The organism is Candidatus Dadabacteria bacterium, assembly GCA_026708565.1.
Taxonomy (GTDB): domain Bacteria; phylum Desulfobacterota_D; class UBA1144; order Nemesobacterales; family Mycalebacteriaceae; genus Mycalebacterium.
In genome coordinates, this window is sequence record JAPOUR010000032.1 from 1 (window position 1) to 57,671 (window position 57,671).

The window sequence follows — 57,671 nt, forward strand, 5'->3', positions numbered from 1 at the left end:
ATCGGGGCAATTGCCATAGGCCGAAACGCTATCGCAACCGGAACGGACGCAATAGCGATAGGGCGTAATGTCCGCGCCGACCACAATGCTACTAAAGGCGGACAAATCCGCATAGGGCATGAAGGTCAAACCGATGTAAGGATTGGCAACTACGACCTCAGTCGGTTTTTGATTGGAGACCCTTCGCCTCCCCGCCGTCCTGACGCTCCGCGTCCGCCTATTCAAAGCGGGATTTCTGACGCTTCTGTTAAGGGAGCGGAGGCAAAAGCGGACCCCGTTGATTTTGCCCCGGCTGGCATAAGGACACGTACAAGTAGTGGCTCAATTAACGGCGGTCACCTTTCCCACACATCGGGAACTGATGCTACGGCTCTCGGCTATAACGCACGGGTTCGCGCAAGTGGCGGAACGGCTATCGGCGCAAATGCAAGTTCATCTGGCGGAATTGCCATTGGCTCTGGTGTTGTTGGCGGCGCGGGCATTCACATCGGAAGGGAAACTAGTGTCAATGCCATAATCGGAAACTTCAACCTTAACGCAATGCGGACGGAAACCCGCGACAACACGCGGGAAATCGCCTCTTTGCGTTCCGACATCAGCAGTTTCAACACCGGCTTGAGAGAAGCAAACGAGAAATTCAACAAGGGTATTGCTATGGCAATGGCTCAAGAATTCATCAGTGTTGACAAAGAAAAACGGGCGCGTTTCGGTCTGACAAGTTCCGGCTATAGCGGCGAGTTCGGAATAGGGGCAAGTTTCGGTGTCCGTGTGAATGAGCAAATCCAAGTCCACTTTAGCGGAGCAGCCGATACCGGATTTGACGAAAAAGGTTTCAAAACAGGGATTGACTTCCAATTTTGAGTATCCGCCTTTGGCGGTGTTCTCCCAAAAAAGCGGCTCTTTCGGGGGCCGCTTTTTTATGCCCCGTCCCCTCGGCGTCCGGGGCGGATTTACAATCGGGTGGTGATTATCTTGATTGGTCGGGGCGACCGGATTTGAACCGATGACCACCGGTCCCCCAGACCGGTGCGCTACCAGGCTGCGCTACGCCCCGATTGTCTACGGGCGGGATTATATCACTTATCTCCAAGAAGAGCCCGGATTTCATCCAGTTCTTTGAGAATGAATGAAAAAACCTCCTCATCCTTCTTTCTGGCCGAAGAGGAGGGGAGACCCTCCTTCAACTTTTTCCGGGCTCCCGCAATCGTGTAGTTCTCTTTGTGGAGCATTCGCTTGATTCTGAGAAGCGTGAAAATGGTCTCCCTGTCATACAAACGCTGATTGCGCCTTCTGGTCGGCTTGATTTGCTCAAACTCCTTTTCCCAGTAGCGAACCGTGTGGGTCTTGAGCCCCGTGTATTCGCTAACCTCCCCGATCTTGAAATACAGTTTTTCGGGAAGTTTTTTCACTTCCTGTGGATCGCTCATCTCAAGGGATGATATATGAATTGCTGTTTATTTTCAAAGTGTTATGCGGTCAACCTGAAGCTTTTTCTATGCTCAGGGCACGGCCCGTATCTCTCAACCAGCCTCCTGTGTTCGGCGGTGGGATACCCTTTGTGCCTCCGGAAATTGTAGGACGGATAGCGGCGGTGGAGTTCCTCCATCATCCTGTCTCTTGTTACTTTGGCAACTACGGAGGCCACGGCGATTGACATACATTTGCCGTCCCCCCCGATGATGGCGCGTTGCGGAACGGAAAGAGTCGTTTCTTTGTCGCCGTCTATGAGAAGAAAACCGGGCGCGGTCTTCAAGCCGCGGGCGGCCCGCTCCATCGCCTTTATCGTTGCCCGCAGTATGTCGGTTTCATCTATTTCCCGCGCTTCGGACACACCAACCGCATATTCAACTCCGGCTGACTTGAGAACATTAAAGACCCTTTCCCTTGCGGCGGGAGACATCTTCTTGGAATCATTCACCCCGGCAAGGTCAAACCCTTCGGGCAAAATGGCGGCGGCGGCCACAACGGGGCCCGCTATCGGACCTCTGCCGGCCTCGTCAATGCCTGCGGGAACAAGACCCCGCGCAAAAAACTCGCGCTCATAGGAAAGGCCCAAAAGCGGCACGGTCACACCAGCCCGCTGCTCTTCAAAACGCGGGTAAGTTCCCTTTTGCCCGCTGCGGACATCCGGCAAAGCGGCGGCCTGAAAACGCCCGAATCCATCTTCATAAGAGAAAGCGCCGTTTTAACGGGAACGGGATTGGACTCTATAAAAAGCGCCTCATTCAAAGCGAGAAGGTCGTAATGAATATCCCTTGCCCGCCCGGCTTGCCCGTTCTCGTAGAGGTTGTGCATATCCGCCACCTTGCCCGGCGCAACATTTGCCGTAACACTGACGGAGCCCCGGCTTCCCAGAGCGAGAAGCGGAAAGTTTATCGCGTCATCTCCGGAGAAGAGAGAAAAATCCCCGCCGCACAGGTGCATAACCTTTGACGCCTGCTCAACGGAAGAGGCCTCTTTTATCCCCGCAATGTTTTTGTGTTTCTCGCAAAGGCGCGCAACCGTCTCCGGAAGGAGGTTTGCCGCCGACCGGCCGGGCACGTTGTAAAGTATTACGGGAATGCCCACACTTGAGGCGACCGCCCCGAAGTGGGCAAGCATGCCTTCCTGAGACGGCTTGTTGTAGTAGGGCACTACAACCAGAGCCGCGTCCGCTCCGGCTTTTTCGGCAAAGCGCGTCAGGTCAACCGCTTCCCGCGTGCTGTTGGAGCCGGTTCCGACGACCACCGGAATCCTGCCGGAACAAAAATCCACCGTCGCCCGCACAACCCTCTTGTGCTCATCGTGAGACAAGGTTGCGGACTCCCCCGTGGTTCCGCAGGACACAATCGCGTGAGTGCCGTTTTGTATCTGAAACTCAATCAGGCGCTCAAGCGCGGCTTCGTCAACGGAAAGGTCTTTTGCAAAAGGGGTGATGATGGCGACAAGTGAACCGTGAAGCATTGTAAATATGGCCTCCCTCAAGAGCGGGACTGACAAACCTACAGTGTATTTTCAGACGCGGCAAAATCAAGCGGCGCGCCGCACGCGGAACAAAAACGGGCGTCTTTCTCACCCGCTTTGCCGCACTTTGAACACACATTTCCGTCCGGGGCGGCGGGGGTGGCGAGGGCGTTTTTGAAAAGGTCTATTGCGGGGTCGCCGGACGAAAACACCAGACGGGCTTGCGAGCCGTCTGAAAAACTGACGGCCAGCGCCGGTTTTCCGCTGTCGGACAGGGCGGCGCAACCGGCAACATCCGCCAGAGCAAACCCCCCGACTTCCGCGCGGGAGGACTCCGTGAGAACAACCAGCCTCCGCTCCGTAACGACCGCAATGTTTTTGAAGAACGTTTCTCCTACAAGAGAGGAGGACTTTTTCAGAAACACTTTTTCCGCCCGCAAGCAGCAAATCGCGCGCCCGCCCGCCGCCGTCTCCGCAGCCTCCAGAGTTCCGGCGGAAATGTCCGACACGCCGCCCGCAGACAGCAACCCCCTTATCAGCCTTCCTATGGAAGCAAGCAAACTACCCATGCCGCCGGATTATCCACTCCGCCATCTGAACGGAATTGAGCGCGGCTCCCTTCCTTAACTGGTCTCCCACAACCCAGAAACAGATGCGGTTTTCACCCGTCAGGTCGCGCCGTATTCTTCCCACAAAACAGTCATCCCGCCCCGAACAGTCAATCGGCATCGGATACGGGTCATCCACAACCTGCACGCCGGGGAAAGCCCTTATAGCGTCCGCCGCCAGTTCGGGGGAGACCGGTTTTTCCGTCTCCACCGTGGCCGAAATTGAATGCGCCCTCATCACCGGCACACGCACGGCGGTTGCGCTCACGTTTATATCGGCGGCGAGAATTTTTCTCGCCTCATTGTGAATCTTCATCTCTTCCTTCGTGTAGTTGTTGTCAAGAAACACATCAATTTGGGGAATCACATTGAGCAGTATCTGCGCCGGAAAAACTTCGGGACGCGCGGGGGAGGGCCAGTCGCGCAACTGTTGCTCAAGTTCGGCCATCCCGCCCGCTCCGGCTCCCGATACCGACTGAAAACTGGTTGCCACAACATTCTTGACCACGCCCTCGTCATGGATGGGTTTGAGCGCCATGGCTATTATGGCCGTGGTGCAGTTGGGATTTGCAAATATGCGCCCCGGAGGAATTTCGTCCAGCAGGCCGCCGTTAATTTCCGGAATCACAAGGGGAACATCCCCGTCCATTCTGAAGGCGGAACTGTTGTCAATAACAACCGCTCCCTCCCGCGCCGCCTGCGGGGCGTATTCGCGGCTGCGCCCGGCGCCCGCGGAGAAAATTGCTATGTCAACGCCCTCAAAGCATCCGGGCGCGAGGGAAAGCACCGAGGCGCGCCCGCCCTCAAACTTTATCTCCGCTCCCGCAGAGCGCGGAGAGGCAAACAGTTTCAGGTTTGCCGCGGGAAAGCGCCGCTCGGAAAATATGCTCAGTATCTCGCGCCCCACCGCCCCGGTCGCGCCGACAACCGCCACGGTTAAATTGTCTTTGTTCATCTCTTCAAAAAATACTTCTCTTCCAGAAGCGACACCTTGTTTATATTTTCCCTCTCGCCGTCATCGGGGGAGGCGGAGAACCAGCCGTCCAATATCTCCGAGGCAACCTGAGTTGAGGTTGCCCTCAAACTTATCGCAAGGATGTTTGCGTCATTCCACTTCCTTGCGCCTTCGGCGGTTTTGGCGTCCGCGCACAGAGCGGCGCGGACTCCGGGAATCTTGTTTGCGGCTATTGAGACCCCGGTGCCCGTCCAGCAGAAAATTATCCCCTGGTCGCACTCCCCGCGCGACACCTCAAGGGCGACCGCTTCCGCCACGTCAGTCCACCCGGCCTTCTCTCCGGCAAGCGGGCCGAACAGCCGGACGCTCTCGCCGCGCCGCTCAAGATACCGCAACACAAAATCGGTAAGATGAGCGCTCTCGTCGCTTCCCACCGCTATGCTCAAGAGACTGTTCCCCCCGCCACCGCGCCATTGTCGGCGGGTTCTTGACAGTAAAAGGCCATTCTCTATAATAACCCCCGGCTCGTCCTTATCCAAGCCGTTTCCCGGCTTGGGAAACAAAGACCGCAAAGAGAGGAGACCAGAGAATGAAAATAGTGGCTTTTATAACACAGACGCAGGATACCGAGGCCAAGATCAAAGTCAGCGAATCGGGAGACTGCATAGATTCCGGGGGGATTAAATGGATAATGAACCCCTATGACGAGTTCGCGGTTGAGGAGGCCATACAGACGGCTGAAAAACTCGGCGGCGAAGTTGTCATCGTGTCTGCGGGGCCAGCCCGCGCCATTGACGCCATAAGGCAGGGGCTCGCAATGGGAGCCGCCTCCGCCGTCCACATAAAGGATGACGGATTTGCCGACACAGACCCCTACACCATAGCGAAGATAGTTGCGGGTGAAATCAAAAAGATCGCCGACTTTGACCTTATCTTCACCGGAATGAAGGTGATTGACGAGGAGTCCGCGCAAGTGGGCATACAGGTTGCCGAAGAGTTGGGAATTCCCCATGCGGCGCTTGTCAGCGAGGTTATGGAGATAAAACCCGATGAGAAAAAAATGGTTTGCCGCAAAGAGGTTGACGGCGGAAGCGCAATCGTTGAAGTTCCGCTTCCGGCGCTTGTAACATGCCCCGACGCCATGAACGAGCCGCGCTATGCGTCTCTGCCGGGAATAATGAAGGCAAAGAAAAAGCCGGTTCAGGAGGTTTCCCTTGACGAGGTGAATTTTGCCGAACTCGGCATAGCGCGTGAAAATGTGGGCAAGGGCGGCTCAAGGGTCAAAACCGTCAAAATTGAAGTTCCCGAAATAGAGAGGAAACTGAAGATCATCAAAGGGTCTGACGACACAACGGTCAAAAACGATGAGATAGCCGAATCCGCCCGGGAGATTGTCAAACTTCTGAGGGAAGAAGCGAAGGTTATCTGAATCATAAACAGAGGAGGAGTGAAAAAAGATGAGCAATGAAATATGGATTGTGGCGGACCAGAAACTGAACGGGTCCGTGCGAAAAGTAACTTTTGAGGCCCTTTCCCATGCGCGGCGCGCGCTTGTTCCGGGGCTTGAGGGAGCGACACTGTGCGGGGTGGTAATGGCGGATTCCATATCGTCCCGGCCCGAAGAGATGGGCAAGTTCGGGGCTCAGAAGGTTTACGCGGTTGAGAGCCCGCACCTGAAAGAGTTCAACCCGGACAGTTACACAAAAGCCCTTTCGGAATTGATTAAAAAGCATTCGCCCAAGATTGTGCTTGTCGGGCACAGTTCTTTTTCCGAAGACTACATACCGCGCGTTTCCGCCCGCACCGGGTCGGGGCTGGCGATGGAGGTGGTGGACATGGAGATTGCCGACGGCGGGCTTCAAATCCGCCGTTACTCTCACTCAAGCCGCGCGGTGTCAACGCAGCAGTTTCACGGAAGCGACACCGTAATAGCCACCGTTCGCCCGAACTCGTTCAAAGAGGAGGAGTCTCCCGCCGGGCCCGAAACCGTCCGCGAAACCGTGGACATATCGGAGGCTGATTTGAAGATCAAACTGGTTGAGATGAAGGCGAAAGCGTCCGACCGTCCCGAACTTACCGAAGCGGAGAGGGTGGTATCCGGGGGAAGGGGGCTTGGCAGTGAGGACAACTTCAAGCACATATACGACCTTGCGGACATGTTAGGGGCCGCCGTCGGGGCGACAAGGGCGGCGGTTGACGCCGGATACTGCCCTTATGACATGCAGGTCGGGCAGACGGGGAAAGCGGTTTCGCCCAATCTTTACATGGCAATCGCAATCTCCGGGTCGGTTCAGCATTTTTCGGGGATGGGTTCCTCAAAGGTAATAGTTTCAATTAACAAAGACCCTGAGGCCCCCATATTTGCCAAGTCCGACTACGGCATCTGCGGAGACCTGTTTGAGGTTTTGCCGCCGCTTTCCGAAGAGTTGAAAAAAGCGCTTGCCGAATGACTGTCAAATATCCACGACATCCACGGACGGCGGCTCTTTGCCGAGAAACCGTCCGGCGGTTTGCGTAAAACTTTCCGAGCCGTCCGTAAGGTAAAACTCCACAGACCCTTTGCCGTCATTTTTAAGAAGGTCGTTTTGCTTCAGAACCGCCATTGCCGCCCTTGCCGTCTCTTCGGCGGAATCAACAAGGGTTACTTTCTCGCCCATAACGGCTGAAACGGTATTTTTCAGAAGGGAGTAGTGAGTGCAGCCGAGAATAAGCGTGTCTATATCCTGTTTATATAGTGGTTCAAGGTAGTTACGCGCAATACTTATTGTAATTTCTCCTTCACACATTCCTTCTTCCACAAGCGGAACGAACAGCGGGCAGGGCAGGGAGACGACATCAAGGGAGGGGTTTTCCGACCGGATGGCGCGGAGGTATGTTTCGCTTCTGACGGTGGACGGGGTTGCTATCACGCCGATTCTGCCGTTTTTTGTTACCGAGGCCGCTTTTTTCGCGCCCGGTTCAATCACGCCGAGGGCGGGAACGGGCAGTTCATTGGACAGAGCCTCCATTGAATATGCGGAAGCGGTGTTGCATGCGGCGATTATGAATTTCACGTTTTTTGAAACAAGGAAACCGGCGTTTTTGCGCGAGTATTTGACGACTGTTTTGCGCGACTTTGTGCCGTAGGGGAGGCGGGCGGTGTCTCCGAGGTATGTGATATTTTCAAGGGGCAGAAGCCGCGCCACTTCGCGGACAACGGTAAGGCCGCCGACTCCCGAATCAAAAATTCCTATTGAGTGTGAGCGCGGCGCATTCATCTCCGCAAGTATCCCGCAAGGCGGCGGGTTTTCAAGCCTTCTCTTCTTGTTATTCCTTGCTTCCTCCCCTGCCATTCCTTGCTCCGACAAGGAATCCAGTCCTTCTCTCCGTCATTCCGTGCTCTGACACGGAATCCAGAGGGGGTTAAACAATTTTTGAGATGGACTCTTGACTTGGAGGCGGAAGTTGTTAACAATCCCCTTTAACACGGCTCGGTGCCGAGAGCGTCAAGCCGCAAAAGGAGAAATAAGACAATGAGAAAATCATTGACACAAACTTTTTTGACGGCGGTTTTTCTGGTTGTCGGGGCGGTATCGCAAGCGTGGACGTATGAAGCGGGGCCGGGGGCAATCGCGAGCGGGGTAAACTCTACCGCCGTTGGTGAAGGTGCGAGCGCAAGAGGTGATAACTCATCGGCTTTCGGTGATGGTGCAAATGCGGGAGGTGTTCCGTTTTTAGACCAAGGAAGGACTATTTATAGAAACAATTCTACGGCAATAGGTCAAGGCGCAAATGCGTTTGGGGGCAATTCAACGGCCGTCGGTCAGGGTGCAAAGGCAGGATATGGGGCAACGGCAATAGGTCGGGGGGCAAGTGCCAGAGCGAGGGCTATAGCAATCGGCAATAGTGTGTCCGCCGAAGTGGGCCAGATTCGTATAGGTGACTCGAGTATGTCCGATGTTTTAATCGGCAAATACGATTTGAGTGAGTTTCAAACTGTTAGTCAATCGTTGCCTTCCTATCAAGATGTGGCAAAGGGTTTGCTTGCTGTTGGGGAGAATGCGAGGGTAGGAATAGGTAACTCTACGGCTGTGGGACATGATTCGCGAGCATCCGGGCGGAATTCAACGGCTTTGGGACATGATTCGCAAGCATCCGGGCGGAATTCAACGGCTTTGGGGCGGGGTTCGCAAGCATCCGGTATCGACTCAACAGCTGTGGGACTTGGTTCGCGAGCATCCGGTGGCGCCTCAACAGCTGTGGGAGATGGGGCGAGGGCAACGAATATATTTTCAACATCTCTGGGATATTTTGCAAATGCACAAGGTAGAGGAGCAATTGCGGTTGGCAGAGGGGCGCAAGCCACCGACACGAATGCAATAGCAATCGGGCACGGTATAACCGCCAGAGAGGATCAAATCCAAATCGGTAGCGCCTCTTTTTCTGATGTCAGAATCGGGAAATATAATCTTGCCGATTTTTCAACTGCTTCAACCGGCGGTGATGGTTGTGAAGGCGCAATTGCAACGGGACTTCAATCAACCGCCTATTGCGAAAACGCCATTGCAACCGGAGACAATTCTGCCGCGTTTGGTTATGAAGCAAGCGCGAGCGGAGACAGTTCCATCTCTTTGGGTCATAGGGCAAAGGCAGGCGGGAATAGTTCCACTGCCTTGGGTCAGGCGGCTCAAGCGCTGGATGTAAACACAACCGTTGTGGGTCAAGGAGCAAAAGCGGACAAAGCAAACTCTACAGCAATCGGACAGGCAGCTTATGTGAAGGGGCCGGATTCCACCTCCCTCGGTTACTTGGCAAATGCAAGCGGAGAAAGTTCAACGGCGCTTGGAGCAATGGCGCAGGCAAAAGGGCTTTTTTCAATGGCGGCGGGAACGGAAACAAACGCCGCCGGTGATTCCTCAACCGCGCTTGGGCAGGAGGCTCTGGCATTGAGCGACTCATCATCGGCATTGGGGCAAGAGGCGCGCGCAAACGGGTATGCGTCAACCGCAATCGGACATAAGGCACAGGCGACCGGGAGCAATTCTGCGGCATTCGGACAGAGTGCGGCCGCCAGAGGTGTTAGCACAACCGCGCTGGGGCAGAGGGCATGGGCTGAGGGTGAAGAATCAACTGCGGTAGGTATGGATGCGCGGGCTATAGGTAATGAGTCAACTGCGATAGGTAAGGAAGCATGGGCGAACATGAAGGCGTCAACCGCGCTTGGAGCGTATGCAAACGCCGCCGGAAATTCTTCTACCGCGCTTGGGCAGGAGGCTCTGGCATTGAGCGACTCATCATCGGCATTGGGGCAAGAGGCGCGCGCAAACGGGTATGCGTCAACCGCAATCGGACATAAGGCACAGGCGACCGGGAGCAATTCTGCGGCATTCGGACAGAGTGCGGCCGCCAGAGGTGTTAGCACAACCGCGCTGGGGCAGATGGCACGGGCTGAGGGTGAAGACTCAACTGCGGTAGGTAAGGAAGCATGGGCGCATAAGAAGGCGTCAACGGCTCTTGGAGCGTATGCAAACGCCTCCAAAGATTCTTCAACCGCATTGGGACAGGGGGCGGAGGCGTTTGGCGTATCGTCATCGGCATTGGGGCATGCGGCGCGGGCGACCGGAGGCAATTCTGCGGCGGTTGGACAGGGGGCAAATGCGAGCGGGCATAACGCAACTGCATTGGGGCAAAAGGCATGGGCGGCGGGTGAATCCTCAACGGCGGTGGGACAGACAACTTGGGCGCATATGAAAGCGTCAACCGCGCTTGGAGCGCATGCGAATGCCGCAGGTGATTCTTCAACCGCGCTTGGGCAGGGGGCGTATGCAAAAGGCGATTCTTCGTCAGCATTGGGGCATCTGGCAAATGCCACCGGACTTGCGTCAACCGCAATCGGGCAGGATACACGGGCGAGCGGGGGCAACTCATCGGCATTTGGACAGGGGGCAAATGCAAGCGGTCATAACGCAACCGCATTGGGGCAAAAGGCGTGGGCTGCGGGTGAATCCTCAACGGCAGTGGGACAGATAACTTGGGCGCATAAAAAAGCATCAACTGCGCTTGGAGCGCATGCGAACGCCGCAGGTGATTCTTCAACCGCGCTTGGGCAGGGGGCGTATGCAAAAGGCGATTCTTCGTCAGCATTGGGGCATCTGGCAAATGCCACCGGACTTGCGTCAACCGCAATCGGGCAGGATACACGGGCGAGCGGGGGCAACTCATCGGCATTTGGACAGGGGGCACAAGCAATGGGACTTTCCTCAACTGCGGTCGGAATGGGCGCTTGGGCGCACAAGAGATCATCAACCGCTCTCGGAACGGGAGCGAATGCCGCCGGTGATTCTTCAACTGCTCTTGGAGCCAAAGCAGTTGCCAGTAAAGCAGGCACGGTTGCGGTTGGTTTTGAGGCAACGGCAAGAGGGGAAAAGTCAACGGCGTTGGGGCAGTCAGCAACCGCAAGCGGGGGAAAGTCAACGGCGCTGGGACAGGCAGCAACGGCAAGCGGGCCACAGTCAACGGCGCTGGGACAGATAGCAACCGCAAGCGGAGAACAGTCAACAGCGTTGGGACAGATGTCAGCCGCAAGCGGAGAACAGTCAACAGCGTTGGGATGGATGGCTACGGGAAGTGCTCACATGGCAACGGCAATCGGAGCATGGTCGCGAGCGATTGAAAAGCACTCAACGGCTGTGGGTCAAGATTCAGTGGCATCCGGGCGGAATTCAACTGCTTTGGGACATGTGGCAAGGGCAAGCGGTCACAATTCCATTGCTTTGGGTCAGGGAGCACAAGCCACCGGCACGGATGCAATAGCAATCGGGCGCGGTATAACAGCCGGAGACGACCAGATACAAATCGGTGACGCCTCTTTTGCCGATGTCAGAATCGGGAAATACAACCTTGCCGATTTTGCAAGCGGTGGAGGGGGTTGTGGAAGCGCAATAGCAACCGGATTTCAATCGACTGCCTATTGTGAAAACGCCGTTGCGAGCGGAGACAATTCTGCGGCGTTTGGTTATGGAGCGACCGCAAACGCGCAGGGCGCAACGGCGCTGGGTCAGGCGGCGGTTGCCAACGGTGGGGCCTCAACGGCTTTGGGGCGGGGTTCGCGAGCGTCCGGTGAATCCTCAACAGCTGTGGGACATGGGGCGAGGGCAATGGATCAATTTTCAACATCTCTGGGATATCTTGCAAAGGCGCACGGTAGAAGGTCAACGGCTATTGGAACATGGGCGAGTGCGATCGGTATCAAAACAACATCTTTAGGGCACTTCGCACAGGCAAGCGGAGCCAATTCAACATCTTTGGGGCAAGAAGCCCTGGCAAGCGGTGTAGCAACAACAGCAGTGGGGCAATACGCGCGGGCAAGCAGAGACAGGTCAACATCTTTGGGGCAGAAGGCACAGGCAAACAGAGTGCGCTCCACCGCGATAGGACAGGTGGCTCAAGCGTTGGGCAGAGACTCAACCGCCGTAGGACAGGGGGCGGAAGCAACCCGCAACTCTACAACAGCAGTGGGGCAATACGCACGGGCAACCGGAGCCAATTCAACATCTTTGGGACGGGACGGACTGGCAAGCGGTGAAGACTCCACCGCGATAGGACAGGCGGCTCAAGCAACCGTAACAGCAACAGGAGCAATTGCGGTTGGCAAGGGGGCGCAAGCCACCGACACGGACGCAGTAGCAATCGGGCGCGGTATAACAGCCGGAGAGGACCAGATACAAATCGGTAACGCCTCTTTTGCCGATGTCAGAATCGGGAGATACAACCTTGCTGAGTTTTTAACCGATGGTAGCAGTTGTGAAAATGCAATTGCAACCGGATTTCAATCAACTGCTTGCGGAAGAGCCTTTGCAACCGGAGACAATTCTGCGGCGTTTGGTTATGAAGCAAACGCAAGCGGAGACAGTTCCACCGCTTTGGGGCATGGAGCAAGGGCAAGCGGGCAATACTCAACGGCGCTGGGACAGACAGCAAGGGCAAGCGGAGAACAGTCAACAGCACTGGGATGGATGGCTATGGGAAATGCTCACAAAGCAACGGCAATCGGAGCATGGTCGCGAGCGACCAATAGGCACTCAACGGCTGTGGGTCAAGATTCATTTGCATCCGGGCGGAATTCAACATCTTTGGGACATGGGGCAAGGGCAAGCGGTCACAATTCCATCGTTTTAGGTCAGAGAGCGCAAGCCACGGCAACGGGAGCCATTGCGGTCGGCGTGGGTTCGCAAGCCACCGACACGGATGCAATAGCAATTGGGCGCGGTATAACAGCCGGAGATGACCAGATACAAATCGGTGACGCCTCTTTTGCCGATGTCAGAATCGGGAAATACAACCTTGCCGATTTTGCAAGCGGTGGAGGGGGTTGTGGAAGCGCAATAGCAACCGGATTTCAATCGACTGCCTATTGTGAAAACGCCGTTGCGAGCGGAGACAATTCTGCGGCGTTTGGTTATGGAGCGACCGCAAACGCGCAGGGCGCAACGGCGCTGGGTCAGGCGGCGGTTGCCAACGGTGGGGCCTCAACGGCTTTGGGGCGGGGTTCGCGAGCGTCCGGTGAATCCTCAACAGCTGTGGGACATGGGGCGAGGGCAATGGATCAATTTTCAACATCTCTGGGATATCTTGCAAAGGCGCACGGTAGAAGGTCAACGGCTATTGGAACATGGGCGAGTGCGATCGGTATCAAAACAACATCTTTAGGGCACTTCGCACAGGCAAGCGGAGCCAATTCAACATCTTTGGGGCAAGAAGCCCTGGCAAGCGGTGTAGCAACAACAGCAGTGGGGCAATACGCGCGGGCAAGCAGAGACAGGTCAACATCTTTGGGGCAGAAGGCACAGGCAAACAGAGTGCGCTCCACCGCGATAGGACAGGTGGCTCAAGCGTTGGGCAGAGACTCAACCGCCGTAGGACAGGGGGCGGAAGCAACCCGCAACTCTACAACAGCAGTGGGGCAATACGCACGGGCAACCGGAGCCAATTCAACATCTTTGGGACGGGACGGACTGGCAAGCGGTGAAGACTCCACCGCGATAGGACAGGCGGCTCAAGCAACCGGTAGCGCCTCAACAGCAGTAGGGCAATACGCACAGGCAACCGGTGAGGACTCCACCGCGACAGGACAGGCGGCTCAAGCGTTGGGCATATACTCAACCGCCTTAGGGCAGGGGGCGAAAGCAACCAAGAATAACACAACGGCGGTGGGTCAGGGAGCCACGGCGACCGGGCTCAGGGCAACGGCGTTTGGACAGTCTGCCAATGCAAGCAGGGATGATACAACGGCAATCGGGCGGATTGCAACGGCGCTGGGGGTCAGTTCAACGGCGGTGGGTCACAACACACGGGCAAGTGGAGACGGCGCAACGGCGGTAGGTCAGTTTGCGTATGCGACTGCCAACGGCGCAACGGCGGTGGGACAGGGGACGAATGCCATAGGTGTAAGGTCAACCGTTGTCGGTCAGAGCGCGAAATCAACTCTTGGTAATGCAGTTGCCATCGGGCACGGAGCGCAAACGCTTGGTGCAAACTCATCGGTGGTAGGCAAGGGGGCTTCTGCGTCTGAGCGTGACAGCGTTGCCATTGGTCACTTGGCTCGTGTAACCGCACTTGACGCCGTTGCAATTGGAGCGGACGCAATAGTGAACAAAGATGGCGGTATCGCCATAGGGCGACATGCGTTTGCCGGTTCTTTAACCGTGTATCCTGCTACCGGCGCAATCGCCATAGGACGGAGCGCGCGAGCAACATACAACGATGCAATAGCCATAGGTCGTGATGTAACCGCCGGTGAGAGCAGATACTCTCATGGGCAAATCCGCATTGGCAATGTAAATCAGTCCGATGTGCGGATTGGGGCTTATAACCTTTTTAACTTGTTGGGAGACCAGTTACCACAAGAGTCGCCTCCCCGTATCCCCGAACCGCCGCGCCCCCCGATTCAAAGCGAGGTTGATGGTGCTTCCGCTGGTGTCAGAGGAGCGGAGGCAAAGGCGAAAAGTCCGATTGCTCAGGCTGGCGGTATAGAAGTAGATCATTCCCGCCGCTCCACAAATTCCGAGGGGACTATACAAGTGGGCGTAAACGGGTCGGCTTACGGCTACGGCGCAACAGCGGCAACTAACTCAGTGGCTATAGGAGCGGATGCATCGGCAGAAGGAGAAGGCGGAATTGCCATCGGGCACGGTGTTGTTGTAGGCGGAGAGAACATTGCAATAGGCAGAAACCATGTGCAGGGGGTGCGTATCGGCGCATACGACATCGCCGCACTAAACGCCGCAATCGGCACCTACACCGACACCGCAAGCCACAGCGAAACCGCAAGCGCCCATGCGCGTATCAATAAAAACCGCTACGACATCGGTAAATCACGGGAGGAATACCGCAAGGGTATCGCCATGGCAATGGCTCAACAATTTCTGCCCGTTGAGAAAGACTCACGGGCAAGGTTCGGCATGACAAGTTCCGGCTACCGGGGCGAATTCGGCATCGGAGTAAGCGCGGGTGTCCGCCTGACCGACCGGATACAATTCCATCTGAGCGGGGCGGCCGATACGGGGTTTGATGAGAAGGCGTTCAAAACGGGGTTTGACATCCAGTTCAAGTAATGGCGTTGCTCAACGGTTCATAAAAAAGGCGGCTCTTTCGGGAGCCGCCTTTTTATACCCCGCCCCTACGGCTTACTCGGAATGACAGGCAGGGGGGAGTTTTGTTTGCGGACAAATCCGTTATTATTCAATCCGTCAAAACGGGGTGTAGCTCAGATTGGTAGAGCGTTGCGTTCGGGACGCAGAGGTCGCTGGTTCAAGTCCAGTCACCCCGAAAAAGACGGAACATTGCCGGAAATGGAATTTTTGAAAACAAAAAGCCGCGTTGTTGTCGCCATGAGCGGAGGGGTGGACTCATCCACAGTCGCCGCCATGCTCAAAGATAAAGGGCACGAGGTCATCGGAATAACCATGCAACTGTGGGACTACGGAGAGTCCTCCGGCGGCTGTTGCTCGGCGGACGAAGTGAGAGACGCAAGAAATGTTGCGCGGCAGATCGGCATACCGCACTATGTCGCCAACTATATGGAGCCGTTTAAAAAAACGGTGGTCTCCGATTTTATTGACAACTACAAGTCCGGGCAAACCCCCGTTCCGTGCACCCTTTGCAACCAGTTTATGAAGTTTGACCTGCTGCTCCGGCGAGCAAGAGAACTCGGCGCGGACGCGCTTGCCACCGGACACTACGCGCAAGTGAAAAATGAAAGCGGGGGCAGGGCGCTTTTTAAGGGCGTTGATGACGGAAAAGACCAGACATACTTTCTCTGGACGCTCAAGCAGCGGGAACTCAAGCGGCTTGTGTTCCCGCTCGGAGAGAGCACAAAAACCGAAGTCAGAGAAAAAGCGCGCGCCTTCGGGCTTGATGTGGCGGAAAAACCGGAAAGCATGGGAGTGTGCTTTCTGACCGGAGGGGACTACAGAAACTTTCTCCGCATGAAAACCGGCGGAAACCTCGCGCCGGAGGGCGACATGGTTGACACCGGCGGCAATAAAATAGGCGGCCACAAGGGCGTCCATTCATACACGGTCGGGCAGAGAAAGGGCCTCGGAATACCGACAACGGACAGCGAAAGCAACCCCAAATATGTGGTGGAAATAAATGCGGAAAAAAACAGGGTCGTGGTCGGAAGCGAGCGGGACCTCTACAGCGGAGGGCTTGTGGCGGAAGGGCTGTCATGGGTGAAAAGCGCTCCGCCCGGAAAAAGCCGCGTCCGCGCGAAAATAAGGCACAGGCACAGGGAGGAGGACGCGGTCATTGAAATAAACGGCGATGCGGCGGCGGTAACATTCGCAGACCCCCAGAGGGCGGTAACTCCGGGGCAGGCCGTTGTGTTTTATGACAAGGGCGAAGTGCTTGGCGGCGGCTGGATAAAAAAGGCGCTGCCCGTTTGAAAATTTTTCGTATGGAACAGTTGCGAAAAAAAACCGTCTCGGTGGTTACCCTCGGATGCAAGGCAAACCAGTATGACACCGCCGCCATGCTGTCACGGCTACCGGGGAGCGGATATGAAATTAACAAACGGTTTTCGGACAGGGCGGACGTTTATATTATTGACACCTGCACCGTAACCGGCAAGGCGGACTCGGAGGCGAGAAACTACGCGCGCCGCGCAAAAAAATCCAACCCCTCCGGTGTGGTGGTGATGACCGGCTGCTACGCCCAGGTGTCGCCCGAAGAAATCTCCTCCCTGAAATGCGTTGACTATGTGGTGGGAAACTCCCACAAGTTTCCCGCTCTGGCGGAGATTGTGAGGAAGGGAAACCCGCAGACCGCGGCGCGGATTTTTGTGTCCGACCTGTTTGCCGACAAAAAAAGAAAGTTTGAATCGCCGGGCATAAGCGCCTTTCCGGAGCGGACGCGGGCTTTTCTGAAAATTCAGGACGGATGCAACTACGCATGCTCATTTTGCATAATCCCGCGCGCGCGGGGAAGGTCAAGAAGTCTGCCGCCCGACGAGGTGGTCAGGCGGCTTGAGGTTCTTTACCAAAACGGATACCGGGAGGCCGTGCTGACGGGAATACACCTTGCCGGTTACGGGACGGACATCGGCAGTTCTCTTGTGTCCGTCCTCGCTCAAATTGAAGATTCACCCCGGCCCGCGCCAAAAATTCGCCTCAGCTCCCTTGACCCGGCGGACACCGGCGAGGAATTGATAAAGTTTTGCGGCGCGGCGGAATCAGTATGCGAGAGTTTTCACATATCACTCCAAAGCGGAGACGCCGGCATACTGAAAAAGATGAGACGCCGTTACGGGCCGGGAGAGTTTGCGGACTGCGTGAACTCAATCAGGCAAACCATGCCGGACGCCTCCATAGGAACGGACATAATGGTCGGATTTCCCGGAGAAACCGATGACCGCTTCCGCAACACCGTGAAAATCGCCCGCGACTCTGCGCTGACCTATTTTCATGTTTTTCCGTATTCACCGAGAAAATACACATCGGCAAGCATTATGAAAGACCCCGTGCCTGATGAAGTGAAAAAGGCGAGAAGCCTTGAAATGCGCGAACTGGGGGCGAAGAAAAAACACGAATTCTACAGGAGTTTCATAGGCAGAACCCTTCCGGCAATATCTGAAACCCGGTCAATCTGCATGACGGACAACTACATACCGGTCGCGGTTTCAGACCCGAACCTGAAGCCGGGCGTCAATCTGAAAGTGCGGATAAACTCGGTTTCCGGAGAAAAAGCCAAAGGATGCGTCTGCTCTTCCCGCTGATACTTCTCGCCCCGCTTGTGTTTTCGTCATGCGCGGGCAAACCGTTTCCCACCGGCATATTTGACAGGGAGGATGTCTTCAAGGTGTGGGCGCTTGCCGACACCCAGCCCATACACCTCTCGCACAGGAGGGTTTTTGAAAACGCCGTTGACGACATGAACCGGAACACGAGGAATGTTCACATGGCCCTTGTCGCCGGAGACATTGCAGACCGCCCAAGCGAAGAGGTTTTTGACTGGTATCTCGCGGCGCGGTCAAAATCGTATATTAAATCGTGGAACGAGATCGCGGGCAATCATGACAACAAACCGGACGGCGGCGCGCTCTTCAGGAAAAAGATCGGCAAATTTCACAGGGCCGTCCTGCGCGGAAACATTCTTTTCATCCTCATATCGGACGAGAAAGAAACCAAATCAACCTTCATAAGCGACAAAACTTTTGAGTGGTGGAGGGAAACCGTTGAAAACAACCGGGACAAAATAATAGTCACCGTAACCCACGCGCCGCTTGAGGGAAGCTCAATAGCCCTTTCCGGGATGGAAGCCCGCCGGATAGAGCGCTCGGAACGTTTCACCGAAACGCTTAAAAAAGAAAAAGTTGCCCTCTGGCTTTCGGGTCATCTTCACATCCCGCATTTTTTCCCGCGCACGGTTACGAAAAAAGAAAACCTGAACGGGACGGTTTTTGTTCACATATCCTCCATACGCCCCGAACTGAAAGGTTTTAAGCAGCCGGAATCCCGCTTTCTCGCATTTTACTGCGGAACAAAAAAAGCGTCCGTATTTTCAAGAAACCATCAAAAAAGAAAATGGCAAAACAGGCACGCCAAACATTTGACCCTTTCAAAAACCGTTGAATGCCCGTAGCGCGGGCGAACGTTACTTTCCGCCCGAAACGCGCTCCAGAACAACATCCACAATTTTTTCGTGTATGCCGAGCGGGTCGGTAACGGTGTGCCTGAGGCCGGGGAATTTCCGCGCCGCCGCCCGCGCCATTGAGGGAATGTCAAAGCCCGAATGTTTTCCGGGAACGAGAAAGTAGGGGTGAACCACCACCTCTTCCGCCCCCATTTCCGCGCATTTTGCAAACGCATCCTCCATTGTCGGGGGGGCTAACTCCATATGGCAGTGCTCAACCATGTCAAAGTCCGTATTTCTCGCCTCTATCCTTTGCGCGACAAGGGCGAGCAGCCGGTTTGCCTCATCAACCGTGCTGCCGTGGTCAACAAGTATCAGGGCTTTTCTAATTTGCCTGTTTTGCCCCGACATTTTCCAGAACTGTTCCTAAAACTATGTCCGCGCACCTGTTGAATTCCTCAATAACAAGATGCTCATTAACCGTGTGGAGTTCATACATGCCCGTTCCGAGATTGACGCACTCTATGCCCTTGCGGTTGAAGAAATTGGCGTCGCACCCGCCGCCGCTTGTGTGAAAAACCACCGGAAAACCCGTTTCGCGCGCGACACTCTCCACCATTTTTGCAATACGGGAGGATTCGGACACATCCATCAGCGGATAAATGGGCTCGCGCGTTATCTTCACATCCGGTTTGCCCCCGCGCGCCTTTGCCGATGCGGCGATAAAGCGCTCCTCCATGTGGTCCATCTGCTTTGCGAGTTTTTCCTCATTGTGGCTTCTTGCCTCGCACAAAAGGGACACGGAACCCGGAATTATGTTGATTGCCGTTCCGCCCGATATCTTCCCCACATTGGCGGTGGTCTCAAAGTCTATCCTTCCCAGTTTCATCCCTGATATGGCGTCCGCCGCAATTTCTATGGCGCTTACGCCGTCCTCCGGGCACAGGCCGGCGTGCGCCTCAACGCCCTTTATTTCCACATTCATCATGTCGGAGGCGGGGCATTTGACAACAAGCCGCTCCGGTGTGCTGCTGTCAAGAACTATTCCCTCGGCGGACTCAAACAGCGAAGGGTCAATATGCTTTGCCCCCAGTAGGCCGACCTCTTCGCATATTGTGAACGCTATCTCAATGTCGCCGTGGGGAAGGGCGTTCTCTTTGAGGGAGCGCGCGACCTCAACAATCACCGAGACGCCGCTTTTGTCATCGCTGCCCAAAATGGTGTCGCCGCCGCTTCTGAGAAAGCCGTCTTCCACGCGCGGGTTTATGCCCCTGCCCGGCGCGACCGTGTCCATGTGGGCGGAAAGAAGAAGGGGAGGGGCGCTTGTGTTGCCCCTTATCTTCACAATCAGGTTTCCGGTGTCGCCGCCGACTTTTTCTCCGCAGTCATCGTAAGAGCAGTCCGCGCCGAGTTCCCGCATCTGCTTTTCCAGAACCAGCGCGACATCCCTCTCACAACGTGACTCGCTGTCTATCCGGATGATATCCGTCAGGTGCTCCAGCATTCTCGTGTATGAAATCATGTTCAATCCTCCCCGAATCGCGCCGGGAAGTATGCTGTCCGCCAAGCATAAAATCAACACGGCCTGTGAGCGCCTCAAGGTTGTCGCGCATTTTTGCGGACACAAAAACCGCGCCGCGGTATATCAAAGAAAGGTCTTTTATTCTGCCGGGCGGGGCCGTGTCGGTCTTGTTGAAAGCAAGCAGCCGGGGAATGTCGCCAAACCCCATAAGGCCGATAACATTTTCAACCGCCGTTATTTTGTCTTCCACAACCGGGTCGCCCGCGTCCGCCACATGAACAAGCAGGCCCGCGCCGCCAATCTCCTCAAGGGTCGCCCTGAAAGCCATTCTCAGGTCGTCCGGCAGGTCTTTGATAAAACCCACCGTGTCTGTGAGGAGAACAGGGGAGCGCGCCGGGCGGTAAAGGCGGCGGGTCTTTGTGGCGAGGGTGGTGAACATTTTGTCCGCCGCATCGGCGGGGGCTTTGGTCAGGGCGGCAAACAGGGTGGATTTTCCCGCATTTGTATAGCCCACAAGGGAAACCGCCCGCGAGTTGCCGTCTTTTATGCGGCGGGTCTTTGTGCGCTCCCTTCTCGCCGATATGCCCTCCATTTGCCGCTCAAGGTCTTTTATCCGCTTCCGCAGGCCCCTTCTCTCTTTTTCCAAGCGTTTCTCTCCGGGGCCCCTTGTTCCTATACCGGCTCCGGGGTTTGACATCAGCGCCCCGCTTCCCGCAAGGCGGGGAAGGGCGTATTTCAATTCGGCGAGTTTGACCTGAAGCCTTCCCTCTTTTGAGGACGCCCGGGATGAGAAAATTTCAAGAATCAGTTGCGTCCTGTCAATAATTTTCATGTCAGTGCGGCTTTGTATCTCGGAAATTTCCGCCGGTTTCAATTCGGTGTCAAAAATTACCGCCCCCGCCCCCTCATGCCTTGCAAGCAGAAGAAGGTCGGAGAGGTTCGCCTCTCCCAAAACGGTGTTGCCCGTCCTTTTGGAGGGACGGAGCATATGGATGCGCCGCCCGGCAACCTGTTTTCCCGCAGACACCGCAAGCCGCTCAAGTTCCTCAAGCGAGGCCGCCGCCCCGGCCTGCGTCCCGCGCGAGGCTCCCGCAAGAAAAACACAATCCCGGCCTCGCGGGGCGGCGGGGCGCGCCGCCTCCGGAACGGCAAGGGCGGTCTGCGAATCAACCCTCACGGCTCTGTAATCCGGAAAGCGGACGGTTTCACATCTGTCCGGGCCGGGAGAGGGGCGGGCAAACTCAAAACCCGCATGGCCCCGGGGGCCGCCCGGCATTGTTATGACGCCCACCATTTCAAGCCGCTCGTTGATAAGGGTGAACCTGTCATTTTCCGTAAGCCCCCGCCCGTCGGCGCGGGCGCGGATGAGCCTGTAGTTCCTCACCGCCTTTGCCGTGTCGCGGCGTTTTTTGAAAAAGGCGGATATTTCCGCATCGCAACCGTCTCCGAGAAACACGGCGCAGACCCCGCCTTTCCCGTTGACAAGGGCGGAGACGGGCCTCTTTGCGGCGGAAACCGCCGAGCACAGGGACGCGCCGAACTCCGGCGTCATAACCCGCCCGGGATTCAGATTTTTATCATACAGTTTGAGAACCAGCCTGACTTCTCTGCTGGTAAGCCCGGACTTCCTTCCGTAAACGGAAACAGTCGCTATTGAACTTCTCCTATGATGTTCATCATGGGTTCAAAAAAACATGCGTAAGCGCGGCGATAAACAGTATTGAGCCGACCAGAACAAAAATGCCCGCTATGTAAATCTCTGCGCCCGTCCGGTTTTTCATACCGCTATTATAATGCCGCGCGGGGAGTTGTCAAAAGCGGGGCTCGCCGTTAGACTGACTTTCAACAACGGGCGGCAAAGCCCGCATAAAGGAGAAGACAATGGCGCGTGTTGCAACTATTTCACCGGTGTGGGGATGCGGAGTTGAGGATTTGAGGGCTCTCGCCCGCGAGGCGGAGGGGGCGGGGTTTGAAGCGATTTTCTCGCCCGAAGTGCCGCCTTACAGCGCCATCTCAAACGCTCAGGTGTTTGCCGAAGCCACATCCTCAATCAAGGTCGGCACATGGATCACAAATATCTTTATGCGCAAGCCGGTTATTTGCGCCGCCGAGGCTCTGACCGTTCAGGAGGTTTCCGGCGGCAGGATGATATTGGGGCTGGGAGTGAGCCACAAGCCGGTCAACGACAAATTCGGCATAGACATGGGAAATCCAGTTGAGTCAATGGAGGACTACATAGCGCAGATAAGGCCCATACTTGACGGCTCCTCGGAACTGCTGACAATCAAGCGCGAACTGCCCCGCATTCCCGTCCACATAGCGGGGCTTACAAACTCTGCGGCGCAGTTGGCGGGAAGGGCGGCGGACGGGCTGATGCCCTACATGTCTCCGCCGGAATATGTCAGGCAATTGAAGGAGCGGGTTGCGGAGGGCGCAAAGGAGGCGGGGAGAGACCCGTCTGCGGTTGAAATTACAAACGGCATTCCGTCTTTCATTTCAGACAGTTTTGATGACGCCGTAAAGGCGGCGAAATTCGGGCTTTCCGGCTACGCGCGGTTTCCCTTTTATCAGCGTCTCATCACCAACATCGGCCACGGCGAAGTGGTTGAAAAAATCAAAGGGGGAGAAAAACCGCACGAGGCGTTTACCGATGAACTGATTGACGCGGTGGCGCTTGTGGGCTCCGCAGAGCGCTGCCGCGAGCGGCTTGAAGCCCACAGGGAGGCGGGCGTCAGCCTGCCCATCATAGTTCCCGGGGCGGTGGGCAAGCAGAGCAATGTGGAGGTGATGAAAGTTACCTGCGCGGCCTACGGTTAATCAGACCGCGCCGCCGTGCAACCCGCGCAGTTCGCCGCGTTTTTTCTTTCCGTTTTTCGTGCGCGGTATCGCGCCGGTGATGAAAACCTCTTTGGGAATCTTGTAATGCGCAAGGCGGGCGGAGAGGAAATCCAATATCTCTTTTTTCAGAGTTTCCCCGTCATGCCCGCCGGGGGAGGGAACGACAAACGCCGCCGCGATAACCTTTCCTTCGCCCGCCTCAATCCCCGCCGCCGCGCAGTCCGCCACTTTCGGGTGCTTTGACAGCGCGGCCTCAATTTCAAAGGGTGAAATCCTGTAACCGAAACTGTTTATCATGTCGTCTTTTCTGCCAAGCGGCCACAGGTAGCCCTCATCGTCCGCCGTAAAATAGTCGCCGCTAATAAAATCCCCCTTGCGCGAAAACATTTCGCGCGTCTCAGCGGGGCGGTTCCAGTAGCCGAGCATAATTCCGGGGTCGCCGGGCGATGAGCACAAAACCCCTTCCCCGCCGCCGCGAACCGGCTCTCCGCTTTCGGGGTCGACAAGAAAACATTTTCGCCCCGGCTGCGGCATTCCCGGAGAGCCGGGCCTGATACCCATCCCCTCCATGTTTGATATGTAATAACTGAACTCGCTCATCCCCAGCCCTTCGCGTATGTCAACGCCGAAATTATCTTTCCAGACTGAAAAAAGTTCGGGGGTCAGATGCTCGCCCGCGCTGAGGCAATGGGTCAGCCCCGAAACATCGGGAGGCGGGCCGCTTGCCGCGTCTCTCGCCATCTGCCGGAAAACCGTCGGCACGGCCATAAACACATCAACGCGGTGTTTTTTTATCAGGTCAAACATAATGCGCGGATTGTATGCCCCGCCGTAAAGCACCGATGAGCATCCGTGCCGCCATGCGTCAAGGCATCCGGCTCCGAGGGTGTATGTCCAGTTGAGTTTCCCCGCGTGAAAAACCCGTGGGCGGGAGCGCGCCCCAAGCCAGAACACCGCCGCCGGGTCGCGCCCTATGGCCGCCCTGTGCGCGTGTGCAACCCCCTTGGGCTCGCCGGTTGTTCCCGATGTGTAGCACAGATAAGCGATGTCTTCGGCGGAAGTGTTTGCGGGCGTGAGTTCGGCGGGGGCATTTTCCGTCAGATTGTCAATATCCGCGCAACCGGCGGGCGCTTTCCCGCCGGTCGTCCAAACCGCGCTCAAACCGGCCGCCGCCTCCCCGACCCGCCCGTAAATTTCCGGAGAGGTTACAAGCGCCTTCGCGCCGCTGTCCGCAAGTATGTGGGAAACCTCATGACGGGTAAGCATTGCGCTCGCCGGAATTGGAATCGCGCCGATTTTCATCGCCGCAAGAAATGAAAACGGAAATTCCGGAACGTTGTCCAACATAACCATCACCCTGTCGCCGCGTTTAACGCCGGAGGCGAGAAATATGTTTGCGATTTTATTTGTCTCCGTTTTCAGGTCTGAAAAACTGAACCGTTTCACCTCCCCGTCCCCGCCCTCCCATATAAGGGCGGTTCTGTTTGCAAGGTCGGGATTTGAGGCGTTCCTGTCCGCGCAGTCAACGCCCGCGTTAAACTTGCGGGGAATGTTCCACTTCCACGAGGCGCAGAGGGCTTTGTAGTCAAAAGGCATGGGTGTAATTATTATGAATTGGTCGGGAGTTTCAAAGGGAGGGGGGAACATGAAGGTTATTAAATGCCGCCGTTTTGAGTCCACCGCCGATGGCTACTGTTGATGAAGAAGCGTTAACAATCTTCTGCCTCCCCTTGACAACAGCAAAACTATCCCTTTAGACTTTTCGAAGTTGTCGCTTAATTAGCGGGCAACTTGGTCAGATGAATCCACTTTACACCAGCGTTAGGCGCGAGACGAAGAGAGCCCTGACCGTCCTTGGGGCGATTCTCTGTTTATTAATTCCGGCGGATTTTGCCAAAGCAGATTACAGCGGAAACGGGGCAGAAAACGGGGCAACCGACATGGGCGGAGGCCACCCTTCCACCCCCGGCCCGGACACTACTAATGCGGCGGTGTGGCTCAATTCATCCGCTTTCGGCGCGTTTGCACGCACGCAGGGACACGATTCAACTGCCATCGGCGCAAGCACAATTGTTACAGGAAATTCTTCAACAGCCATTGGTTTTTCGGCGGGGGCCAGAGGGAACAATGCAACGGCTGTCGGCGCGAGGGCTTTTGCGAAAGAAAATTCAACGGCTGTCGGCCAGTTTGCGAGGGCGGACGGACTAAATTCAACGGCTGTCGGTCATAGCGCGTGCGCGGTTGAATATAGCGCAACGGCCCTCGGACGCGACGCATTTGCAAGACAGGAAGCAACAGCTCTCGGCGCGTTTGCGAGGGCGGATGATTATTCAATAGCGTTAGGCGCAAGGGCTTTTGCAAACGGCAGGGGTGGCGCCGTTGCCATTGGGACGGGCTCAAACGCGACCGGCACGGACGCAATAGCAATCGGGCGCAATGTGCTCGCCACCGGCGGACAAATCCGCATCGGCAACTCCTCAGTAAGGAATGTGCGGATAGGCGCTTACGACTTGAGTGAACTTTCAGGCATTACCGGAGACGGCATAAGCGCCGATGCCGTTGGAGATATAATTACCAATGCGGCAACGGAAGGCGGAACGATTGACAGGGCAATTGACAGGGCGTTAAGAGTTGAAACCGAGTCCCGCGCCAATGCCGACAATGCTCTGCGCGCCGACCTCGGCACACAAACCGATATGCGCAATTCCAACGGTAGCGCACACGCGCGCATCAATTACATACAAGACGTAATCGGCTCGGCAAACAGCGCTGAACTTATGGCGTGGCGTGTGAATGAAGCCGTTTCAGCCGTGGATCCGGTTATGCCGGATGAAGAGGGGCAACTCAGTATAAAAATTAACGCTGAAACCGGTGAGATTATCTTGACGGGAGACAGCGTGCGCGCTCAGGTGGCATCGCTGGTGGCGGCTTTATCCCGCTCCAACAGTCCTCTGGTGGATGCCGAGGGCAATCCGGTCAACACCAGCTTGGGAGAGTTCAATGAACTGGACCCCGGCCAAGTGAGCGGCAACCAACGGCTGACATACCTGTTCCGGGCCTTATACGGCGACCCCTCGGTTGCCAGCCCCGGCGATAATGACATTGACTCCAACACCCCGCACGCCGACAGCATAGTAGGGCGCATACAACAGGGAGTGTTGCGTAGCGAGGCGGATGTTGCGGCTGACCGTGACACCAATGGCGGATTGGCGGGGAACGGCGGTTATCGTGCGGCGCCGACAATCGGCTCAGGCCGCATGGATGCGCCAAACACTGAGGCTGACCGCCAGTTAGTTGTGCAGGATACAAATGTTGACGGCACGGTGCGTCTGAGCACTTTGCCTTTCAGCACCCTGTCCGGCTTAGACCGGCGCGTGGAAGGGTTGGAAAAAGACCTTTCCGCCGGCATTGCCATGTCAATGGCAATGCAGTCGTCTCTCTTGCCGGGCGAGAGAATGAGCGTGTCTCTCGGTTCCGCAACCTATAATAAAGAATACGCTGCGGCTTTATCTTTAGGATTACGCATCAACAAGAGGTGGCGGTTCAATACCGGCGTGGGCTGGGGAAGTAGCGGAACCAAACTGGGCGGTCGCTTCGGCGCAACCTACGGATGGTGAAAACCAACCTCCTTTCTCCCGCTTGAGTTACCCCCCGCTTTCTGTAAACTCCCTTTTCAGTTTTGTCATACCTCGCAACCGCCACAGAGGGAAACCTTACCCTCATTACATTCCTGCCGCTTGCCGGTGTGTGCGCCCTCGCGCTCTTAGGACTGATATTCCGCCTGTCCGATGAAACATTCAAAAAAACCGCCTTCGGCTTGAGCGTGCTGGTTTTTCTTGCGTCAGTCCCGCTTTTCACCAACTTTGAACCGGGCGGCGGAATGCAGTTCACACAAAGCGCGGAATGGATGCCGGAGTTGGGGGTTGCCTACGGCCTCGGCGTGGACTGGCTCAGCTTAACGCTGGTTATGCTCACAACCTTCCTTACGCCTTTTGCGATCTTGAGTTCATGGAACATAGCGGAAAGAAAAACCAAAGAGTTCTTCTCGCTCATTCTGATAATAGAGACGGCGGTTGTCGGCACACTCGCGGCGACCGACATGATTCTGTTTTTCCTCTTCTGGGAGGCGGCGCTTATCCCGATGTATTTTCTGATAGGCGTGTGGGGAACGGAGCGGAGAGTATATGCGGCGGTAAAGTTTTTCCTTTATACGGCTTTTGGAAGCGCGCTTATGCTCGGAGCAATCTTTTACCTTTACGCCGCGCGGGTGGAACAGTTTGGCTCGCCGTCAATGGCGATTGAAGACCTGGTGGCCGTAACAACCGCTTTTGACGGATTTTTAAGCCCTCAGGGGCTGTTGTTCGCGGCGTTTTTTCTTGCTTTTGCAATCAAAGTTCCAGTCATTCCGTTTCACACATGGCTGCCGGACGCGCACGTGGAAGCGCCCACGGCGGGCAGCGTTATCCTTGCGGGAATACTGCTCAAACTCGGCGTTTACGGAATTCTGCGTATGCTGTTTCCCTTCTTTCCGGACGCCTCGGCGGCGTTTATGCCGTTTCTTTCCGCCGCCGCAATTGTGGGAATTATTTACGGCGCAATGGTGGCGTTCTCCCAGAAAGACCTGAAAAAACTGGTCGCCTACTCAAGCGTGAGCCACATGGGCATAATCGTCCTCGGCTTTACCCTGCCCAACATTCAGGGGGTTGAAGGCGCGGTTTTTCACATGCTCGCCCACGGGGTTTCAACCGGCTCGCTGTTTATGATGGTGGGAATGATGTATGAGAGAAGGCACTCAAAAAAGATAGCAGATTTCGGCGGCGTGGCGGCTGTGATGCCCGTGTTTGCGGCGTTTTTCATACTGTTTTCGCTCGCGTCCGCAGGCCTCCCTCTGCTGAGCGGATTTGTGGGGGAGTTTCTGGTGCTTTTAGGCGCTTTCAGGGAGAGTTATTTGAGCGCGGGCCTTGCCGCAACGGGCATAGTGCTTGGAGCGGTTTACATGCTTAAAGCCGTTCAAAAGGTGTTTTTCGGGCCCGTGGAGAAAGAGCAAAACAAAAAACTGACCGATTTGACCCTGCGGGAGATTGGAGTGATTTTGCCAATGGCGGCTATAATAGTTGCGCTTGGCGTGTATCCGAAACCGTTTCTCTCGCGTATTGAGCCGGGAGCAAAGCGGTTTATTGCGGAGTTTGCCGCGCAAACGCAAACGGGCAAAATGAAGGCGGAAAAACAGTGGGAATTCAGGAAGCGGTAAAACAGATACTGACCGAGATCGGCGAAGACCCGGCAAGGGAGGGGCTTGAAGACACCCCGCTCCGCATAGAAAGGATGATGAAAGAGATAACGTCCGGCTATGGGAGCGACCCTATGAAGATCGCCCGCGAAGCCGTCTATGAGATAGATTACGATGAGATGGTTATCGTTAAAGACACCGAGTTCTACAGCATGTGCGAGCACCATATGCTTCCCTTTTTCGGAAAATGCCATGTCGCATACATTCCCAACAAAAAGATTATTGGTTTGAGTAAAATACCGCGCATTATTGAAGTATTTTCAAGACGCTTGCAAGTGCAGGAGAGGATGACGGTTCAAATAGCAAACCTGCTTAAAGAGGCGCTTTCCCCCAAGGGGGTGGCGGTGGTGGTGAAGGGTTACCACCTCTGCATGGCGATGCGCGGGGTGGAAAAATCCGGAGCGAACATGATAACAAGTTCAATGAACGGACTGTTCAGGAGCGACGAGCGGTCGCGCGAGGAGTTTTTGAGCCTTATAAAGGAGACCGGGCTTTGACGGACGCCACCGTGATTGTTTGCGGAATGAGCCACAAAACCTCTCCCGTTGAGGAGCGGGAAAGGGTGTCCGTGGGAGGGGAGGAGGCGACAAGAGAGGCGCTTGGGGCTCTGCTTTCCCGTGAGTCTGTGGATGAGTGCGTAATAGTCTCCACGTGCAACAGGGTTGAGGTGTATGCCGCGTGTGTGAACGGCGCGGAGTGTTTTGACGCCATAAGCGAATTTCTTTGCGGAGCGCGGGGCGCGGGCGGTGAAGACAGGTTGTATTTTCTTGAGGGGGCGGAAGCGGCGCGTCATCTTTTCAGGGTGTCCGCCGGGCTGGACTCCATGGTCGTGGGAGAACCGCAAATTTTAGGGCAACTCCGGCGGGCGTATGAAACGGCGCGCGCGGAGGGGGCGACGGGGGCGGCGCTGAACATACTTTTTCAGAGCGCGTTTTCATCGGCGAAGAAAATTAAAAACGAAACCGGCATCGGCTCACACACGGCATCGGTCAGTTCGGTCGCCATTAAACTGGCGAGAAACATCTTTGGCGACATCTCAAGTTGCTCGGTGATGGTTGTGGGAACGGGCGAAGCGGCAGCCGATGCGGCGGCGCAGCTCGCAAAGAGAGGCGCGGGCGAAATCCGCATCGCCGCAAGAGACCCGAAAGAGGGCGCAAAACTGGCGGCAATCGTGGGCGGGAAACCCGTCTCAATGGCGGAGATAGGTTTGTGGATAAGAAAAACCGACATAGTGATTTCCGCCACCGGCTCATCCAACTACATACTGAAAACCGAAGATCTGGAAGACGCGATGAAACTGAGAAAAAACAAGCCCGTCTCCCTGATAGACATCGCAGTCCCCAGAGACATAGACCCCGCCGTCCGGGGCATCGGGGGCGTTTTTCTTTACGATATGGACGACCTTCAGAATTTCGTTGAAAAAAACCGCGACACCCTGCGCCGCAACCTCGGCAGGGCGGAGGAAATGGCGAAAAATGAGAGCCTCAAATTCACATCCCGGCGCGGAGGGCTCAAGGCGTTTCCCCTCATCGTGGAACTCAGAAAAAAGGCGCGCGCGGTCGTGCGGGAGGAAACCGTCAAAACATTGTCAAAGCTGGATTCACTTGAGCAAAGGGGCGGCGAAAAAGAGCGGAGGGAACGGCTTATATGGCAACTTTCCGAAACCCTTATGGAGAAATTTCTGCACGCTCCAATGACAAAACTTAAAATGGAAACGGCAAACTCCGAAGACAAAAACGCCTATGCGGAGACGGTCAAAACCCTCTTTGACCTGTCCGGGGAACTGTCGGCAGATGAAGATAAAGATAGGAAGCAGGGGTAGCCCTCTCGCTAAAATTCAGGCGGCGCAGACGGGCGCGCTTTTGACAAAACAGTTCCCCGGACTTAAAACGGAATTTGTTTTTATAAAAACCTCCGGCGACCGCCGGGGAGCGCCCATAGGCGGCAAGGGCGCGTTTGTGCGGGAGATAGAAGAGGCGCTTGCCTCCGGCGCGGTGGACATCGCCGTCCACAGTATGAAAGACATGCCCTCCGCCCTGCCGGACGGCCTCGCCATAGGCGCCGTTCCCCCCCGCGCCGACCCTTCGGACTGCGTTGTTTTTCCGGACGGCGCGGACGGCTCTCTGAAAAAAGGCGCGCGCGTGGGCACGGCAAGCCTGAGGAGAAGCTGCCAGGTGCTCGCCATGCGCCCGGATGTTTCCGTTCTTCCGGTGAGGGGAAACGTGGGGACGCGCATAGACAAAATGAACGCGGGGGAGTTTGACGCGCTTGTTCTCGCAAGCGCGGCCCTTGACAGGCTGGATATGACGGGGCGGGCGGGCTTGAGATTTAACCCGGCGGAGTTTGTGCCCGCGCCGGGGCAGGGGGCTCTCGCCGTTGAATGCCGCGAGGATGACGCGCAAACCCGCGAGTGGCTGAGCGCGATTGAGTGCGCGGAGTCGCAAATGTGCGTTGGCATTGAAAGGCAGTTTCTCGCGCGTCTGGGGGGTGACTGTTCCGTTCCCGCCGGTTGCCACGCGCGCCGCAGCGGCGGCAAAATAGAGGTTGTCGCCGTGCTCGCCGCAGACGGGCGGGGGGAGGTTCACCGGGAAACGGCGGTTGCGGAAGAGGCGGACTGCGGGCGGGTCGGGGCGGAGATCGCGGAAAGAGTGATGTTAAAAGCGGGCGGGCATTGACCGGGGCGGGCTGCTTGAGTAGAATGTTCCAACTGGCGCGGGGTGGAGCAGTCTGGTAGCTCGTCGGGCTCATAACCCGAAGGTCGGAGGTTCAAATCCTTCCCCCGCAACCAATAATCTCCAGCAATGTCATTTGAGAAAAAACTTCAAAAAATAGAGGAAATTTCACGTTCCCTTGAAAACAAGGAAGTTCCCCTTGAAAAAATGATAGAAAACTTTGAGCGGGGCGTCCGCCTCATAAAAGAGTGCCGCCTTATGCTTGAAGAAACCTCAAAAAAAATTGAGGCACTCGGCGACAAAACGACCGGCGACAAGGCGGACATTCCCGCAAAACGGAAAAAGTGAAACAGCCGCCATCCGAAATTGACGGTTACATGGACGACCGCAGAAAGCGGGTCGGACAAAAACTTGAGGAATACATCGCCTCGGTGAGGGAAAAACATTCCGGGCTTGCGGACGCGGTCTCCCACATCCTGAGAAACGGGAAAAAAATAAGGCCCGTTCTGTGCATGGCGGCGTGCGAATCCGTGGGCGGGCGGGCGGAAGCCGCCATGCCCGCCGCGTGCGCCATAGAGATGATTCACACCTACTCGCTCATACACGATGACCTGCCCTCAATGGACAATGACGACATGAGGAGGGGGCTTCCCTCAACCCACAAAAAATTCGGAGAGGCGGCGGCGATTCTCGCGGGCGACCTGCTGCTTACGGATTCTTTCGGTTTTCTCGCCTCGGAGGGAAGGGCGGCGGGGCTTGCGGACTCAACTTTGCTTGAGATGGTGCGGGTAATTTCGTCCGGCGCGGGGCGGGCGGGCATGGCGGTGGGGCAGATGATGGACCTTGAGGGAAGGGGGGGAGAGGAGAGTGTTCACCGCTTGAAAACCGGCTCGCTCATTGAGGCGGCGGTGCTGTGCGGCGCGCTTGCGGGCGGGGCGGATGAAAAACAGACCGCCGCTCTGTCGGGATATGCGCGCGCTACCGGAATGGCATTTCAGGCGGTTGATGACTTGCTGGATACCGGCGAAGGAAAAATGAGGGAAAGGGCAAGGGAACTTTCACGCGAGGCGGTCGGCAAACTTGAGGATTTTGACGGTGATAAGTCCGTCCTTGCCGGGCTTGCCCTGCGCCTCTGCGAGCGCACGGGGTAGAAAACCCCCGCTATTTCTTTTTCTTCCAGTCGGAAAGAAACCTTTCAAGGCCCGCGTCTGAAAGCGGATGCTTGAACATCTGCATTAAAACCTTGTGCGGAAGCGTTACAACATCCGCCGCCGCAAGGGCGGACTCAACCACATGCATCGGATGGCGCACACTTGCCACAAGCACTTCGGTGGCAAAATCGTAGTTGTCAAAAATCTGCGAGATGTCTTCCACAAGTTCCATTCCCGAAGTTGACACATCGTCCAGCCGCCCGATGAACGGGCTCACATAAGCCGCGCCCGCCTTGGCGGCAAGAAGCGCCTGCGAGGGCGTGAAAACAAGGGTTACATTCACCTTTATCCCCTCGGAAGCGAGGGTTTTTGTCGCCTTCACACCGTTTTCCGTGAGCGGCATTTTGACCACAACAAACTGGTCTATGAGGGCGAGTTTGCGCCCCTCCGCCACCATGTCGCGGTAGTTTGTTGATATGACCTCGGCGCTGACCGGCCCCTTGACGATGCCGCATATCTGTTTGACCAGCGCGGCAAAAGACTTCTGCCCGCCCTCGTTTGAAACAAGGCTGGGGTTGGTCGTTACGCCGTCTATAACTCCGAGAGAAGCCGCGTGCCTTATCTCTTTGAGATTTGCCGAATCAAGAAAAATTTTCATAACCGCCTCCTTTGCGTCCGCTCATTCTACCACAAAACGGCATACCGCTTGACAAACCGGACGCGCGGCATCATACTTTGCGCCTGTCAAGAGACACCTGCAATGGCGCTGAGAATAAAATCCGCAAAGAAAAAACACAGGCAGAGCCTCAAGAGAAGGGCAAGAAACAGGTTTGTGAAATCATCCTTGAAAACCAAAACAAAAGGTTTTCTCCAAGCCGTTGAAGCAAAAGACTTTGCCGCCGCCGACTCCGTTTTCAAGGGTCTCGTATCGGCGTTTGACAAAGCGGCCTCAAAGGGCGTCATACACAAAAGAAACGCTTCCAGAAATGTGGCGAGAATGTCGCGCAAACTCCATGCGCTTTCGGCGTCCGCCCCCCCTGCGGCATCCGCTCCGGCGGAGGAAAGCGCCGCTACCCCAGCAGATTAACCACCATCCGGGTGAGCGCATCATAGCCTCCGGAGCGCGAGGTTTTCAGGGCTTTGTCCGCCTCGGCAAGGCTTGCCACCGCGCGCGCCGCCGCGCCGCGCGGAAAGTTTGCCGTCTGCTTCCATATATAATGGGCGGCTCCCGGTTTGACTTTCAACTCCTTCGCTATCAGTTTTTTCTGCTCTTCGGGCGGAGAGCCCTTGGCGCTCTCCCTCACGCATGACGCCCTCAGTATGTTCCTTATCCTTGACGACACAACGGACAGTATGAGAAGCGGCTCGGTCTGATTGCGGAAAGCCATCTCCGAAAGGATTGAAAGGGCTTCGCCTTTTTTGCCGTCCGCAATGGCGTTGACGAGTTCAAAGGTGTCTCTGTCCGTGCGTTTTTGGAGCGCCCCGTCTATCTCGCTAACGCCCACACGCGCCCCCGCGCCGTAAACTTCGGAGAGTTTGACAAGTTCGCTTTTGATAACCGCCAAATCTTCGCCCGCCAGTTCGCAAAGGCGTTCCGCGGCGGGGCGTTTCATATCAAGCCCCGCGGCGCGGGCTTCTTCAACCACCCGCTCCGCAACCTTTCGCGGGTCTTGCTCGGCCTGTTTGACCACAACCCCGTCATCGGGCTTGAGGGCGGGTTTTGACGGGTCGGAGGATACAAGAATCAGGCAGGTGTGAGAGCAGGGCGCGGCGCAATACCGCTTGACGAGTTCCAGCGATTTTTTGTCAAGGGATTCGGCGCGTTTCAGCACGACAACCTTTTTCGGCGAAAACATGGAGGGCGTGGAAACATTTGAGAGAACCTCGCCGACCGGGGTTTCATCCGCATAAAACACCGCCGTGTCAGGCGATTCGGACTGTCCAAGAAAACGGGCGGAAATCTCTTCCGTGAACCTGTCGGCAAGAAGCGTCTGGCCGCCCCTTATCAGGCAGACCGGGCTTCCGGCGGTTGAAGAGTCTTTTTTCAATATCCCGTCTCAGAAAATTTCAAGGCGGTTGAAGAAGTAACTGATCTCCCTTTCAGCGGACTGCGGGCTGTCTGAGCCGTGAACGACATTTCTTTCAACGCTTTCGGCGTGCAGTTTTCTGATGGTTCCGTCATCCGCCTCGGCGGGGTTGGTCGCCCCCATTATCTTTCTGACCTTTGCAATGGCGTCTTCTCCCCTCAAGACCATCACAACGCACGGGCCGGACGACATAAAATCGGTGAGGCTCGCAAAAAACGGGCGTTCCGAATGCTCGGCGTAAAAGCCCTTTGCCCGCTCTCCATCCATCCGTATCATCTTCATTGCCGCCACGGACAGGCCGTTTTCCTCAAAAGTTCCGATAACTTTCCCAATTAAGTTTCTTGATGTGCCGTCAGGCTTGACGATTGAAAGCGTCTGCTCCATTTTCCTTTCTCCTGTTGAACCCGCTTCGGGCGGGAATTTTCCCACTATATTAACAGCGCGCTCCGCTTTGACAAACGCCCCCGCCCGGACTGCTCCGCTTGACTGCGGGGGGCTTCGGCTGTAGATTTCGCCCTTCTCTGGAGGAGCACATTGGAAAAAAAATTCATCATCCCTCATGAGCACGCCGTAACAAAAGCGGACAGAAGAGAGGCAAGCGGGCACGGCTCGCTTGTTGTCTGGTTCACCGGGCTTCCTTCGTCCGGAAAGTCAACGCTGGCGGGCGAGGTTCAGAAGAAACTTATGGAGCGGGGCGTGCGAACCTACATTCTTGACGGCGACAACATACGGATGGGGCTGTGCAAGGGGCTGGGGTTTTCCGAAGAGGACCGCGCCGAGAACATAAGAAGAATCGGAGAGGTTTCAAAGTTGTTTGTTGATGCCGGTGTGGTAACGCTTTCGGCGTTTGTCTCCCCCTACATAAAAGACAGGGACGGGGTGAGGGCGCTGCTTGAAGACGGCGAATTTGTTGAGGTGTTTGTGCGCTGCCCCGTTGAAGAGTGCGAAAAGAGGGATGTGAAGGGCCTTTACAAAAAAGCCAGAGCCGGAGAAATCAAAGGGTTTACCGGCATTGACGACCCGTATGAAGAGCCCCCCTCTCCGGAGATAATTGTTGATACTGACAAGGAAACCCTTGAGCAGTCCGCAGACAAGGTCTGCGATTTCATCAAAGACAGAATCTGAAAAAGGGCGCGGGCGCGCCGCTTGCCGCCGGGTGTTTTGCCCATTATTCTCAAAGTGAACCATGCCGGACGCTCCCTCAATGAAAAACATCGCCGCCGAAGCCCGTCGGGCAACTTCGGCGCTGGCGGTTCTTGACCCGCAAACCAAAAACAAAGCGCTTGAAGCGGTCGCCTCGGCTCTGCTCGCGGGGCGCGAAAACATAATGCGCGAAAACGCCGAAGACTTGGCGCGGGCGAAAAAGAACGGCATGTCCGCCGCGATGATTGACCGCCTTGCCATTGATGACAAAAGGTTAACAGCCATGGCGCGGGGAATACGGCAAGTGGCGGCTCTGGAAGACCCTGTGGGAAAAACCGCGCCGTTTTCAACAAGGCCCAACGGTTTGCGCGTTGAGAAGATGAGAATTCCCCTCGGTGTAATCGGGATTGTCTATGAGTCAAGGCCGAACGTTACGGCGGATGCGGCGGCGTTGTGCCTCAAGTCCGGCAATGCGGTAATCCTGAGAGGCGGGTCGGAGGCGCTCCGTTCAAACATTGCAATCGGAGAGGTCATAAGAGACTGCTTAAAAGAAAACGGCGTCCCGCCCGCGGCGGTGAGTGTTGTGCCCGATGCGGACAGAAAACTGGTTCTTGACATGCTCAAACTGGACGGCTTCATAGATTTAATCATCCCGCGCGGCGGGCAGGCGCTCATAGAGTTTGTTGTGGAAAACTCCGCGATACCGGTATTGAAGCATTACAAGGGGGTGTGTCATGTTTTTGTTGACGAGTTTGCCGACATCCCCATGGCGGTTGATATATGCGTAAATGCAAAGGTTCAGCGTCCGGGCGTCTGCAACGCGATGGAAACAATGCTTGTGGATGAAAAGATAGCGGCGGAATTTCTTCCCGCCGTCTGGAATGAGTTAAGGGAAAAAGGCGTCTCATTAAAGGGGTGTCCGGAGACGTGTTCAATAATTCCCGATGCCGCGCCCGCAACTGATGAGGATTGGGACACTGAATATCTTGCCCCCGTTTTGAATGCGCGGGTGGTTAAAGGCGTTGGCGGGGCAATGGAGCACATAGCCGCGCACGGTTCAATGCACACGGACTGCATTGTTACGGAAGACGGGGGCAACGCCCGCCGGTTTCTGCGCGGTGTGGAGTCATCTGCGGTTATGCATAATGCGTCCACGCGCTTTAATGACGGCTTTGAACTCGGAATGGGGGCGGAGATAGGGATAAGCACCACAAAGATTCACGCCTTCGGCCCGATGGGGCTTGAGGAATTGACTTCGGAGAAGTTTATTGTCAGAGGGGAAGGGCAGGTTAGGGAGTAGCCTTGATGCAAAGATTGACGGACAATCAGTTGCTTAAGTTGTTGAATGACCTTGAGTCCGACTGTGCCGAGCGCAAGGAAACATTCAAAGGAGAGGCGTCCAAAAAGGCAAGACAGGCGGTCTGTGCGTTTGCCAATGACCTACCCGGCAACAACCGGCCGGGTGTGTTGTTTATCGGCGCAAAAGACAACGGCGAACCGAGCGGATTGGATATTACAGATCAACTTCTTTTATCTTTGGCGGACATGAAAACAGACGGCAATATCCTGCCTTTGCCCGTGTTGTCGGTGGAAAAACGCACATTGAGGGGGGCGGATATGGCTGTTGTCACAGTCCTGCCGTCCGACATGCCTCCGGTTAGGTATGCCGGGCGTATATGGACTCGCACCGGTCCGCGCCAGTCCATTGCCAACGAGCAGGAAGAGCGCATCCTTAATGAAAGGCGCAGATACAAAAACCTGCCGTTTGACCTCCGCCCCGTCCCCAGCGCGACCCTTGCGGATTTGTCAAAGACGATATTTGAGAATGAATATCTGCCCGCCGCATTCGCAAGCGATGTTTTGGAAGAAAACAACCGAAGTTATGAGGAACGTTTGGCTTCATGCAAAATGCTCTCATTGCAAGACAATGCGCCGACCGTGCTTGGGTTGATTGCAATCGGCAGAAACCCGCAGGATTTTCTGCCCGGAAATTACATACAGTTCCTGCGTATTGATGGCACTGAACTGGCCGACCCGGTTATAGACAACGCAAAAATCGTTGGTGATATAGTCAAAATGTTGCGACTGACGGAAGAAAAACTCCAAGCCCATAACCGTGAAGCGGTGGATATTACATCGGGACCAACACATAAATTAGACAGCGCCTATCCGCATGTGGCGTTGCAACAAATCCTTTACAATGCCGTTCTCCATCGCGCTTATGAAAGTAACAACGCGCCAGTTCGCGTTTACTGGTATAACGACCGAATTGAAATCATCAATCCCGGCGGGCCTTATGGAGAGGTTACGGCGGAAAACTTTGGTCAACCGGGCATAACCGGCTACCGCAACCCGAACATAGCGGATGTGTTAAAAACCTTCGGTTTCATTCAGGCTTTCGGGCGCGGCATAGCCACCGCAAAACGGACAATGGAAGAAAACGGCAACCCGCCGCCGGAGTTTGAAGTCAACCAGAGTTTTGTAAAATGTATTTTGCGGGGCAAGGTGTGAACGCCGATTCTTGTTAACAATGGCAAAGCGAAACTTTGAAAACCGGACACTGTATCACGGAGACAACCTCAAGTTCTTGATGGAAATGAACTCTGGAACCATTGACTTGGTAGCAACCGACCCGCCGTTCAACAAGAGTAAGGATTTCCATGCCACACCAGACAGTTTGGCCAAGGGTGCTAAATTTCAAGACCGATGGTCGTGGAAAAAAGATGTGCAACAGGAATGGGTTGACCAGATAACTGATGACCATCCTGCACTCAAGGAATCTATTGAGGCAGCTAGAGCAGCGCACTCCGATGGTATGGGAGCATTTTGTTGCTTCTTAGCGGTGAGGCTTTTGGAAATGAAGCGCATCCTTAAACAGACTGGCTCCATATACATTCACTGCGACCCTACAGCAAGCCATTACATAAAGACCATTATGGACGCAATTTTCGGCAGGAAAAATTTCATCAACGAAATAGTTTGGAACTATGAGAAGTGGACTAATGCGGGGAATATTTTCCAACGAAACCATGATCTAATCTTGTTTTACGGAATGCCAGAGTACAAATTCAACAAGCAGTACGGAGAACGCACACAGAGGCAGAAATCACTTATGAAGGCCGGGTACAATTTGGGTTCCAGTAACGGGGTTCGGCTGGTCAGGATATACGACAAAAATAACCCGAATGTTGTGAAAAAACTCTCGGAATGGAAAGCGGAGGGGCGGGCAGTCTACTATGTGGATGAACCGGAAGGCAAGGCACTATCAGATGTTTGGGACATTCCATCCCTGAATGGGCAGGCAAAGGAGCGATACGGCTACCCGACTCAAAAGCCTCTCGCCTTATACGAAAGAATAATAGAGACATCCAGTGACGAGGGAGATGTCGTTCTTGACCCATTCTGCGGTTGTGCTACGACATTGGTTGCCGCAGAAAGGCTGAAAAGAAAGTGGGTCGGCATGGACATATGGGATGAAGCGAAAGATGCTGTCATCAAAAGGTTGTCTAAGGAAGGGAAACTCAATTCTGATCAACTGAGCAGTCCAGAAACTCTCTTCTACTGGGATAAGATTATATATGAAACTACGCCGCCAGAACGTGCGGATAATGACATCAAGGAAGACCGTCCCGTATATCAGGTGCCAGAAAGATTTCAAGAGCCGGGGCAGAAAATGGGGCGACAGGAAATGGTAGAATACCTGCTGAAACACAACGGCCCCGTATGCCAAGGATGCGACAGAGAATTCAGTGATCCTCGCTACTTGGAACTAGACCACAATACACCTCGTTCAGATGGGGGGCTCAACCACATAACCAACAGGGTATTACTGTGCGGTCCTTGTAACAGACTGAAAAGCAATAGGTTCACCCTGAGTGGATTGCGTAGAGAGAACAAGAAACTCGGTTACATGGCTGATTAATAAGCAAATTGGATATGTATTGACTCACTTAGTAGGTAAATCTTTATTTGGCGAAAAAAGTTCATGCTCAAAGAAGAAATCCTCTGGCAATTGTATGTTGCATTTAATCCCCATTTTTTCATCGAACAAAACAAATGTCATTGTCATATACTTTGATGATAAGCGCATGTAATCGGCCTCCATGAAAGGATTATACCTCACTATTGGCACTAAATGCCCCTTGTGTAAAGGATTGGTGCACGGTCTAACATTATGCATTCCAACATGTTGCCACATATTATGTACCGCTCCACTAAGTGGAACATAGGCATATTTATAGGTAGACTCTCTACCTATTTCTTTTGCCATTTCTCTTGCTGACATACCCGACCATGACCCTACATTAACTTCTGTAGCCCATTCAGCCAACTGACTATTTAACCAAGACTTCTTTCCTTGTATCGTTCTTTCTAGCATATCTAAGTCGGAAGGGTCGGTGCATTTACTGATGGATTCTTCCAAGAACTCTATGTATAATTTTTCTTGACCTATACCATACTCCACATACTGCTTACTACGACTTTTTGGATCTTCCAGTATCCATGCCATAGTGATATACGCTTCTACCATGCATCGAAGAAACAACGGAGCAATGTGTGAATTCCAAGTGGACGGAGCGAAAGCCATCTCCGTTGTCAAAATAACCTGTCTAGACAATAAAGCTCCGATACTCTCATGTATATGCTTATCATAAATCTCCGGTTTGACTTGTTGCCACCGAGCATCAAAACCATCTCTAACAATTTCTACATATACATCGATAAAATCATTCAGTAATTCGTTCTTGTCAGTCTCTACTTTATCACTCATTTTGCTCACCAAACCTACATTGACTAATCTCTACACCGCAGTTCCAAAAACATCTAGCCCAAGTATTGTCGAGATTAAGCACTCCAAATTCGCCCAATCCATTTATTCGTAAGAGCCCAGCAGCATGTTCCGCTTCCTCGCTACCGGGCTTATTGATAACGGCATCGAAATCTGGCGAATCCATATCAGATGGAAAGTGAGTGGTTCCTGTCACAAGGCGGAATAAGAGCATAGCACCGTGTAAAACAATACCGGGTGTCTCGTATTTATTAACCGTTTTTCCTACACATTCTTTGATACGAAAAACAAGTTCTTCCCTTGAAAATACATTGCTTGGTGGCCCTATGAAGATTAGCGGGCAGTCATCATAGAGTAGCACAAGTGGCGCAATAGCATCTCGAATTACATCCAGAATTTCACTTTTCTTGAACAATTCAACTAATCTGATTTTCTGTTTCGTACTCAGGCATCTAAAACTAGATATAAGAGAAAAGTTGCTCTGCTGGTCATCTTTTTTTATTTCATTTACCGCTATGAAGATTGTTTCCAGTATGCGAGTCCCTTCAATATAGCCAACTTTCTCATTTATAAGTCCAATCCACACTAATTCTGGGAGCATATCATCTACATAACTTACAGATTTCATAGGAATCTGTTTTATTGGAGGTATAAACCGCTTCCCTATTCTCTTATGCCCTTCAAGAACTTTTCGTCTTTGTTGCTTCCCTTTGTTCTTCTGTTCATTGTGACTTTTGACTACCATCTCAGTACCTTCGCAATGTCTATAATACTACATTTCAATACCATCTTATACCACTATCCTCAAACTCCACTTCTGACAAAAGTCTACCTATAGATATCTTGTTCACTCTGAGACGTGAAACACAAGCCACACCATTACCACTATAGAGTTGGCTGGTGGTGAAATAGATTCCTGTGCGCGTAAACAAGCAGGTTTGTGTCAACGGCAATCAAACCCGGCTCCAGTCCTCATAAATCATTTCACGAGTGTCCTCCCATGAAAGATTTTCAAACGGGTTCGGGTCGCCGGGGTTTCCCACAGTTAAATTGCGAGACATCTTGTAATGTTTTTTGGACTGTTTATCCGAAATGGTCTTGTTAATACCGTCTTCAACAACAGACCGCAAGGTACGCTCCACTTTCTTCATAATCAATTCCCCACCGGCACATAAGAGCAAAACACCACCGCCGCCACGACAGTCGTCCACAGCCCCTTTTTATCGCCGAAGGCGCTCTGAGTTACATTCTGCGTCTTCACATCATGCCCGCTTATCTTCCATATATCTTTCTGCTCATCGTAACTCTTTTCCATGTTGAACGGCGCTCCCAGAGTTGTGGCAAGCATATAGGCGGCAAGGTCTTCCGCATATTCACCTGCCTGAGACCTGTTCTGCCCGAAACTGTGATGCTCCGATATGTAGCCGAACCTGCTCTTCTCATTCGGCAACGCCAAACCGGCGGACGCCGCAACCAAGCGGTTCGGCTCATTGGTGGCGTTGTCGCTCATGACAACATGAACTATCTGCCCCGGAGAGAGCAGTCTCGCGCCCTTTGAGCGGGGCACTATCTTACAGTAGGGGGGAAAGATACTGGACACCCTCACAAGGTTGAACTGCGCTATCTTTGCGTTCCTGAGCGCCATCTCAAAACTGGCAAGTTTTTCCTTGCTTTTTCCGACTCCCTTTGTAACAAAAGCTGTGGTTGGAATCATAAAATCTCACCCCCCTCTCTTCGGGCGCGTGATATATATATGCGGTGATGTCTGTTGTCAATAAGGCGGGAAAATGCGGATAGGATGCCACGTGTCAATCAGCGGGGGAATTGAGAAAGCGCCCCGCCGCGCCGCCGATTTCGGATGCGAATGCTTCCAGATATTCACCCGGTCTCCACGGGGCGGAAACCCGCCGGAGATTGAAAAATCCGCCGCGCAAAAGTTCCGGTCGGAACGCAAGCGGTTGGGGCTTGCGGACTGCTACGTCCACACGCCCTACATAATCAACCTCGCATCGGCAAATCCCGAACTCAGAAAGAAATCAGTCGACATGGTCGCCCGGGACCTTGAGAGAGCGGAGGCGGTCGGCGCGGCGGCGGTGGTAACCCACATAGGAACGGCGGCGGGAAGCGGCAGGAAGGAGGCAACGGAAAAAGCGGCCGCCTCACTGAGGGAGATAACCGCCGCCGCGCGCGGAATAAAAGCCCGGCTTCTGATTGAAAACTCGGCGGGGCAGGGGGCGACACTGGGAAGCGCCTTTGAAGAAATCGCGCGAATACTTGACAAGGCGGGCGCGGACACGGGCGTCTGTCTTGACACCGCGCACCTGTTCGGCGCGGGCTACGAACTGAGGTCGCCGGAAGGGTTTGAGGAAACCGTCCGCTCCATAAAAGCAACCTTTTCGCCCGGACGGGTGGGGCTTGTCCACTGCAACGATTCAAAGGTTGAAAAGGGCTCACGCAAAGACCGCCATGAGCACATCGGGCTCGGAACGATAGGAACGGAGGGATTTGAAACCGTCATGGCGTCCGGAGTTTTTGACAAGGTTGATTTCATCGTGGAAACGCCGCCGTCCGGAAGCGCGGCTGATGTGAAAAAACTTAAAAATATCAGGCGGAAAACAAGTCGCTCCATATAGTAGAATACTGCGGATGAAAAACGGCAACATTGGCACAAGAATAGCAACGGCGTCCGTCCTGTTTGTCCTGATAACCGCCTTGACCTACATGGGCGGGGTGTATTTTCTGCTTCTCATCGGCTCAATATCAATCGCCGCCACACGGGAGGTTCACCGGCTTCTTGCCCCCGGCGGACTGCTCCCCGGCAAGGGGGCGCTTATGGCGGGAGTGGCTCTTGTGCTCGCGGGAGCCCATTTGGGAGAGCAGTATTTTTTAATCGTCTTTTATGTGGCGGTAACGGGAGTTCTTACAGTTCACCTTGCGCTTGGCGCGGATGACATATCGGAATATGTGAGGCGGGCGGGAATGTCTCTTGTCGCGCTGACACTTCTTGCAATGATGACGGGCTTCGCCGTGCTCCTCAGAAACATAGGCGACCCGCTTGAAGGCGCGGGGCCGCCGGTGTGGGCGTGGTTGAAAAATGAGTTGGGCTTTTTCCTTGTGGCAATGGCGTTTCTGTGCGGAGCCGCGAATGACTCGGCTGCCTACTTTGCGGGCAAGTGGGCGGGGAAAACCAAACTGGCGCCGAACATAAGCCCGGGCAAAACCGTTGAGGGCGGCGTGGCGGGAGTGGCGGCGTCCGTGGGAACGGCGCTTCTTGTAAACTCCGTTTTCGGCTCGCCTTTTTCAATCGCGCTCGCGTCTGTTTGCGGGTTGCTTGCCGGGGTTCTTTCCGTAACCGGAGACCTCATTGAGTCCGCCATAAAGCGGAATTGCAACGCCAAGGACTCCGGCACAATGCTGCCCGGACACGGCGGGGTTTTTGACCGCTTTGACGGAATGATATTCGTGTTCCCGGCGTTTTACATAATCGCCGCGCTGTTGCGTTAGCCGCCCCGCTAACGGAAATCTATGTTAAAAATCAAATCAACCCCCGGTGTAAGCCCGCCCGCCACGCCTTCCACAGTGAAGTGGTCGCTCAGCAGATAGCGCGCGACAAACCTGCTTCTGTAGGAGGTTGATATGGGCAGGGGAGTCTCGCTTACCCTCTGGTAGGTGGTGTAAAGCCGGTCGGTGATATATGTTCCCGCCTCTATTTCGGATTCAAGTATCCCGCCGCCTCTTCTTGTTATGCTGAAAACATCCACAAAGCCGAGCGGATTGCTTTCAACCAGTGAAGAAAAAAGCTGGTCTGCGGCATAACCGAAAGCCGAATAGCCGCCGTTCTCCCGCCGCCCGTCAACCGCGTCCGCTATGTCAATGGCGCGGTCGTTTTTGCCTCTGGTAAGCAGGGCGAGAATTATCTCATCCTCCTTCATCGCGGGAACGCTTGAGAGGGTCAAACCGAGCGCGTCCGCCTCGCCGTGAAGGCCCGCCTTGACTGACAGACCGGTCCTCTCATACAGGGCGTTTATGTCAACAATCGGCATCAAATGCTCCCTCGCGGAAAGTGATATGGAGCCGCGGTCAATATCAAACTGCTTGCCGAGCAATGTGTATGAGCCCCTGATGACATTCAACTCGCCTTCAACCGAACTGAAATCGTTTCCGGGTTGCATTATTATGCGCAAATCGCCCGACAGAATGGAGTTAACCCTGTCCAGCCGGAAACGGGTGTCATCGGATATGCGCAACCGGAAATCCAAATCCGAAGTCTGGGTGAAAAACCCGAGATCTTTTCCCTCGGCAAACTTTTCGCCGTCAGCGGAGTCGGGGGAGTCAACATAAACCAGCCCGCCGACCTCCAGATTTGCTTCTTTCCTGAGCCAGATATTGGCGTTCCGTGTTTTCAGGTCTTCCGCCCGGATGCGTATGTTTCTGCCTTTTCCATCAACAAAAAGCGTTCCCAGAAAGCCCGAATACAAATGCGAAATGTGCAGAAATATGCCGTCAAGGGCGGCCTCGCCGGAGTAGGAAAAATCTTCCGTCTTGAAAGTCCCGTTCAGCAAAGCCGTCCCGAAAGGGTCCCGGATGCCGAGGGAAGAGTGTATTGAGCCGCCGTCAAATTCCAGTTCGCCAAACTCCACCTCCATCACTTCCGTCCAGTCGCCGACCTTCACCCTTGCGGAGTCAAAATTTACTTTGCCTCTCATGTCAATGCCCTCGGCGGCTTTGAAAACCGTCAAATTGCCGCTGAAACCGCCGTCAAGGTTGCGAATCTTGTCGGACAGCAAAGCCAGAGGTTTGAGTGTGAAATCTTCCGCCTTCAGATTCAGGTCATAAATTGCGGGACCGCGCACAAGCCAATTGAGCCGGGGGGATTCACCGGCGGCGGGAGAAAGCCCTCCGGAAAGGTCAAGGAAGCCGCGCCCGCCGTCAATAAGCAGGTTGAATGACATGCGCTCCGAAGAGTCCCGGCGGACAACCCTCAGGTTTGCGCCGTCTCCCGACGCGCCCCGGTAGCGAATATTCAAATCGGCGGCGGGCCAGAGCGCCGCGCCGTCAACGGAAATGCTGCCGTCAATTATCCCCCTGTGCGCGAAAAGGGGAGGGTAAAACGGCTCAAACAACCTTGTGCTGACGCCTAAAAAATCTGCGACAACCTTGATTTCAGGCTGCTCCGCGCCGTTTCCGTAAGAGCCTTGAAAGCGCAAAACGGACTTGTCGCCAAACATCTCCGCCGCTTCCACGTCAACCATGCCGTCCGACACTTTGACGGAAAACGGGCGTGAGAGCGCAAGGGAAAAACCTCCAGCCTTTGCCTTAAACTTGTCCACCCGCGCGCCTTCCGGAGACACCTCGCCCTCAATATCAAAAGCGGCGGAATCCTTAAACTCCGCCTTCGCAACCGCTTTGCCCTCCGCAAGTTTGAGCCCGGCTTTCCCGGCAACCGTGTCGCCGTAGGAAAACTCACGCACGGACGATTCCAGAAACACCTTGTCCGCAATGGCCGCGCGGAGCGGAAGCGGAATATGAAAATCAAATTTTCCCTCTTCAAGCCCTAATTTCTTCCCCCTGAGGGAAAAGGAAAAATCTCCGGCCTCCGCGCTTCCCGAAACGGACATTTCCCCGCCGCGCAATTTTTCAAAGACCCCCTCCGATTTAACGGAGCCGGTCATTTCGTAAAGGTTGAGCGCTCTGGTCATATCCGAGAGGTAGAAAACATCATCGGCCTCAACCTTGTATTGCGCGGTAATGTCGCCCTTGTGGGAGCGGGCTTCGGCCTCAACGAGAAAGTTGCGGGATTTAATCATAAATCTGCCCGGGTCAATCTCCCCTCCTTTCAGGGCGAGCAGAAAATACGACTCAATGCTTTTTACTCCGAACAGGTCAAGCGCGTTGCGGTAGTTTTTGGGCACATTGCCGGAGATGACAAAGGCTCCGTCCTCTCTTCTCAGCGAGCCCGTGAACTTTATTCCCCCGGCGGGGAGTTCTCTTTTGAACACGTCCGCCACAAACTCAAACTCTCTTTTTGAAGCGGAAGACGCGCCGGGCGCTTCAACCTTCATCCTGACATTGGAACTTATCCCGCCCATAAAAACATTTCCGAGGATTGACAACTCCCCGTCCTTCTCAAGCGTGACCGAACTGAGAGACAGGCCGCTTTTGCGCCCCCACAAAACGGCGTCGGAAACGGAGACGCTTCCCTCCCACGGGGAGTCCGGAGCGCCGGGGGCCGAAACATCAAACTCCGCGCGAGCGGTTCCCCTTTGAGTCTCAATCACTCCGTTGCCCTCCGCGCCGGTCAAAACCTCCGGCCCGCCCGGCGCAAGCAAAACGTGAAGGGCAAGGTCGCTGACGGAAACATTCATATCGGGGAGCGACACTCTCCCGTCCGCAAGGCTCACTTTCAGAGACTTTTCGTCCGGAGCAAACGAGACGCGCGCATTGTGGATTGCGATTTCCCTGCCCCGAAACAGAAGAAGCGAATCCGTAACCTTGAGCCGGGGAATGCCGATTGCCGGAACGGACGGGAGAGAGGCGGAGCCTGAAGGCGCGCCGCCGTCCCCGCCGGGCGGCGGGAGAGCCGCCCTGAGCCCTTCTATCCCAATCTCCGCCGAAGAGAGCGGGCCTCCGAGCAAAACGGAAAGGGCGGACTTGTAACCGATAAAAACCGAGTTTGCGCTCGCAACCGTTTCGCCCCTGCGGGAAACGGACGCCCCGCTAATCTCAAACCCTCCGGAAACCGCTTTGACGGCGGGGACAGAGACATCAAATTCCGGTGGAAGCGACCGCCGGATGCGGCTCTCAATCGCGTCTCCAAGCCGTCCCGCATCTTCCGGCTGCGCCTGTTGCGCGGAGGCGGAGAACGCAAAGAACAGCAGGGCGGCGGCTCCGGGCAACAGTGATTTCTTCAAATAGTTCAAAGGCAAAATTTCCACGCGGCGTTGTCATACTTTACAACAATCGCCGCCGGTTGTAGTATAATTTCAAATTCTCGGAATTGAACTCCTCCGAATGAGAAAAAAAATCCTTCTGACAGTAGTTGTAGCCCTTCTTGCGGCGGTGTCCCTGCGGTCATGCTCAAGAGGCCCGGAGATTGTGTTCTCCATTGACTCTGAAACAACAGTAGGGACCCAGCCGTTCACCGTGCGGTTTTCAAGCGCGGGCGAAGGGCTCAAGAATATAACCGTCTCCTATGTGGGCGAATACAGCACCATCCTTCTGGAGACCAAGCAATACCCCGAAGGCGTCAAGGATGACACGGTTGACATATCCCTCAACCCGTTTGCCGGAATTGAGGACGGCCCGGCGGAGATAAGGGCAACGGCGGAAGTTTACGGCGGAGGTCTCGGTTCCGGCGGGGAGACAACCAAAACCAGAAAGATAGTGGCGGACCTTTCTCCGCCGAAAATAACGGTCATATCGGCCACGGAGAACAGGATTCTTCATGCGGGCTCCGGAGTCATCATTTACAAGGTTTCGCCCGATGCGGTGGAAAGCGGCGTGCGGATTGGAGACAGGTTCTTCAAGGGGCACAAAGCCGCTCCGGGCGCGGGCTTTTCCGACAAGGATGTGCGCATATCATTTTTCTCCTACCCGCATGAGGTGGATGAGGGCGAGACCGTTCTCGTTACGGCGGTTGACCCCATAGGGAATCATAGAAAACTTCCCGTCAGTTACAGTCTTGAGAGAAATCCCATTGAGGATACGAGGATTGAGATAACGGACAAGTTCATCAAGATGAAGATGCTGCCGTTGATAAGCGCTTCGGAAGGAATGTCTCTCAAGGAAATTTTCCTTGTTGTCAACAACAGAATACGGCTTGTGAACGGGAAGAAGGTTGAAAGAGTTCTCTCCCGCACGGCGGAAAAGATAATGTGGGAGGGCGCGTTCCTCAGACCCGTGGGCGAGTTGCAGGCGGGATTTCAAAAGAGGGACTATGTATTTAACGGAGAGAGTCTGGATACGCAGTTCCATCTGGGTTACGACCTGGCTTCGCAAAGGCGGAATCCCGTCCGCGCCTCCAACAACGGGGTGGTGGTTTTCGCGGATGACCTCGGTATTTACGGAAACACCATAATAGTAGACCACGGCATGGGAGTTGCCACGCTTTACGCCCACTTGAGTTCAATGAGCGCGCACCGGGGAGACACGGTTGCCAAAAACGATATAATCGGCACAACGGGAGCCACCGGCCTTGCGTTTGGCGACCATTTGCACTTCGGTATGTATATTGGAGGCGTTCCCGTATCGCCGAAACAGTGGTGGGACCCCTTCTGGGTTAAGACGAGAATTACGGAAAATATTGATGACGCCCGCAGGGCTACGGGGGCGGGGCGGGAAAATTAGACCAGCATCCCCCTCAACTCCTCCCCCGAAATAACCTTCACCTTCAACTTCTCCGCCTTCTTCCTCTTCCCCGCCCCCGCTTTCTCCCCTTCAACCAGAAAGTCGGTTTTTGAAGAAACCGCCGAAGCGGCAATGCCCCCGGCGTTTCTTATTAACTCATGAACCGTCTCGCGGTCTTCCCACAAAGTCCCCGTAACAACAAAGATCTTCCCCGCCACCTCCGGTTTGTGCGAAGAGTCATCCGGAATGACCACTTCCACCCCCAGATGTTTCATCTTGTCTTTAAGCGCAACGCCTCTTTCACTTCCCGTGAACCCCACAATTTCGCGGGCTATCTCCCCGCCTATGCCGTGAACATCGGAAAGAGATTCCTCATCCGCCGCAAAAAACCCGTCCAATGACGCAAAACGGCGGGCAAGTATTTCCGCCGTTTGCCTGCCCACATGCCTTATGCACAGGGCTTGAATAAACACCGCAAGAGAAACCGTTTTTCTCTCACTTATCTCCTTTGCAACCTCGGTGGAGGATTTTTCAGCAAACCCTTCAAGATTGAGAAAATCCTCTTTTGTTAATGAAAAAACATCCGCAATATCCTTGACCATTCCCTCATCAACCAGGGTTGATATGGTGCGCGACCCAAGACGCTTTATGTTGAAAACCCCTCGGGAACAAAGATAAAAAACGCTCTGCTTGAGCCGCTCCGGACATGACGGATTTGAACATACAATGCCCGGGCTTTCCTCAATAACCGCCCCCCCGCACGAAGGGCATGTTTCGGGAAACGGCAACGGCCCGCCCCGGCGGTTTTTGCTTTTGCCCGCCACCTCCACAACATTGGGAATCACATCCCCCGCCCGTTTGACAACAACCGTGTCGCCCTCGCGTATGTCTTTTTCCCTGACAAAATCCGCATTGTGCAAAGACGCCCGCCTGACCACAACACCCCCTATATTTACCGGTTCAAGATTTGCCACGGGTGTGAGTGTTCCGGTTCTCCCCACCTGAAAAGTTACTCCCGCAACCTTTGTCTCCGCATGGCGGGACTTGAACTTGTAGGCAACACACCAGCGGGGATGCTTCGCCGTGGCTCCGAGCGCCTTTTGCGCATTCCTGTCATTGACCCTTATGACAGCCCCGTCCAGATCATAAGGCAATTTCTCCCTTTCACCCTCAAGACCCTCGCAGACTTTGACCGCCTCCTCAATGCCTTCGCACAACACAGGGTCTCTCCCCGTCTCAAAACCCCAGCCCTTCAGACATTTTTGAACCGCCGTCTCGTCCGGCAAATCCACGCCCGAAACACTTCCCACCCCCCACGCGAAAAACTTCAGGGGGCGCGAAGCGGTAACGCTTGGGTCTATCTGCCTTAAAGATCCGGACGCCGCATTGCGCGGATTGGCAAACGGCTTGCCGTCTGTCTCCAGTATGTCCTCATTAAGCATCCTGAAATCTTCCGTAAGTATCATCACCTCGCCGCGCACCTCAACAACATCGGGGACGGGCGCGCCGGAGCGTGAGGAAAGTTTTTTCGGAATCGTCTTCATCGTGAGAATATTGCTTGTAATTTCCTCGCCGACCGAGCCGTCCCCCCGTGTGGCCGCCCGGACAAGGTCTCCCCGTTCATACAAAATTGAGGCGGAAACACCGTCAAATTTCGGCTGAACAATATACGCCCGCTTTTCCTCCTCCCCTCCCGCGCCCTTGAAAACCCTTTCGTCAAACGCAAGCGCCTGCTTCGGGCGGTCATCTTCGTCCGCGCCGGTAACGGAAATGTTGTCAATGCTGAGCATCTTCTCCAAATGCCGCACGGGACGAAATCCGGACTTGTCCGGCGGCGCGCCGACTTTCCGGGAAGGGGAGTCCGGAGTAACAAGGTCGGGGTGCGCCTCTTCAATATCCGTTAGCCGCTTCAGCAACCGGTCATATTCCGCATCTGAAATTTCAGGGCTTTCCAGATTGTAATAAAGATGGTTGTGCCTCTTTATTTCTTCTTTTATACCGCTAATTTCTTTGCGGGCTTTTTCTTTTGAAATCCGCTCCATGTTTTTCATCCGCGCGTCCGCAGCCACCGGAGCAGGTCCGGTAGCGCAAGGGTGTTGAGAACATCCGCCGCGCGCGCCCAGCCGCGCCTGCCGACCGCCACGCCATAACCCATCTCCCCCAACTGCCCGACGCCGTGGGCGTCCGTTGAGATTATCAGTTTAACCCCTTTCTCAACGGCGAGGCGCGCATGGCTGTCTTTCAAGTCAAGCCTGTGGCTGGAGGCGTTTATCTCAAGCGCCTTTCCGTTTTGCAGGGCTGCGTCCGCAATCATGGCAATGTCCATCTCGCACGGCGGACGCCTGCCTATTATCCTTGCGGTGGGGTGGCCGAGGGCATGAACAAAAGGGTTTTCAAGGGCGCGGATAATTCTTTTTGTCATCTCGCCTGAACTCTGAGAAAAAGAGCCGTGAACGGACGCGACCACAAAATCCAGTTCTCTCAGAATATCATCGGGGTAGTCAAGAGTGCCGTCCGGCTTTATGTCAACCTCCGCTCCCATGAGAATTTCCAAATCCCCGGTTTCGGAATTGGCGGCGCGAACCTCCTCCGCTTTGCGCGCAAGCCGCCCGGTGTCAAGCCCGTTTGCCACGACTGAAGAGGGCGAGTGGTCGGTAAGCGCGATGTATTGGTATCCCATTTCACGCGCCGCGCCCGCCATTGCCCGGACGGAGTCTCTGCCGTCGCTCCAGTCCGTGTGGGTGTGAAGGTCGCCCCGGATGTCCGCCGCCTCAACAAGGCGCGGAAGGTTGCCGCTCTTCGCCGCTTCAATCTCCCCCGTGTCCTCCCTGAGTTCGGGAGGGATAAACGCAAGGCCGGAGGATGAATAAATACTTTCCTCGCCCCCGCGCCCGGCGGAAGGGGGGCCGCCGGACACCGAACACAGTTTTTCCCAGTGCGCGGGCGAGCCGGTCAGCCGCGCCAGATTAAAGGCGAAACTCGCGGGAGGCGAGCCGTAAACGAAGGTCTTTATCGGGGTTAAGGAAGTCTCCACAAGCGCCTTTACGGCATCCTTGTCCGCGCTGTCTTCCGCGACATTTTTCACTATTGGCAACAGGGAGAGGTTTTTCAGAAAAAGCCGCCGGTCAAGCCGCGCGCCGGAGCCGAAGGAAACAAGCATCTCAATTTCAGAAACTGTCTCGGTCATCCTTCTCAAGCCGCCCGTCTCGCAAACCTCCGACGCCCCCTCCATTGCCGAAAGCCCGGCGCGCAGGGCAGATGCGGCGGCAAACGCCTTGTCCAGCCTGTGAACGGAAACATTGCTCTTATAAAAACTTATCGCGTCCAGCACGGCGAGGGCTTTCTTCTCTCCCACCCCCTTTACCGACCCCGGCTCCGCAAGCCGTTTTTCAAGTTCGTCAATGGAAGTTATTCCCGCATTCAGAAAGAGGCGAACCGTTTTGGGGCCCATCCCCCTGAGGCTCAGCATCTCAAGGGCAGCGCCGCCCGCGCCGGACAGCAGCCGCCCGTGATACTCCATCTCTCCCGTCTCAAGAAACTCGGCAATTTTTGCCGACATCTCCTTGCCAATGCCCTTGACTGCGGCAACCTCCCCGGCGGACATTTCATCAAGACCGGTCGGCAGCGAGCCAATCAAGTCCGCCGCCCGCCTGTAGGCGCGTATCTTGAAAACATTGTCATCCGCAATCTCAAGCAGAGACGCTATCTCGGAAAAAAGTTTTGCAACCCGGCAGTTCGCGCCCATAATGGAAACACTCTCAGGGTGGAGTATACTCTATGCGGCGCGGGCATTTGCGCGCGGGATGTTTTGAATCAGACAATCAAAGCGACTGTTCTCGGATGCGCCACCTCAACGGGCGTTCCGGTTGTGGGGTGCGACTGCGCCGTATGCGGCGGCGGCGCGCCGGAAAACAACCGCACCCGCAGTTCCATTCTTGTGGAAACCGGCGGGCTGAACATCCTCATAGACACATCAACCGATTTGAGGGCGCAGGCGCTGCGCTGCGGCCTGTCGCGCATAAGCGCGGTGCTTTTCACCCACTCCCACGCCGACCACACAAACGGCATAGACGATCTCAAGCCCTTCACCCGTTTCGGAAAAGACGCGATAGACTGTTACGCAAACCCCGACACCGCCGCGCGGCTGAGAAACAATTTCAACTACATATTCGGAGACGCAAAAGCGGCCGATGAGAGGCCCAACCTCCGGCTGAACGAGATAACGGGCGATTTTTCCCTTGGCGGTGTCCGGATCATCCCGCTGGATATCAGGCACGGCAAGTGGAACATTCTGGGCTACCGGATAGGGGGGCTCGCCTACATAACGGACTGCAACGGAATTCCGCCCGAATCCATGGAAAAACTGAGGGGCCTTGACCTCCTCATAATCAGCGCGCTCCGCTACAAGCCGCACCCGTCCCATTTCAACATTGAGGAAACATTAAACCGGATAGAATCCCTGTCGCCCCGGAGGGCGGCGCTGACGCACATGAGTTGCGACCTTGACTATTTTGAACTGAAAAAAACGCTTCCTGAAAATGTTGAGCCCGCAAGGGACGGAGCGGTTTTTGAAATTACGGGCGCGGAGGTGAAGACGGTTGCCTGATATGCGTTCCCTTGTGGAAAAACTTTCCGTTAAATCGGATTCCAAAATTGTGATGTGCGTTCTTGACGGCCTTGGCGGCCTGCCGGTAAAAGGGAAGACCGAACTTCAAAGCGCAAAGACTCCCAACCTTGACCGTCTGGCTCGCTCCGCTTCGTGCGGATTTCACCTGCCGGTCGCGCGGGGGATAACGCCCGGAAGCGGAGCCGCCCATCTGGGGCTTTTCGGCTACGACCCGCTTGAGTGCGGGATGGGAAGAGGCGTGGTGGAAGCGGCGGGGCTTGGAATTAAAATCGGGAAAAACGACCTTGTGGCAAGAGGCAACTTCGCCACCGCCGGGGAGCGGGGCGGCAAACTGATTGTAACCGACAGAAGGGCGGGAAGAATATCAACAAAAAGCGCCGCCGCTCTTGCGGAAAAACTGTCGGGCGGCATAAAGAAAGCGGGAAACGCGCGCGTCAGGATATACCCGGGGCTTGAGCACAGGTTTGTCGCGGTGTTCAGTTTTCCGCGCCCCGTGCCGGACGGAGGGGAAATCAAAGACACCGACCCCCAAAAGGAGGGGGCGGCCGTTGACCTGACTCCGAAAACCGCTTCAAGAAAACCCGCAACAGTGGCCGCCGCGCGCGCGGCGGGGATTTTCGGCGCAAAGGCGCGGGAAATACTAAAAGGGGAAAAAAAGGCAAACTGCGTTCTGCTCCGGGGATTCTCCACACCGCCGGACCTCAGCCCGTTCGGGAAAACCTACGGGCTGCGCGCCGCGTGCGTCGCCTCATATCCCATGTATCGCGGAGTTGCGGGCGGCATTTTAGGAATGGAAATAAAAGACCCGGAAGACGGCGGCATACAAAGTGCGGTTGAACGCGCCGCGAGTGTTGCGGGGGATTTTGATTTTGTTTACGCGCACATAAAATCCACGGACAGGCACGGCGAGGACGGCGACTTCAAAAAGAAGGCCGCCGCCATAGAGGAGTTTGACAAAATGCTGCCGCGCCTTCTTGCGGCAAAGCCCGATGTTCTGGTAATCACCGGAGACCACTCAACACCCGCGCTGATGTCATCCCACAGCTGGCATCCCGTTCCGCTGTTGATAAAATCGCGCTTCAGCATAGGCGGGACGCGCGGCTTTGATGAAATCCGCTGCCGGGACGGCGAACTCGGAATTGTGCGGTCGGTTGAGATAATGCCCCTCGCTCTCGCGCACGCCGGACGGCTTGCGAAATTTGGAGCCTGATGTCTTTGTGATATTATTGCGTTGCCCAGCCGAAGTGGCGGAATTGGCAGACGCGCTATCTTGAGGGGGTAGTGCCCTTGTGGCGTGGGGGTTCGAGTCCCCCCTTCGGCAAATCCGCAAAATTAATTTGTTGTTTCCTGAGGAGTCTCCGGTGTTTCCTGTTCCGGTGTTTGCGGAACATCTTCCGATGTTTCAGGCGAAACTTCCGACACTTCTTCTATCTCCTCCGCCGCCGGGTCAGGCAGTGTCGTGGCAAACTGTCTGAGCAGTTGGTCGGCTCTTTCCTTGTCGCCGTTTTTTCCGTAAGCGGTCGCAAGAATGGGCAAAACCCTCCTGCGGTGAGCCGGGCTTTCCACGAACAACTCCTCCAAATACCTTATGGCGTCAATCCATCTCTCCAGACGAAAACTGGAAAAACCCGCCATAAAAAGCGCCTCGCGCCTCAAAATTTTGTCCTGTGAATCTGAAAGAAACCCGCTCATGCGTTCAAGAGAGAGTTCATCCTCTTCTTTTGCAAAAAGTATAGCGCCCTCGTAATACTCGGCGGTCCGGGCGGTTTTTACGCCTTCAAACCGCTCTCTTACCTCACCGAGGATTTCCAGAGAGCCGTCCATGTCGCCGCTTTCATAAGCAAGAAGCGCGGCCTCCATTTGGCCGCCCGCCTCCATCAGGGTCTTCTCCCTCGCGCTTGAAAAAACCGCATAGGCGACAAACGCCGCCACCGGTATCAGGGCAAGCGCGGCAAGCAGAAGGCCGCTTGTGTTGCGAACTCTGTCAAGAAGGCTTTGCGGAGCGGCGGACGGGAGAGCGTCTGCGTCGCCGTTTGTGTTGTTGTCATTCATAGCGCGGCGGTTATCATACTTTTTGAAGGGATGAGAGGCAAGACATTGATTGCGTTTTTATGCGCGGCTCTGGCGTGGGCGATTCCCGCCGGTTCGGCGACTGACGGCGGATTGCCTGAAAAAATCGTGCTTTCAGTTCCTCTTGACGGAACGGTGAATCCGTTCTCGGCGGACTTCATACAAACCGCCATAGCGGCGGCGGAAGAGCAAAAAGCCGAAGCCGTCCTGCTGGTTATAGACACTCCGGGCGGGTTGCTCAACTCAACAAAGGAAATTGTCAAAAGCATTCTGAACTCTCCCGTGCCGGTGGTGGCTTACGTTTCCCCCGCCGGGGCCACGGCAACTTCTGCGGGGGCGTTCATATTTCTCGCCTCCCACATAGCGGCGATGGCTCCGGGCACAAGCGTGGGAGCAGCCCACCCGGTCGCCGGGTCGGGCAAGGAGGTGGAGGGCAAAGGCGGGGAGAAGGTTGTCAACTTCGCTTCCTCATACATAGAGAGCATAGCGCGCGAGCGGGGGCGCAACTCAAAGTGGGCTGTCAAGGCGGTAAAGGAAAGTTCATCGGTAACATGGAAATACGCGGTGAAAAACAACATAGCCGACTTTTCCGCGCCGGATGCGGCGGCTCTGCTTGAGATGATTGACGGAACAAAAGTCAGCATCGGGGAGAAGACGCGAAAACTGTCAACTTCAGGGGCGACAATCATCACTCACCGAATGACCGCGCGCCAGCGCATGGGCAACATTCTCGGCTCGCCCGACATTGCATACCTGCTTCTCTCCCTCGGCTCGCTGGGGATTTTGATGGAGATATACAACCCCGGAAGCATTTTCCCCGGCGTGGTGGGAATCATATCGCTTATGCTTGCCTTCGCCTCGCTTCAAGTGCTTCCTTTCAGTTATGCGGGGCTTGGGCTCATAGTGGTGGGGGCGGCTCTGATGATGGCCGAGTTTTTCGTAACCAGTTACGGGCTTCTCGCACTTGCGGGAACGGTGTCTTTAATCGCCGGGGGCGTTCTGCTTTTTGATCCGGCGCAGACGGGCGGCCTGAGCGTGAATTTCAGAACTCTCGCGGCGGTCGGCGGAACTTTTGCCGCTATTCTCGGCTTTGTGGTGGTGGCGGCGGCACGCTCGCCAAAAGTCCCCTACCTTGGAGAGACCGTTCCGGCGGGCGGAAGAGAGGGGGTTGTTGTTGACTGGCAACAGGGCGGGGGTATAGTGCAAGTGGGCGGCGAATACTGGAAGGCGGAAAGCGCGGGGCCTCCCTTGTCAAAGGGCGACCGTGTAAAGGTCAGCGGCAAGGCGGACGGGCTGAAGTTGAAAGTGGAGCGCAAAACTCAAAAGAGCGGAGGAAAACAATGAGCACACCTTTTTTACTTGCGGCGATAGGGGCTTTGCTCCTGTTTATGGGGGCAAAGATACTCAAAGAGTATGAGCGGGGGGTGGTTATGCGTCTTGGCCGCGTGGTCGGCATCAAGGGGCCGGGGTTTGTCTGGATAATCCCCTTCATAGATAAGATGACAAAGATAAGCCTTCGCGTAATCGCGATGGATGTTCCGCCTCAGGATGTCATCACCAAAGACAATGTTTCAGTGAAGGTGAACGCCGTTCTTTATTTCAGGGTCGTCAACCCGATAAACACCATAGTGAAGGTTGAGAATTACTATTACGCCACGTCCCAACTTGCGCAGACAACACTGCGGAGTGTGCTGGGGCAGGTTGAGTTGGATGAGTTGCTGACCGAAAGGGAGGAGCTCAATATGAAGTTGCAGGAGATTCTGGATTCTCAAACGGATGACTGGGGAATCAAGGTTACTCTTGTGGAGGTCAAGCATGTTGACCTGCCTCAGGAGATGCAGCGGGCGATGGCTCAGCAAGCCGAAGCGGAGAGGGAGAGAAGGGCGCGAATAATAAGCGCGGAGGGAGAGTTTCAGGCGTCGCAGAAAATATCCGAGGCGTCCGAGGTTCTTTCAAAAAATCCCGTGTCTCTTCAGTTGAGGTATTTGCAGGCAATGTCGGACATATCGGGCGAGCACAATTCAACCATCATTCTGCCGCTTCCGATTGACATACTGAAGCCGTTTGCGGAAAGAGCCGCGGGCGGCGCTCCGATTCAAAAAGCGGTGAGCGGGAAAGACCCTTTCAAAGCGCCGGAGTGATAGAGCAGTGTAAGACTGTTTCGCGTTGTTATGATTAAACATCTCAAGATGAGCAATGTGGGACCAGCTCCGGCTATGGAGTTGGAGTTTGGCGACAGACTGAACCTGCTCACGGGGGATAATGGATTAGGCAAGAGTTTTCTGCTGGATATAGCATGGTGGGCGATGACCCGCATATGGCCAGCGGAGTTAAACACGAATCTGACATCGGGCAGGGTGGCGTTGCCTACTGAGAAGAAACAGAAATCTGAAATCAGTTATTCCTTCTCCGCATTCTCTACGAACACAAAACCACATACCAGCACTTATGAACCGGAAATCCAAAGTTGGTCTGCTCCAAGTTGGCCTGCTCCAAAAGGGAGACCCCCAAACCCCGGATT

The 57,671-nt window shown here is 55.1% G+C and carries 50 protein-coding genes and 4 tRNA genes (1 of these 54 running past the window's edge); 31 read left to right on the plus strand and 23 right to left on the minus strand.

Annotated features, from left to right (window positions below):
- Positions 1-861, plus strand: an 861-nt coding sequence (locus OXF42_03840; protein MCY4047227.1) for a hypothetical protein, incomplete at its 5' end; no start/stop codon positions are given.
- 116 nt (positions 862-977) lie between these two features.
- On the opposite strand, the gene OXF42_03845 is transcribed toward OXF42_03840, so the two are convergent.
- The 7 genes from OXF42_03845 to OXF42_03875 form a co-directional block, all read right to left on the minus strand.
- Positions 978-1,054 (minus strand) — tRNA-Pro (locus OXF42_03845).
- Positions 1,055-1,076: 22 nt separating this feature from the next.
- Positions 1,077-1,427 carry a MerR family transcriptional regulator gene (locus OXF42_03850; protein MCY4047228.1) on the minus strand — a complete coding sequence of 117 codons (351 nt, stop codon included), beginning with the start codon at positions 1,425-1,427 and terminating at the stop codon, positions 1,077-1,079.
- A gap of 41 nt (positions 1,428-1,468) precedes the next feature.
- Complete coding sequence (locus OXF42_03855) at positions 1,469-2,065, minus strand: ribonuclease HII (protein MCY4047229.1); 597 nt, start codon at positions 2,063-2,065, stop codon at positions 1,469-1,471.
- A 2-nt stretch (positions 2,066-2,067) separates the two neighbouring features.
- Positions 2,068-2,943 (minus strand): 4-hydroxy-tetrahydrodipicolinate synthase, encoded by an 876-nt coding sequence (gene dapA / locus OXF42_03860; GenBank protein ID MCY4047230.1) that lies wholly within the window; start codon positions 2,941-2,943, stop codon positions 2,068-2,070.
- A gap of 38 nt (positions 2,944-2,981) precedes the next feature.
- Positions 2,982-3,512: a zinc ribbon domain-containing protein gene (locus tag OXF42_03865; protein MCY4047231.1), complete on the minus strand. Its 531-nt coding sequence runs from the start codon at positions 3,510-3,512 to the stop codon at positions 2,982-2,984.
- Positions 3,505-4,506: an aspartate-semialdehyde dehydrogenase gene (locus tag OXF42_03870; GenBank protein MCY4047232.1), complete on the minus strand. Its 1,002-nt coding sequence runs from the start codon at positions 4,504-4,506 to the stop codon at positions 3,505-3,507. Before OXF42_03870 ends, OXF42_03865 begins: the two co-directional genes overlap by 8 nt.
- Complete coding sequence (locus OXF42_03875) at positions 4,503-4,952, minus strand: RpiB/LacA/LacB family sugar-phosphate isomerase (GenBank protein ID MCY4047233.1); 450 nt, start codon at positions 4,950-4,952, stop codon at positions 4,503-4,505. Before OXF42_03875 ends, OXF42_03870 begins: the two co-directional genes overlap by 4 nt.
- 143 nt (positions 4,953-5,095) lie before the next feature.
- Between OXF42_03875 and OXF42_03880 the strand changes: the two genes are divergently transcribed.
- The gene (locus OXF42_03880) at positions 5,096-5,935 is read left to right on the plus strand and encodes an electron transfer flavoprotein subunit beta/FixA family protein (protein MCY4047234.1); all 840 of its coding nucleotides are present in this window, start codon (positions 5,096-5,098) and stop codon (positions 5,933-5,935) included.
- Positions 5,936-5,963: 28 nt separating this feature from the next.
- Positions 5,964-6,956, plus strand: coding sequence for an electron transfer flavoprotein subunit alpha/FixB family protein (locus OXF42_03885; GenBank protein MCY4047235.1), 993 nt, complete (start codon positions 5,964-5,966; stop codon positions 6,954-6,956).
- A gap of 3 nt (positions 6,957-6,959) precedes the next feature.
- Here the strand turns inward: OXF42_03885 and murI are convergent, their stop codons facing one another.
- The gene (murI, locus tag OXF42_03890) at positions 6,960-7,838 is read right to left on the minus strand and encodes a glutamate racemase (protein ID MCY4047236.1); all 879 of its coding nucleotides are present in this window, start codon (positions 7,836-7,838) and stop codon (positions 6,960-6,962) included.
- A 180-nt stretch (positions 7,839-8,018) separates the two neighbouring features.
- On the opposite strand from murI, the gene OXF42_03895 reads away from it, so the two are divergent.
- The 5 genes from OXF42_03895 to OXF42_03915 all read left to right on the plus strand — a co-directional run bounded on the left by OXF42_03895 (position 8,019) and on the right by OXF42_03915 (position 18,624).
- Complete coding sequence (locus OXF42_03895; protein MCY4047237.1) at positions 8,019-15,098, plus strand: hypothetical protein; 7,080 nt, start codon at positions 8,019-8,021, stop codon at positions 15,096-15,098.
- 141 nt (positions 15,099-15,239) lie between these two features.
- Positions 15,240-15,313 (plus strand) — tRNA-Pro (locus OXF42_03900).
- A gap of 22 nt (positions 15,314-15,335) precedes the next feature.
- Positions 15,336-16,430 carry a tRNA 2-thiouridine(34) synthase MnmA gene (gene mnmA / locus OXF42_03905; GenBank protein ID MCY4047238.1) on the plus strand — a complete coding sequence of 365 codons (1,095 nt, stop codon included), beginning with the start codon at positions 15,336-15,338 and terminating at the stop codon, positions 16,428-16,430.
- A gap of 11 nt (positions 16,431-16,441) precedes the next feature.
- Complete coding sequence (gene mtaB / locus OXF42_03910; GenBank protein ID MCY4047239.1) at positions 16,442-17,758, plus strand: tRNA (N(6)-L-threonylcarbamoyladenosine(37)-C(2))-methylthiotransferase MtaB; 1,317 nt, start codon at positions 16,442-16,444, stop codon at positions 17,756-17,758.
- Positions 17,737-18,624: a metallophosphoesterase gene (locus OXF42_03915; GenBank protein MCY4047240.1), complete on the plus strand. Its 888-nt coding sequence runs from the start codon at positions 17,737-17,739 to the stop codon at positions 18,622-18,624. The genes mtaB and OXF42_03915 overlap by 22 nt, the downstream gene beginning before the upstream one ends.
- A gap of 12 nt (positions 18,625-18,636) precedes the next feature.
- On the opposite strand, the gene OXF42_03920 is transcribed toward OXF42_03915, so the two are convergent.
- The 3 genes from OXF42_03920 to hflX are packed head-to-tail and all read right to left on the minus strand — an operon-like array spanning position 18,637 to position 21,689.
- A complete protein-coding gene (locus OXF42_03920; protein MCY4047241.1) occupies positions 18,637-19,026 on the minus strand; it encodes a cobalamin biosynthesis protein CbiX in 390 nt (129 codons plus the stop codon).
- Positions 19,001-20,137 (minus strand): M20/M25/M40 family metallo-hydrolase, encoded by a 1,137-nt coding sequence (locus tag OXF42_03925; GenBank protein ID MCY4047242.1) that lies wholly within the window; start codon positions 20,135-20,137, stop codon positions 19,001-19,003. Before OXF42_03925 ends, OXF42_03920 begins: the two co-directional genes overlap by 26 nt.
- Positions 20,067-21,689: a GTPase HflX gene (hflX, locus tag OXF42_03930; protein MCY4047243.1), complete on the minus strand. Its 1,623-nt coding sequence runs from the start codon at positions 21,687-21,689 to the stop codon at positions 20,067-20,069. The genes OXF42_03925 and hflX overlap by 71 nt, the downstream gene beginning before the upstream one ends.
- Positions 21,690-22,018: 329 nt before the next feature.
- On the opposite strand from hflX, the gene OXF42_03935 reads away from it, so the two are divergent.
- A complete protein-coding gene (locus OXF42_03935; protein ID MCY4047244.1) occupies positions 22,019-22,954 on the plus strand; it encodes an LLM class flavin-dependent oxidoreductase in 936 nt (311 codons plus the stop codon).
- Here the strand turns inward: OXF42_03935 and OXF42_03940 are convergent, their stop codons facing one another.
- Positions 22,955-24,571 carry an acyl-CoA synthetase gene (locus OXF42_03940; GenBank protein MCY4047245.1) on the minus strand — a complete coding sequence of 539 codons (1,617 nt, stop codon included), beginning with the start codon at positions 24,569-24,571 and terminating at the stop codon, positions 22,955-22,957. It abuts the gene before it with no gap.
- Positions 24,572-24,774: 203 nt separating this feature from the next.
- Here OXF42_03940 and OXF42_03945 point away from each other — a divergent pair, with 203 nt between their 5' ends.
- The 8 genes from OXF42_03945 (at position 24,775) to OXF42_03980 (ending at position 32,088) form a co-directional block, all read left to right on the plus strand.
- On the plus strand, positions 24,775-26,592 hold the full coding sequence (locus OXF42_03945; GenBank protein ID MCY4047246.1) for a YadA-like family protein: 1,818 nt from the start codon (positions 24,775-24,777) through the stop codon (positions 26,590-26,592).
- A gap of 62 nt (positions 26,593-26,654) precedes the next feature.
- Positions 26,655-28,226, plus strand: coding sequence for an NADH-quinone oxidoreductase subunit M (locus tag OXF42_03950; protein MCY4047247.1), 1,572 nt, complete (start codon positions 26,655-26,657; stop codon positions 28,224-28,226).
- Positions 28,205-28,762 (plus strand): GTP cyclohydrolase I FolE, encoded by a 558-nt coding sequence (gene folE / locus OXF42_03955; GenBank protein ID MCY4047248.1) that lies wholly within the window; start codon positions 28,205-28,207, stop codon positions 28,760-28,762. The genes OXF42_03950 and folE overlap by 22 nt, the downstream gene beginning before the upstream one ends.
- A complete protein-coding gene (gene hemA / locus OXF42_03960) occupies positions 28,759-30,087 on the plus strand; it encodes a glutamyl-tRNA reductase (GenBank protein ID MCY4047249.1) in 1,329 nt (442 codons plus the stop codon). Before folE ends, hemA begins: the two co-directional genes overlap by 4 nt.
- A complete protein-coding gene (gene hemC, locus OXF42_03965; protein MCY4047250.1) occupies positions 30,059-30,940 on the plus strand; it encodes a hydroxymethylbilane synthase in 882 nt (293 codons plus the stop codon). The genes hemA and hemC overlap by 29 nt, the downstream gene beginning before the upstream one ends.
- A 36-nt stretch (positions 30,941-30,976) precedes the next feature.
- Positions 30,977-31,053 (plus strand) — tRNA-Met (locus tag OXF42_03970).
- 13 nt (positions 31,054-31,066) lie between these two features.
- Complete coding sequence (gene xseB, locus OXF42_03975; protein ID MCY4047251.1) at positions 31,067-31,285, plus strand: exodeoxyribonuclease VII small subunit; 219 nt, start codon at positions 31,067-31,069, stop codon at positions 31,283-31,285.
- Complete coding sequence (locus OXF42_03980) at positions 31,282-32,088, plus strand: polyprenyl synthetase family protein (GenBank protein ID MCY4047252.1); 807 nt, start codon at positions 31,282-31,284, stop codon at positions 32,086-32,088. The genes xseB and OXF42_03980 overlap by 4 nt, the downstream gene beginning before the upstream one ends.
- 10 nt (positions 32,089-32,098) lie before the next feature.
- On the opposite strand, the gene fsa is transcribed toward OXF42_03980, so the two are convergent.
- On the minus strand, positions 32,099-32,746 hold the full coding sequence (fsa, locus tag OXF42_03985; protein ID MCY4047253.1) for a fructose-6-phosphate aldolase: 648 nt from the start codon (positions 32,744-32,746) through the stop codon (positions 32,099-32,101).
- A gap of 102 nt (positions 32,747-32,848) precedes the next feature.
- On the opposite strand from fsa, the gene rpsT reads away from it, so the two are divergent.
- Positions 32,849-33,175 carry a 30S ribosomal protein S20 gene (rpsT, locus tag OXF42_03990; protein MCY4047254.1) on the plus strand — a complete coding sequence of 109 codons (327 nt, stop codon included), beginning with the start codon at positions 32,849-32,851 and terminating at the stop codon, positions 33,173-33,175.
- Here the strand turns inward: rpsT and holA are convergent.
- A complete protein-coding gene (gene holA, locus OXF42_03995; GenBank protein MCY4047255.1) occupies positions 33,159-34,136 on the minus strand; it encodes a DNA polymerase III subunit delta in 978 nt (325 codons plus the stop codon). The genes rpsT and holA overlap by 17 nt on opposite strands.
- Before the next feature lie 9 nt (positions 34,137-34,145).
- A complete protein-coding gene (gene ndk, locus OXF42_04000) occupies positions 34,146-34,559 on the minus strand; it encodes a nucleoside-diphosphate kinase (protein MCY4047256.1) in 414 nt (137 codons plus the stop codon).
- A gap of 150 nt (positions 34,560-34,709) precedes the next feature.
- Here ndk and cysC point away from each other — a divergent pair, with 150 nt between their 5' ends.
- The 4 genes from cysC to OXF42_04020 all read left to right on the plus strand — a co-directional run bounded on the left by cysC (position 34,710) and on the right by OXF42_04020 (position 39,240).
- Entirely contained in the window at positions 34,710-35,300 is a 591-nt protein-coding gene (cysC, locus tag OXF42_04005) for an adenylyl-sulfate kinase (protein ID MCY4047257.1), read from the plus strand.
- Between the two features lie 61 nt (positions 35,301-35,361).
- Positions 35,362-36,618: a glutamate-5-semialdehyde dehydrogenase gene (locus OXF42_04010; protein ID MCY4047258.1), complete on the plus strand. Its 1,257-nt coding sequence runs from the start codon at positions 35,362-35,364 to the stop codon at positions 36,616-36,618.
- Positions 36,619-36,623: 5 nt separating this feature from the next.
- Positions 36,624-37,829, plus strand: coding sequence for a putative DNA binding domain-containing protein (locus tag OXF42_04015; protein MCY4047259.1), 1,206 nt, complete (start codon positions 36,624-36,626; stop codon positions 37,827-37,829).
- A 19-nt stretch (positions 37,830-37,848) separates the two neighbouring features.
- Positions 37,849-39,240, plus strand: a complete 1,392-nt coding sequence (locus OXF42_04020; protein ID MCY4047260.1) for a DNA methyltransferase — start codon at positions 37,849-37,851, stop codon at positions 39,238-39,240.
- A 24-nt stretch (positions 39,241-39,264) separates the two neighbouring features.
- Here OXF42_04020 and OXF42_04025 read toward each other — a convergent pair whose 3' ends face one another.
- The 4 genes from OXF42_04025 to OXF42_04040 all read right to left on the minus strand — a co-directional run bounded on the left by OXF42_04025 (position 39,265) and on the right by OXF42_04040 (position 41,821).
- On the minus strand, positions 39,265-40,089 hold the full coding sequence (locus tag OXF42_04025; GenBank protein MCY4047261.1) for a DUF5677 domain-containing protein: 825 nt from the start codon (positions 40,087-40,089) through the stop codon (positions 39,265-39,267).
- Positions 40,082-40,852, minus strand: coding sequence for a hypothetical protein (locus OXF42_04030; GenBank protein MCY4047262.1), 771 nt, complete (start codon positions 40,850-40,852; stop codon positions 40,082-40,084). The genes OXF42_04025 and OXF42_04030 overlap by 8 nt, the downstream gene beginning before the upstream one ends.
- Before the next feature lie 208 nt (positions 40,853-41,060).
- Positions 41,061-41,258 (minus strand): hypothetical protein, encoded by a 198-nt coding sequence (locus OXF42_04035; protein MCY4047263.1) that lies wholly within the window; start codon positions 41,256-41,258, stop codon positions 41,061-41,063.
- 2 nt (positions 41,259-41,260) lie between these two features.
- A complete protein-coding gene (locus tag OXF42_04040) occupies positions 41,261-41,821 on the minus strand; it encodes an arginine decarboxylase, pyruvoyl-dependent (GenBank protein MCY4047264.1) in 561 nt (186 codons plus the stop codon).
- A 73-nt stretch (positions 41,822-41,894) separates the two neighbouring features.
- On the opposite strand from OXF42_04040, the gene OXF42_04045 reads away from it, so the two are divergent.
- Both OXF42_04045 and OXF42_04050 read left to right on the plus strand, forming a co-directional pair.
- A complete protein-coding gene (locus OXF42_04045) occupies positions 41,895-42,740 on the plus strand; it encodes a deoxyribonuclease IV (protein MCY4047265.1) in 846 nt (281 codons plus the stop codon).
- A 13-nt stretch (positions 42,741-42,753) separates the two neighbouring features.
- Positions 42,754-43,611 (plus strand): phosphatidate cytidylyltransferase, encoded by an 858-nt coding sequence (locus OXF42_04050; protein ID MCY4047266.1) that lies wholly within the window; start codon positions 42,754-42,756, stop codon positions 43,609-43,611.
- A gap of 8 nt (positions 43,612-43,619) precedes the next feature.
- On the opposite strand, the gene OXF42_04055 is transcribed toward OXF42_04050, so the two are convergent.
- Positions 43,620-47,027, minus strand: a complete 3,408-nt coding sequence (locus OXF42_04055) for a translocation/assembly module TamB domain-containing protein (protein MCY4047267.1) — start codon at positions 47,025-47,027, stop codon at positions 43,620-43,622.
- A gap of 91 nt (positions 47,028-47,118) precedes the next feature.
- Between OXF42_04055 and OXF42_04060 the strand changes: the two genes are divergently transcribed.
- Positions 47,119-48,453: a M23 family metallopeptidase gene (locus OXF42_04060; GenBank protein ID MCY4047268.1), complete on the plus strand. Its 1,335-nt coding sequence runs from the start codon at positions 47,119-47,121 to the stop codon at positions 48,451-48,453.
- Here the strand turns inward: OXF42_04060 and ligA are convergent.
- Both ligA and OXF42_04070 read right to left on the minus strand, forming a co-directional pair.
- Positions 48,450-50,522, minus strand: a complete 2,073-nt coding sequence (gene ligA / locus OXF42_04065; protein ID MCY4047269.1) for an NAD-dependent DNA ligase LigA — start codon at positions 50,520-50,522, stop codon at positions 48,450-48,452. The genes OXF42_04060 and ligA overlap by 4 nt on opposite strands.
- The gene (locus tag OXF42_04070) at positions 50,501-52,198 is read right to left on the minus strand and encodes a PHP domain-containing protein (GenBank protein MCY4047270.1); all 1,698 of its coding nucleotides are present in this window, start codon (positions 52,196-52,198) and stop codon (positions 50,501-50,503) included. Before OXF42_04070 ends, ligA begins: the two co-directional genes overlap by 22 nt.
- A gap of 63 nt (positions 52,199-52,261) precedes the next feature.
- On the opposite strand from OXF42_04070, the gene OXF42_04075 reads away from it, so the two are divergent.
- From OXF42_04075 to OXF42_04085, 3 genes are all read left to right on the plus strand, one after another.
- Positions 52,262-53,059, plus strand: a complete 798-nt coding sequence (locus OXF42_04075) for an MBL fold metallo-hydrolase (protein ID MCY4047271.1) — start codon at positions 52,262-52,264, stop codon at positions 53,057-53,059.
- A 1-nt stretch (position 53,060) separates the two neighbouring features.
- Entirely contained in the window at positions 53,061-54,290 is a 1,230-nt protein-coding gene (locus tag OXF42_04080) for a 2,3-bisphosphoglycerate-independent phosphoglycerate mutase (protein ID MCY4047272.1), read from the plus strand.
- Between the two features lie 28 nt (positions 54,291-54,318).
- Positions 54,319-54,401, plus strand: a tRNA-Leu gene (locus tag OXF42_04085).
- Between the two features lie 11 nt (positions 54,402-54,412).
- On the opposite strand, the gene OXF42_04090 is transcribed toward OXF42_04085, so the two are convergent.
- Complete coding sequence (locus OXF42_04090; GenBank protein MCY4047273.1) at positions 54,413-55,132, minus strand: hypothetical protein; 720 nt, start codon at positions 55,130-55,132, stop codon at positions 54,413-54,415.
- A 45-nt stretch (positions 55,133-55,177) separates the two neighbouring features.
- Between OXF42_04090 and OXF42_04095 the strand changes: the two genes are divergently transcribed.
- The 3 genes in view from OXF42_04095 to OXF42_04105 are tightly spaced (at most 30 nt apart) and all read left to right on the plus strand, a layout consistent with a single transcriptional unit that may run on beyond the window.
- Positions 55,178-56,494 (plus strand): nodulation protein NfeD, encoded by a 1,317-nt coding sequence (locus OXF42_04095; GenBank protein ID MCY4047274.1) that lies wholly within the window; start codon positions 55,178-55,180, stop codon positions 56,492-56,494.
- The gene (locus OXF42_04100) at positions 56,491-57,291 is read left to right on the plus strand and encodes a slipin family protein (GenBank protein ID MCY4047275.1); all 801 of its coding nucleotides are present in this window, start codon (positions 56,491-56,493) and stop codon (positions 57,289-57,291) included. The genes OXF42_04095 and OXF42_04100 overlap by 4 nt, the downstream gene beginning before the upstream one ends.
- 30 nt (positions 57,292-57,321) lie before the next feature.
- On the plus strand, positions 57,322-57,671 hold the 5' end (the start) of the coding sequence (locus OXF42_04105; GenBank protein MCY4047276.1) for an AAA family ATPase. 955 nt of this gene lie beyond the right edge of the window; only the first 350 of its 1,305 coding nucleotides appear in the window; the start codon lies at positions 57,322-57,324; the stop codon falls past the right edge of the window.

Excerpts from the sequence above, each read along its gene's own strand:
- OXF42_03850 (MCY4047228.1), bottom strand. The coding sequence starts at position 1,427 with ATGAGCGATCCACAGGAAGTGAAAAAACTTCCCGAAAAACTGTATTTC.
- dapA (MCY4047230.1), bottom strand. The coding sequence starts at position 2,943 with ATGCTTCACGGTTCACTTGTCGCCATCATCACCCCTTTTGCAAAAGAC.
- OXF42_03865 (MCY4047231.1), bottom strand. The coding sequence starts at position 3,512 with ATGGGTAGTTTGCTTGCTTCCATAGGAAGGCTGATAAGGGGGTTGCTG.
- OXF42_03870 (MCY4047232.1), bottom strand. The coding sequence starts at position 4,506 with ATGAACAAAGACAATTTAACCGTGGCGGTTGTCGGCGCGACCGGGGCG.
- OXF42_03880 (MCY4047234.1), top strand. The coding sequence starts at position 5,096 with ATGAAAATAGTGGCTTTTATAACACAGACGCAGGATACCGAGGCCAAG.
- OXF42_03885 (MCY4047235.1), top strand. The coding sequence starts at position 5,964 with ATGAGCAATGAAATATGGATTGTGGCGGACCAGAAACTGAACGGGTCC.
- murI (MCY4047236.1), bottom strand. The coding sequence starts at position 7,838 with ATGGCAGGGGAGGAAGCAAGGAATAACAAGAAGAGAAGGCTTGAAAAC.
- OXF42_03895 (MCY4047237.1), top strand. The coding sequence starts at position 8,019 with ATGAGAAAATCATTGACACAAACTTTTTTGACGGCGGTTTTTCTGGTT.
- mnmA (MCY4047238.1), top strand. The coding sequence starts at position 15,336 with ATGGAATTTTTGAAAACAAAAAGCCGCGTTGTTGTCGCCATGAGCGGA.
- mtaB (MCY4047239.1), top strand. The coding sequence starts at position 16,442 with ATGGAACAGTTGCGAAAAAAAACCGTCTCGGTGGTTACCCTCGGATGC.
- OXF42_03915 (MCY4047240.1), top strand. The coding sequence starts at position 17,737 with ATGCGTCTGCTCTTCCCGCTGATACTTCTCGCCCCGCTTGTGTTTTCG.
- OXF42_03920 (MCY4047241.1), bottom strand. The coding sequence starts at position 19,026 with ATGTCGGGGCAAAACAGGCAAATTAGAAAAGCCCTGATACTTGTTGAC.
- OXF42_03925 (MCY4047242.1), bottom strand. The coding sequence starts at position 20,137 with ATGATTTCATACACGAGAATGCTGGAGCACCTGACGGATATCATCCGG.
- hflX (MCY4047243.1), bottom strand. The coding sequence starts at position 21,689 with ATGACGCCGGAGTTCGGCGCGTCCCTGTGCTCGGCGGTTTCCGCCGCA.
- OXF42_03935 (MCY4047244.1), top strand. The coding sequence starts at position 22,019 with ATGGCGCGTGTTGCAACTATTTCACCGGTGTGGGGATGCGGAGTTGAG.
- OXF42_03940 (MCY4047245.1), bottom strand. The coding sequence starts at position 24,571 with ATGCCTTTTGACTACAAAGCCCTCTGCGCCTCGTGGAAGTGGAACATT.
- OXF42_03945 (MCY4047246.1), top strand. The coding sequence starts at position 24,775 with ATGAATCCACTTTACACCAGCGTTAGGCGCGAGACGAAGAGAGCCCTG.
- hemC (MCY4047250.1), top strand. The coding sequence starts at position 30,059 with ATGAAGATAAAGATAGGAAGCAGGGGTAGCCCTCTCGCTAAAATTCAG.
- xseB (MCY4047251.1), top strand. The coding sequence starts at position 31,067 with ATGTCATTTGAGAAAAAACTTCAAAAAATAGAGGAAATTTCACGTTCC.
- fsa (MCY4047253.1), bottom strand. The coding sequence starts at position 32,746 with ATGAAAATTTTTCTTGATTCGGCAAATCTCAAAGAGATAAGGCACGCG.
- rpsT (MCY4047254.1), top strand. The coding sequence starts at position 32,849 with ATGGCGCTGAGAATAAAATCCGCAAAGAAAAAACACAGGCAGAGCCTC.
- ndk (MCY4047256.1), bottom strand. The coding sequence starts at position 34,559 with ATGGAGCAGACGCTTTCAATCGTCAAGCCTGACGGCACATCAAGAAAC.
- OXF42_04010 (MCY4047258.1), top strand. The coding sequence starts at position 35,362 with ATGCCGGACGCTCCCTCAATGAAAAACATCGCCGCCGAAGCCCGTCGG.
- OXF42_04015 (MCY4047259.1), top strand. The coding sequence starts at position 36,624 with ATGCAAAGATTGACGGACAATCAGTTGCTTAAGTTGTTGAATGACCTT.
- OXF42_04020 (MCY4047260.1), top strand. The coding sequence starts at position 37,849 with ATGGCAAAGCGAAACTTTGAAAACCGGACACTGTATCACGGAGACAAC.
- OXF42_04025 (MCY4047261.1), bottom strand. The coding sequence starts at position 40,089 with ATGAGTGATAAAGTAGAGACTGACAAGAACGAATTACTGAATGATTTT.
- OXF42_04030 (MCY4047262.1), bottom strand. The coding sequence starts at position 40,852 with ATGGTAGTCAAAAGTCACAATGAACAGAAGAACAAAGGGAAGCAACAA.
- OXF42_04035 (MCY4047263.1), bottom strand. The coding sequence starts at position 41,258 with ATGAAGAAAGTGGAGCGTACCTTGCGGTCTGTTGTTGAAGACGGTATT.
- OXF42_04040 (MCY4047264.1), bottom strand. The coding sequence starts at position 41,821 with ATGATTCCAACCACAGCTTTTGTTACAAAGGGAGTCGGAAAAAGCAAG.
- OXF42_04045 (MCY4047265.1), top strand. The coding sequence starts at position 41,895 with ATGCGGATAGGATGCCACGTGTCAATCAGCGGGGGAATTGAGAAAGCG.
- OXF42_04050 (MCY4047266.1), top strand. The coding sequence starts at position 42,754 with ATGAAAAACGGCAACATTGGCACAAGAATAGCAACGGCGTCCGTCCTG.
- OXF42_04060 (MCY4047268.1), top strand. The coding sequence starts at position 47,119 with ATGAGAAAAAAAATCCTTCTGACAGTAGTTGTAGCCCTTCTTGCGGCG.
- OXF42_04070 (MCY4047270.1), bottom strand. The coding sequence starts at position 52,198 with ATGGGCGCGAACTGCCGGGTTGCAAAACTTTTTTCCGAGATAGCGTCT.
- OXF42_04080 (MCY4047272.1), top strand. The coding sequence starts at position 53,061 with ATGCGTTCCCTTGTGGAAAAACTTTCCGTTAAATCGGATTCCAAAATT.
- OXF42_04090 (MCY4047273.1), bottom strand. The coding sequence starts at position 55,132 with ATGAATGACAACAACACAAACGGCGACGCAGACGCTCTCCCGTCCGCC.
- OXF42_04100 (MCY4047275.1), top strand. The coding sequence starts at position 56,491 with ATGAGCACACCTTTTTTACTTGCGGCGATAGGGGCTTTGCTCCTGTTT.